Here is a 57671-nt window from a genome sequence, read left to right as displayed (position 1 = left end):
GAACGCCAATACCCTGTTCAAACTTTCCGCTTTGATTCTTTTCTTACCGTTGCTCGCAGGATTTGTCTGGCTGAGCTATCGCCTGTTGCCTATTTTAGACGATGAAAAGCAACAATCTTTCGACCCAAAATACTTGGACGACAACTTCTTACAAACACCACAATTAGCGTTTGGTGCCGTCATCATGGAATTGAACGTGTTTCGGGAAAAACTCAACAACCTGTTCCAACACTTCATCAACAATAATTATCCGGTACAGTTGAATGCCCTTAAGTTTGAAGAAAAAGTCCTCAGACAACTTCGCCAGTATCAACATCAAATACTGATTTATCTCAGCAAAGTTTCACGAGCTGACCTTGATGAAAAACAACAGCAAAAATATGTTGAATTGATTTCTGTGGTGAATATTCTGGAATCGGTAATGGAAACCATCCAAAATGGGCTGTTAGATGCCCGCCATCAAACGTTCGAGTATCAACTTAAGGTAAGCCCTACCATGCAGGAATTAATGGGCAATATCACCAAAGAAGTGGTGAAATCATTAAATAATGCACTGATGGCTTTGGATGATCAGCAAAAAGAAAAAGCTTTAGAAGTGTTTTCGGCAAAGTCCGCCATAGATGAAATGATTCAGATCGCGCTTAAGCATCAGGTGAAACATATGCAATCCGATGAATCCAGACTGGTCATTTTTCGGATGGAAATGCAAATCGTCGATGCCTTGAAACGTTTACACACTCTGGCAAAACGTATCGCAAGATTACAAAACAAGGGATTGTCTCCTCCCCCTCAAACCTAAAAGGATCTTATATGAAAAAGTTATGGATAGTCGCTGGCCTGCTGGTTCTCGGCGGTTGTGCACACAACCAGCAGTTCATCAAAGCCCCTGGTCAAACCAATGATTCATTCAGAAACGATATGCTTTATTGCAAAGGTGAAGCCACCGGCGCATGGAATGACCGTAATGGCGTGTCGAAAATGAACATCTACAAGGGCGAAATGGGCGCTATTTCCTATGAAGACTGTATGCGTCAGCTAGGTTATAAACAGGCCTACTAAAGGGTGTCGGATGCCAAAGCGGATTGAACTCTTTCGGGAACTTCCGTTAAGAATTCCGGCTCGGCTTTACCAATAAAATACCCTTGCGCCATCGTGATACCGAAGGCTTTAACGGCCTTGAGCACTTCTTCAGACTCGATGAATTCGGCAACCGTCTCAATACCTACCGATCTGGCAAGCGTTACCGCACTTTCCACAAAGGCGAAGTCAATTCGGTCATTCAACATATTGCTGATAAACTCCCCTTCGATCTTCAAATAATCGATTGGGAAACGCTTCAGATAATGGAAAGACGAAAACCCGGAACCAAAATCGTCAATAGCAAACATGAACCCTTCAAATTTCAGCTCTCTTACGAATTTTTCCAATAGGCTGATGTTTCTCACCGTTTCACGCTCGGTAATCTCCAGCACGATACGATTCGGTGCAATCTGAAACTCCTTAGCCAATTCTTTCACCTTGTTGATGAATTCGTTCAATATCAGCGCACGAGGGGAAATATTAATGAACATCAACCCTTGATAATTTTGCTCCTGCATCTTGATAAAGGCTTTCTTAATCAACAAGTAATCCAGTTGATGCACGACCCCCATGCCTTCGGCAATATCGATGAATTCACTTGCCGAAACCAATTCGTCGTCCTTACGAATACGCATCAACAATTCATGAACCTGAATACCGCCATCTTGGTTAGCAAAAGATAAAATCGGTTGGAAATGCGGCTCGATACAATCTTCATCCGCCAAGGACTGCATGATGAACGCACTTTTTTCGGTGTTGCTTCGATAAAGATCCGCCAGCTCATTTTCATCTGGGAAGCAGAATTGGTTTTTACCGTTGCGTTTGCCCTTGTACATCATATTATCGGAAACGATAAATAAATCCTTGGCGTTATCGGCGTGCTCAGGATAGTTCGCTAGACCGATCGAACAGGTCAGGTAAACACGCTCGCCACTGGGATCAATTTCTTCGATATGATGAATTTCATCCATCACGCGTTGGGCAATCAAATGCGCTTGCTCAATATCGGTTTCCGGTAAGAGTACACAGAACTCGTCACCGCCGTATCGACTGAACATATCCTCATTTCTAAGTGCTTCTTCAACTTTGTAAGCCAAAGCCTGAAGCATCTGATCACCAAATGCATGACCATAACGGTCATTGATAAGTTTGAAGTTATCACAGTCAATCATCATCAACGAAAAGTGATAGTTATTACGATCGGCACGTTGCATTTCGTAGTCCAACAATTCGTGGAAAACGCGGCGGTTGTACAAATTCGTCAAAGGATCCCGCGTGGCGTAATATTCCAAATCATGAGTATATTTGTTGATGGCTTTGATTGATCCGACAACATTGATTAAGGTCGTCAAAATACTTTCAATCACGATAGTACGGGTTAAATCTTGACTAACTGCCTGCACACCAATACCCACAACCCCGCCAATACGAGGCTTTTCAAGAATCAAGCTTTTCGCTTGAGTTTCAATATCTTCTTGAATAGCATCCAAAGTAATTTCATCATTGGAAATACTGTGGTGGATATCTATTTGCGGATTCAATTTCAGAATCGGGTGTTCCAAAATTTGTGATTCAGCAATTTTTTCAAAATGCTTCTTCATCTCTTCTGAAGGCTTACCTGCCCAGAAAATTTCCATGCCGAAACGTTCTTCATCATCTGTTCTAAACACCACAAATAGCCCATAAATCGGCAATATTTTGGTGATTTCAATAATCAATTGATTTACATGTTCTTTCCAATCGCGAACCACTTCTGAAGTGATAATGAATTTATCGAGCAATTTGATTTCAAATTCGAGAATATCCCTATCAACAGCAACCGTTTGAAGTTTTTCCGAGAGTTTTTCAAACTCAGAACCCAACCTTTCAAGCTCTTTAAACTCATAAAATATGTCGGCGGACTGGATATGTTTCAAGTCTCTAACTTTATGAATGTTTTCGACTTTTGTACGGAGGGAATCAATGACTTTTTCTAAGAAATTGTTCAATTTCAAACTGATTAAATAGGCAACGATAATCGGTAATGGCAACAAGAAAAGGAAGAATAACAAGAAACGCTGATTGGCTTCTGATAGCGTGTGAGACATATTCTGACGAAAATGCATCACCCCTAAAACGTCCCCTACTTTTGCCTGGGTATGACACATCAAACATTTCTGCTCTGCTTTAAGCGGAAACAAGCTGTCCAAAACAGTATTTTGGCTAGTCGACAATGGTTCTTTGTTTAAGAAAACCTGATCCAAACGCGCTTTGAAATCTGGTGAAAGCGACTGTGTTTGTGGAATGGCACCGAACTGCTTACTGACCACTTGCCCTCGAAAAATATCGATATTGATATCGGATAATTCATAGGTCTTTTGGGTCTTTTCAAGGAATTCATTCAGCTGCTTTCTGGTCCAACCTTCACTCATGATTTGATACATGTTGTCAAAAGTCAGTCTGGAAAAAGTCTCTGCCGTACGATGATTATTTTGGATAATCGAGTTTTCAAAAAGCTTTGAAGAAAAGTAATAAGAGCCAACAAAAATCAATAAAGACGCTGCTAGAGCGCCTAGCAAGATGATTTTTCGAATGCTCGGTTTTTTTAAATCCATTTTAAACAATGACTATTTTCAACTGTAATATTCAACATAGTGTAGTTAACCGCATTAACCGCTACCAATAAATTCTTGTCGTTTTATTGATAAACATCATTAATATAAGGGAATTTTCAATTGACCCCAACCTGGTAGATTTTATCAACCTTTACCAACATTTTCCGGCACTTGGATTTTATGGAATATCGCATAAAGCACCGGCACAAACAGTAGTGTCAATACGGTCGCAAATGCCAAACCAGCCATAATTGCCACGGCCATCGCCACAAAGAAAGCATCCGTCAATAGCGGAATCATACCCAATACGGTCGTTAATGCACCCATACTGACTGGACGGGTTCGGGAAAGAACGGAATGAATCACTGCATCAAATTTCTCTCTTCCGTTTGATAACTCCAAATTGATTTCATCGATCAAAACAATCGAATTCTTAATCAACATTCCCGTCAAACTGAGGAAACCAAGCAATGCCATAAAATCAAATGGCTTATCGGCAGTATAAAGTCCAAACCCAACCCCTACCAGCGCCAACGGAACCGTTAGCCAGATAATGATGGGTTCTTTGACAGAGTTAAACAACATGACAACAATCAACACCATCATCACCACAAACATTGGAATAGACGCCATCAAACTCTCTTTTGCGTCATTGGAAGACTTGTATTCCCCTTCCCATTCCAGTCGATAACCATCCGGCAACTTCAAGGCCTCTATCGGCGCTTTTACTTTCTCGAAAATGGAGCTTTTCAACGCGCCGATTGCCGGATCACACATCACCTTGAATTTTCTCATACGGTTTTTGGTGTGGGAGGCTGCATCGACGAATTTCACTTCGATTTTCTTAATGACTTGGTTGATTGGCACATATTTACGCGCACCACTTGACCAGACCTGAATATTATTGATCTGGCTGACATCCAAACGATCTTGTGCGGAAGCACGCGTTACCATTGGAATCATTTCGTCCTGTTCACGGTAATAACCTACCGTCAGTCCGTCGAAATTCAAATCTAAACTCTTGTTGAAGTCTTCTCGAGTCACACCGACTTCACTGGCACGTGCTTCATCAAAAATAGGAACCACTTCTTTGACCCTTTCTCGCCACTCAGTACGTATCGCTGTTCCCCCTTTTTCACGCATAATGGTTTTGATTTCTTCGCCAATATGACGCAATACATCAGGATTCGGTCCATAAACAACCGCTTCTACCGCTGGATTGGTTGGACCTAATGCAAATTTTTCAGGTCTCGGCAGTACGGACGGATAATGATCTATCACATACTGTCGGAACTTCGCCATTAACTCTGGAATATCATGGTAATCCTTAACGGTAATGACCAAGAATCCATAACCTGAAGGATCTTTTTCCGGGGTATAAGTCAGTAGAAATCTTGGCGCACCACTGTCAATGAAACTGGTGACATCTTTAACTTTATTGTCTTTTTTAATCACTTTTTCGATTTGATCAGTGATTTTCTTTACCTGACTGATATCGGTATCTTCAGCAAAGTAAAGGTGAAACATAAACTGGTCACGTGTCGAAGAAGGAAAGAAACTGCTCTTTAAATTACTAAATGCTAGGAAAGACAAAGCCAACAAACCAATCATGACCATGACAGTCATCCAACGTCTTCGAATAAGAACAACCAAAATGGACTTTAATCCATGATAAAACTTATTATCAAATGGATCTTTATTTTCTTCACCTGCTTTCACTTTGATGAACATCACACCCAATAAAGGCACCACTGTGATTGCCACCAACCAACTCAACAGCAACGAATAGAAAATGACATAGAACAGTGAACGGGTATATTCTCCTGTACTGTCTTGCGATAAACCTATGGCACCAAATGCTAATACGGCAATAACCGTTGCGCCCAATAATGGCCAAAAACTTTGAGAAACCACTTCACCGGCGGCTTTGACTCTATCCATGCCTTTTTGAATACGAACCAACATGCCATCAATGACAACGATGGCATTATCCACCAACATTCCTAACGCAATGATTAACGCCCCTAAAGAAATGCGCTCAAGCATAATGCCTTGCATTTTCATGATGATAAACGTTGCCATAACCGTAACGAACAATGCGGTACCGATAATACTGGCACTACGGAACCCCATAAAAATCATCAGAACAGCAATAACAATGACCACCGCTTCCATCAAATTCACCATAAAGGCGTTGATAGAGGCGGTTACACGATCCGATTGCAATGAAATAGGGTGCAGCTCTATCCCCACAGGAATTTCGGCTTGTAGTTGGTGTAGCTTGGCTTCTACTGCTTCACCCATTTTAACGACATTACCACCTTGAACCGTGGATATACCCAAAGTAACGGCTTTGACACCGTTAAATTCAATGTATTTACTGGCAGGTTCCTGATAGCCTCGATAGACCTTGGCAATATCTTTCAAATAGATCAGTCGTGAAGATTTGTTGTCATGGTCTTTGGATTCAATCACTAAATTCTTGATATCGTTGACCGCGTCCACTTTACCCGTTGGATTAATGGTGATGTAATCGGGTCCAACTTTGACTTTCCCGGCAGGAATCAGTGTATTTTTGTTGTTTAAACTGTCGAAAATTTCATCTAGACCAATGCCTAAAGTCGCAATCTTGTCTCGATTCAACTCAATGTAAATAATTTCTGGCTGTTGGCCTTGAATATCGATTTTGGCGACATCTTTGACTAGTAGCAGTTGTTTCCTGAGAAATTTGGCATAGTCATACAGTTCTTTATAACTGAAACCTTCACCAGTCACTGCATAAAGCGTGCCGTAAACATCTCCAAAATCATCATTAATGATAGGTTTGGAAACACCTGGAGGGAGTTGTGGGATGACATCATCAATCTTCGAACGAAGTTTTTGCCAAATAAGCGGTAAATCCTTCTTACCGTATTTGTTTTTCATGGTGACGGTAATAACTGAAGTGCCGCGTTTATTGAGTGCTTGGACTTCTTTTACTTCCCCTAACTCTTGTATCTTGGTTTCGATTTTGTCGGAAACCTCTTCTGCCACTTCCTGTGCGCTAGCGCCCGGATAATAAGTAATAATCAAGGCATCCTTAACCGTAAACTCAGGATCTTCGAGGCGTCCTAAATTTTCATAGGAAAAATAACCGGCAACAATAACAAACAAAGTGAAAATTAAGGTGACTGTGCGTTTCTTAATGGCGTATTCAGCAATATTCATGGCGCGCACCTCACTGCTGCTGAGGTAGAAGTAGTTTTACCTGTTGGCCTTCCGTGAGGTAATGCACACCGGCAACGACAATTTTCTCTTTTTCCGTAATCCCCTTAAGAACTTCAATAGAACTGCCTTTTAATTCACCGATTTCCACTGGTTTTTTATGAACTTTATTGTCTTTATCAATCACCCAAACATATTGTTGATGACTGCCTTCAGGATCCGCGAATACAGCATCAATCGGTAATAATATTGCACCTGACAATGTCGGACCTGATAGCTCTACTGTCGCCGTCATGCCTGGAAAGAGATTGAATCCTTCCTTATCGATAATTCCCAAAGTAATTTTATAAGTACGGGTGACTGAGTCGGCTTCTGTCGCAAATTCATTGACCTTTAACGGAAATTTCTTATCCGGTATAGTCGAAATAACCGCATCTATTTTTAGTCCATCTGAATGTTTTTTCTGCGCAATGATTTGCTCTGGAACAGACACAACGATTTCTAAATCATCATTATTTTGTAAGCTGATAATAGATTGTTTCGCTTGTATATCGGTAAAGTTTCTAACGTATTGTTTGGCAACCGTTCCTGAAAAGGGGGCTAAGAGTTTAGTGTCTTCCAATGCCTTTTTGGCCAAACGAACATTGGCATCGGCTTGATCTTTTTGTGCTTGAAGTTTATCTAAATCAGATTGTGAAATGTACTCTTTGGAAATGAGCCTTTTGCCTCTCAAATAATTGGCGTTGGCATTTTTGAAACCGGCAACTGCAGAATCATATTTGGCTTGAAAATCTCGAGGATCCAAAGCACCAATTAACTCACCTTTCTTAAGATGTTGCCCTTCTTTAATCGGTAATTTAGTCAATTTTCCAGACACTTGAAAAGATAAATCAACACGATCTTTGGCTTGTAAGGTTCCAGGAAACTCTCTTACTCCTGTGCTATTCGGCGCGGAAACCTCAATATATTTAACAGGTCTGATAATTTCCTTCGTCGTTTCTTCGGAATCACTACTACAGGCAGCTACGCCAAAAGCTACCGTCAGCATAATAAAAATTAAACGCAAATTCATGAATACATCTCCGAAGGTTTTTATTGTTTATTATGCGTATTTATACGATTTTATCTAATTAAAATCAAAATCATCCAGCTTTGGTTGCGGCGGATTTCCGTCATAAATCAAATTGGTTCGATATTGCATGTAAGACTCTCTCATAAAAATATAAGGGTCCGGCTGACTTTTCATTTCGCCTGTTAGATTCACAACTTTGGTGTAATCGACAAACTTACTGCCGACAAACAGTAGTGCTCTACCCGATAAATCTGTCTGAATGACATAAGGGTAAGTTGGGTTATAAACCGAATCAATTGATCCACCAACCAATTCACGCGTGGTATAAGAGCCCAAAATCGGCACCATGATAAAAGAAGATTTATCCCAAAAACCCCATTTATAAAGGGTTTGACCTAAGTCTTCTTGTTGATATTTTAGTTTGGCAGGAGTTGCGATATCCAATAATCCGGCAAACCCCAAAGTACTGTTAATACTGAATCTCATAAAACTGCTGAGCGCTTCTTTTGGTTTACCCTGGAATAAAGCATTAACCACATTTAGCGGCTCTTTCAAATTTTGAAAAAAGTTACTGATGCCTTTTCGTGCCGGAGATGGAACATAATTCTGATAGGCATTCGCAACCGGCATACCGACAGCATCATTAAATGCCATGTTAAAAGCAAATACGGCACGGTTATAGGATTCATAAGGATCTTTGTCATTCATCGGTGAACCGGGATCAGCAAAAGCCGATACCGAAAATAACAGTAATAAACTCAAAAATAATGTCTTCATAAATATCAATTTTTGGTCGTGCAAGGTAACTGAATCGACAACAAAAGTTCCTGGAAGAGTTTGAGTAATTTCGTTCTAGGAAAACTTTTTCGCCAAGCCATAATAACCGTTCTTTTGGGAGTAGGGGCAGTAAGTGGCTTATAAATCAATAATTCATTATTGTTTTCTTGAGCTGCAGTGCAGGGCAAAATGGTTAATCCAGCTCCTGAAGCCACCATGTAGCGAATGGTTTCTAATGAACTGCCTTCCAATGTTTTTTGTAATGGATGGCTTTGATAACCGGAGTGGTTTAAATTAGGGTAGGCTTCAAGCACTTGATCTCTAAAGCAATGTCCGGCGCCCAATAAAAAAACCACATCTTCTTCAATTTTTTTTAAATCGATTTCTGATTCTATTGCCATTTTGTGATGAACCGGCAATGCTGCAACGAATGGCTCTTCATAGAGGGTTATTTTTTCAATATTCTTATCATCGAAAGGTTCGGCTACCAAGATGATATCCAATTCTCCCGATTGCAATTTTTTCGCTAATTCATGAGTGTAGTTTTCTTCTACCGTTAAACGAACTTGAGGCGCATGTTGGTTAAGTTGTTTGATAACACTGGGGAGTAAATAAGGGCCAATCGTATAGATAGCACCGATGTTCACTTCAGAAACTTCAGAGAATTCATCCTTCGCAATCTGTTGAATCATTTGCGATTGCTTCAATATGTTTTCAGCAATTTCAATAACTTGCTTACCAATTGGCGTCAGAATAACGTCATTCTTTCTTCTTTCAAAAAGGGTGACATTCAATTCTTCTTCTAACTTCTTAATGGCAACGCTTAGGGTTGGTTGACTGACATAGCAGTTTTCAGACGCTTTTCTGAAATGTCTGGTCTTGGCTAATTCAACGCAATATTTAAGTTCGGTTAATGTCATATTATTTAAAGAAAGATATATATATTCTTTTTTTCTTTTTTTTGTTGTTATTAGTGAAGCACTATTTGGTGCATAACTCTACAAATCAGATTGTTTTCAATGATTTATAGTGTGGATATTTCTTGTTTAATTTTAATGGTATCCACTTGATGAGGTGTGATTTATTTGTGGATAAATTTTGGATCTTTCAGTTATTCAAATTTTATTCACAACTTATAACAGGTTTTACAAAAGTTTTTCACTGCCTGAGTTTTTAAGGATTATATTATTATCGCGCTTATAATAATTAAATTAAATTATTACACTTATAATTATGTCACTAGCCCAATTGATAAAAAATCGTCGTACGGTTTATCAGTTTGAAGATAAACCTGTTTCATTGGATTTGGTTGAATCCTTTATTGAAGCTGCTGTTTATGCGCCAAATCACAAACTGACGGAACCTTGGCAGTTTTTGGTTCTTGGTCATCAAACTCAAAATCGTTTAGCTGAAATTTATGCGAGAAATCGTGCATCGAAAAACCATGAAGAAGGTTCAGAAGCTTATCGTTTGTCTTTTGAAAGTTCAATCAAGAAGTTTTTGGCGATTCCACAGTTGGTTTTGGTAGTTCAAAATCTGGTGGAAGATCCGGTTGTCTGTAAAGAAGATTACGCTGCCTGCAGTTGTGCCATACAAAATTTTCAGTTATCTGCTTGGGAACAAGGAATTGGCGTGCAATGGAGTTCAGGACCGATTCTAAAAGATCCTGAAACCTTTTCAATTTTAGGATTGGACAGTAACTCTCAAGAGTTGATTGCCGCTTTATATATGGGTTATCCGTTAGCAGTAGGCGAATCTCAACGCAAAGCGGTCTCAGAAGTGATTAAACACTACGATTAATTGAATTGGATGGATTCGTCGTCGTCTGAATAACTTAAACCATTTTGGCTTAGAGATTGTCTCAGGAAGCGTTTGAAAAGTAGTTTATTTTGAACGGCTTCAGGGAAGTCTGTAAACAATAGTATTTCTTTTTTGATTAATACATCGATAACGTCTTCTGTGATACGAACCATGTCTAAATCCAGGTCGTACATGATGCGTTTGACGGTTTCTTGATTATCTGTTTTTTGGATAAAGTTTTTTACTTCTTCATTGAAAATAGATGATTTCACATAATCTGGCTTTTGATCAAAGCAGATATCGATAATTTGATTTTTTTCATCTCTCTTAACGTAGATCATGGAATCATCCTATTTTTTAATTTTCAATTTCAGAGATAACGCTTCCAAGCAATTCCGTCAGACGATCGTTTTCTGAGTAATCGACTGGGCAATCAATAACGGTGACTGTATTTGAAGTTAAAGCGGTTTTCAATGCAGGTAGTAATTCATCAGCAGCGTTAATTCTGATGCCCGTAGCACCAAAAGCTTCGGCATACTTAACGAAGTCAGGGTTTTTGAAATCTATGTAAGCAGGGCGTCCATAACGGCGTTTTTGCTTCCAATTAATTAACCCATACTGATTGTCATTCCAGATAAGGATCACAAAAGGGGTTTCACTGCGCAATGCAGTTTCAATTTCCTGTGAATTCATCATGAAACCTGCGTCACCGGTGACGGCGACAACGGCTCTATCTGGAAAGGCGAGTTTTGCGCCCACAGCTCCGGGAACGGCAATCCCCATACTGGCAAAGCCGTTTGAAATAATACAGGTGTTTGGTAACTCGCAACGGAACATACGTGCCATCCACATTTTGTGAGCGCCGACATCACTAATAGCGATATCTTTTTTACCCATTGCGGTTCTGAGATCCCAAATGATTTTTTGTGGCTTCATTGGCCAATCCTGGCTTTGAGAAACACGTTCCATTTCATCAAATAGAGATTGTCTCAATGGGAATTGAATTGGGGTTTTCGGTTGTTCAGGTAAGGCTTGTCTTAAGGCATCCAAATTAAATGCAATATTACCGACCAATTCAACATGAGGGATGTAACTGTAATCCACCTCAGCAGAACGAGTATCGATATGAATAATTTTATGTTTGCGGTTTGGATTCCACAGGTGAGGGTGGTATTCCACCATATCGAAGCCGACACAAATCACCAAATCCGCTTCGGCAAACCCACCATTGTTGTAATCGCCTTTCTGTAATCCTGTTGTTCCCATGGAAAGTGGATTCTTGTAATGTGGAACCACGCCTTTTGCCATGAAAGTATTAATGATTGGAATATTGTAATGGGTTGAGAAAGCATAAAGGCTTTCTGATGCTTTGGCTCTGACCGCGCCGTTACCAACCAAAATCAAAGGTTTTTTGGCAGCTTGGATAATGTCTGCCGCCTGTGCAATCAATTCTGAATCTGCCAGTGTTAATTTGGATTGAATAACCGGTAAAGGCAATTCCTCCACTTCCATTTCACTGATGTTTTCCGGAAAGTCTATAAACGAAGCGCCTGGTTTTTCTGCCTGAGCCAATTTAAAAGCTTTTCGCATGACTTCTGGAATGGTTTCCGGTTCAAGAATTTGAATGGCATATTTGGAAATGGGTTTGAACATACTTACCAAATCCAAAACCTGATGAGATTCTTTATGCATGCGCGTCGTGGCGGCTTGTCCGGCAATGGCAACAACAGGGGAGTTATCCATATTGGCATCCGCAACCCCTGTGACCAAGTTGGTGGCACCCGGACCTAGCGTGGAAAGACAAACACCTGCCTTCCCGGTCAAACGACCATAGACGTCTGCCATAAAAGCAGCGCCTTGTTCATGGCGGCAGGTGATGAATTTGATTTTGGAATCAACCAAAGCATCCATGATCTCCATGTTTTCTTCGCCTGGGATGCCGAAGATATATTCGACGCCTTCATTTTCCAGACATTGAACAAAGAGTTGCGATGCTTTCATTAGAAGTCCTTTTTATCCATTGTTAACTTCTACCCAACCTGGCAGATTTTCATTATTTTTGATTATAAACCAATGGATTTAAAAGGCGATAAAAAACGGCGCAAGCGCCGTTCTCAAAAAAGAAAATTGTTTTGATGTTATTTTTGGGTGAGTTCGTTAACCAATTGCCAAAGCTGGGGTTTACCTTCTGCCATTGGCACATCTGTACGGAATTTACCGTTGACGATAACTGCCGGTACGCCGTCGACACCATATTCTTTGGTGAGTATTCTGGCTTTTTGAACCATTTGATCGACTTTAAAACTCTTGAACATCTGAACATAGTCGTTGTGCTTGACACCGAATTGCTCGCAGTAGTTGGCAAGGGTTTCAATATCGAAGATACGTTTTCCGTCACGTTGAATGGCATCAAAATAAGCTTCGTGGAATTTATCTAAGATGCCTAATGCCTTAGCCGTATAAAAAACACGCGCCATAAATACCCAGTTTGGATTATCCAAAACAGCTGGCATGCGTTCAAAATGAACGTCTTTAGGCTTTGTTTTCAGCCATTGATTCAAGCTTGGTTCAAGGTGATAACAATGCGGGCAGCCATAGAAGAAAACTTCGACGACTTTTTTCTTATAAGGATCAATAGAAACGGGTTTAGGCAGTTTCTGGTAGTTGATGCCTTCCAGAAATTTTGATGGTTGAGCGCTCCACGCCTGAGAACTTAATCCCAGTGCAGAAGCACCCAATAAAGTAGTTAAAAAATCTCTTCTTAGCATAGTGTTATGAATCTATTAAAGTTCACCGTATGAGTGTAGTCCTGATAAGAACATATTCACACCAAGGAATGCGAAAGTCGTTACCAAAAGACCAATCAATGCCCAGTAAGCCATTGGACGTCCACGCCAGCCTTTAGACATACGGATATGTAACCAAGCCGCATAGTTTAACCAAACAATCAATGCCCAAGTTTCTTTAGGGTCCCAAGACCAGTAACCACCCCAAGCTTCGGCGGCCCATAGAGCCCCTAGGATAGTCGCAATGGTGAAGAAACCGAAGCCAAGAGAAATGGCTTTGTACATCAAGTCATCCATTTTTTCCAATGCAGGCATTCTGGCTGCGAATTCACTGTTTGGGTTTCTCTTAAGTGCAGAATCCGTTAACAAATAAGCAAAACCGACCATTGCTGCAATAGAGAAGCTTCCGTAACCGATGAAGTTAGCAGGAACGTGTATTTTCATCCAGTAACTTTTCAGAGCAGGTACCAGAGGTTGGATCACGTAAGCATGACGATCAAAGGTATACCAAAGAATAAAGGCAACCGCAGCACTCACCACTAACATCACGAAACCACCCATAGCACGGGTTTTCAATTTTTGTTCGTAGTAAAGGTACAGCAGGGTTGTGATGACCGTAAACAGGATAAATACTTCATACAAACTACTGACCGGGATATGACCATAGTCAGGGTTGATTAGGTAAGATTCACGCCAGCGAACCAACATCCCGACCAAGCCGAATGCCACACCCGACCAAGCCAAGGTAGAAGCCACCTTACCGGTAAATTCAGATTTATTGAACAATGCAAAGAAGTAGGTTGCCATCGCCATGACATACAAAGCACTCATCCACATAAATGCCGATTGGCTGGAGACCAAGAAGCGTAGGAAGAAAGCATGTTCGTTTGCACTGATTTGGTTATGGTGGATGCTGTAGGACCATAAGGCCAAAAGCGTTAAAGCGGTAATGAAATAAGACAAGGTTCTGATGCTCGGCCAAAAGCGTCCCAACATGATCAGACCTATAGTGGTCCCGACCAGAATGGCGTCTTCGTAAAGCCCCATCAAGGCATTAAATTCCTGCCATGCCATGAAACTTCCGATAGCGACGAGAGCTGCCCAGATGATTTCTCTAATCAAATGGTTCTTATTTTCATAGTTTGTTTCAATTGTCGAGTTGAGAGTGTTCATGATTATGATACCTTCAAGTTAGTTTTGACAATCTCTACGAGTTGGTCAAATTCAATTTTCGTTTCCGGAAAGTCTTTTCGGTCCTTGCCGGCAATCGTGAGTGCGTTTTCTTGTTTAGAGTAAGCCAGCCAAACGCGTTTCTGACGAACATAGAATAGGATGAATACCCCAATTATAAGCATTCCACTGCCTAAAAAAACGACATCTTTTCCAGGGGATTTGGTGATTTGTAATCCGGTTGCATTGATTTGCTTGAAGGATTTTACTTCAAAATACATTGGCGGCCCATAGCTCGGTAAGCTGTTGATGGCATTTAATGCATCTTCAAACCATTGTTTGTCGAAGTCCGACAAGTTATTCCCAGTAATGTGTTTGTCCGGGAATGACTTTTCCATAAATTCAAGATAAAGCATCTGTAAAGCGAAGCTGGTTTGACTTAAGTAATAGTCTTTGACCTTTTTCTGTTCGTTTTGAGGTACTTTTTTCTGAACGAATAAATCAATACCTCTGAAGCCTTTGTCTCGGAACAATACCATCAATTGCTGCAACAATTTAAGTTGTAGATTGTAGGTTTTTTCGTCTAAATTCTTTGATTTTGGAATCGCATCTTTCAAATATTGATGGATTTGTACTGGGTTGTTCAATAAAGCCAAGAATTTGAAGAAACGATCTTTGCTTCGCTTTTCATCGGCAGGGATGAACAGATAACGATATGGTGCTGAGGGTTCGGTACGCATACCCGTCATGAAGAACCAGCGACCATCCTGTAGATTAGGTTGCATGTAGTTTTCATATTCCCAGGCAATTCCTTGGTCGTTACGAACCTTAAAGATGATGGTAGGTCCGTTGTTATGCATTTTTTTGCCGGTTTTTTCTTGCTCTTCTTTCGTTGCAGGCACGATATTGAACATCTTGAAATCGTTGAATTCGGCTTTGAAAGTACCAATAGGGGTTTTCAAGGGTTCAACTTGGTTCACCGCGGTGTCGATATCCAGCGCATTTGGATATGGAGACAAAAGCGGATGAATCGCCAGTTTCAGTTTGGTTCCACCATCACCGAAAGATGATTGATAGATTGAATAGTTTTTGTAAACCAGCGGATGGTTCACCTTAATAGTCTTAACGATAGGTTTTTTCAAGTCTGGTGCTGTCAGAACAACATCTGACTCAAAGGATTTTGGCATTCCCGTGTCGTAGTAGCGGATACGGAATTGCTTAACATGGATAGAGAAAGGTAGTTTTTGTACCAAGAATCCTTGTCCATAAGGTAAGAAAAGCACATCGGTACTTTGACCTTCAGCAACATTGACTGTTCCACGGAAAGAAAAATTGTTTGGCGATAACCAGGATTTCTGAGGGATTTCACTCAAAGGTATAGAGCGGGTTTCCGGCGCAAGTTGCCCAGTTAATTGTCGGTATTTTAATAACAAATCACTGTCAAACAGTGCGCCGACGCAAATCACGATAATGGATACATGGGTGAAGATATAACCTAGACGGCTCCAACGACCCTTCATACCGGCAACCGTGACGTTACCATTTTCACTATGGTGTACTTTGGTTTTATAACCGTTTTCTTCTAAGGTTTGCTTCGCCAATGCTTCATCAAAGCCTTCAACCGCATAGGTTTCAGAGTAAGGCTGGTGTTTGTAAGCGTTGATTGACATGGTTTCGCTGTAATGCTTCATGTCTTTGATAAAGCTTGGCGAGTTGCGTACCAGACAGGTTGCCGTCGATGTTAGAAGGAAAAGCAATACTAAAATAAACCAAGCGGCACCATATACGTGGAAGAGACCGAGTGTATCGAATACGTGGGTCCAAAAGGGTCCAAACTTAATAATATAATTTTGAAACGCTTCGTTTTGTTTGAGAACAGTACCGATAACAGAGGCGATCGCCAGCATGACCAACAGCGTCACAGCAAGGTTCATAGACCCTAGGAATTGGATGAATAGGCTAGGCTTTTTAGATGTAACGATGTTTTTTTCTGACATTTTTACTGATTTTCGGATTTCATTAGACAAAAGATTGTAAAGTATAAACCGATTGTTATTATTGATAAAGTATTAAGGACTTTATCCCTATCAACACTCGTTAAAACCCTATAAAATAAGCGGAATTTCGTCAATTCGATCACACAAATTATTATGCAACATCCTCTATATCAAAAAGCGCATTACCTCAAATCTGCACCTGACTTAAGCCATTGTCCTGAAGACGAGGGGTATGAAGTCGCTTTTGCCGGGCGTTCTAATGCCGGAAAATCCAGCGCGCTGAACGTGCTAACTTCACAGAAGTCCCTTGCAAGAACCAGTAAAACGCCTGGCCGCACACAGATGATCAACTTTTTTGAGTGTGATGAAGACCATCGTTTGGTTGATTTGCCGGGGTATGGCTATGCCAAAGTGAATATCAATGTAAAACAGGCTTGGGAAGCAGGGCTTTCAGCTTATGTAGAGCGACGTGAATGTTTACGCGGTATGATTTTGCTGATGGATGTTCGTCTGCCACCGACGGAAATTGATATGGTCATGTTGGATTGGACATTGGATTTAGGCTTACCTGTTCATGTTTTATTGACTAAATCAGATAAATTGAAGAAGGGACCGGCGCAGGCAAATCTATTGAAGCTGAAGAAACTTTTAAAGGAATCCTATCCTCATGCAACGGCACAACTGTTTTCTTCTTTAAAGCGTCAAGGTGTTGATGTTGCTTGGCAAAAGCTTGATGAATGGATGGAATACGAGAGACCACCAAAGCAAACGGATTGAAAAGCCCATGCAAGATAAAGAAGCAAAAGGCATTTTAGACTTTTGGTTTTCGGATAATGTCAGACCCTTGTGGTTTAATTCCACACCGGAACTGGATGCTGAAATTCGCGAAAGGTATCAAGACTTATGGCAAAAGGCGCAACAAGGTTTGCTAGATGGTTGGCTTGACGATGCCGAATCTGCGTTGGCGCTTATCATTTTACTCGATCAAATGCCTTTGAATATGTTTCGAGGGCTGCCCGAAAGTTTCCAAACCGAACAACAAGCCGTTAAAGCAACTTATCTTGCCCTAGAAAAGGGGTATGCAGAACAACTGCCGAAGTCTCGCTTAGCATTTTTATTGATTCCTTTGATGCATAGTGAAAACTTGCATGATCAACAGAAGTCAGTTGAGTTGTTTAAACATTACGGACTAATGGAAAACCTTCAATTTGCTCAACACCATCAAAAGATTGTCGAGCGTTTTGGGCGGTTTCCACATCGCAATGCAATATTAGGTCGACTGAGTACTGCTGAAGAAGAGACTTATCTTGCTTCAGATGAGGCATTCAAAGGTTAGGCTAGAAACGATAGCCAGCTTTAATGCTATAAGTCGGAACATCTCCAATTTGGTTGTAGGCCACCAGAACATCCATAAAAGCCAAGTTGATATTAACGCCAACGGCTAATTTAGCCAAAGTAGAGTTTACTTTTTTCAAAGTTACGCCACTGACTCGGTTGTTTTCTCTTGGATTCACTTCACTCTGAATCATGCCTACCGATGCATAGGGCGTTAAGTTTGCTAGACCTTTCGAGACGCCAAAGTCCAACCCATAGCTTTTATAATCCAATGCACTGATGCCATTTGATTGGGTGTAATGTCCATTAATTCCCAGTGCAGGAGAGACCGTACTGCCTTCCAAGATTGCCCAATTTAGATTGGTGCTCCAAGTAGAAAGATTGCTGTTGGGAAAGGTGGTGTAGTCAACGCCAATATCCAATCCAAGCGGCATTCCTTTCGCTAAGTGGAGTGTGACACCATCCATTGAACTGCTTGCGTTATTAGAAACAGCCCCCATTTGTTTATGTTTGAGTTGCGAGACATTTGCGGAAATACCTATATCAAAACCTGTTAAACCAAGAGGTTCTGCTGGTCTTAGTGTTTTATAGCCTAGCGCGCCAGAAAGGTCTGATGAGAAATCTTTAAATTGACTTTGGGAGCTGAAGTTTAAGTAATCAATATTGTTTTTGCCCGCAAAAGCGTTTAAGGAAAATAAAAGTAGCAAAGAAGTGGGTATGACGATTGAGCGTGTAGAAGAATGCATGATATTTACCTCACATTGAGAATGAGCACTTTCATTCTATATAAAAAACCCCTCATTGAGAGGGGTAAAATTAAGCATTAAATGAAAGGTTAAGACTTAGAAGTCGAATTCAACACCGACAGAAGCCATTGCTCCAGCATCTTTTTGTTTGTCTGAAACACCACTGATATCCATTGTGGTGGTTGCTACATCAAGATTCAAGAAGCCGAAAGTTAGACCAACACCAGTATAAGTGTATTTGTTACCGACCAAATTGCCGCGCACACCTACACGAACATCTGGGATGTACCATGCAGAATTGGTCGCATAGCTTGCGCTTGCGCTCCACCATTGCGTGTCATGATCATTTAAATCATTGGCTTTGACTAGGTCATAAGAACCGGCAATGGTCCAGTGACGGCTGGCAGTATTGATTTGACCTGTCACGCGGTATTGTGGTTTCAGCTTGAATTCAGATTTGATAAAGCTGGCGAAGTCGGTACTTGATGCTGCTGTAGAAAGGTTGTGTATTTTGAACTTAGGTGAAGTCAAATTCATCCCTACTAACCCGATAGAATAGTTTTCATGAATCCAGTTAATACCGACATCGGCGGTAATAGCAGATTCAGAAGAACCAGAATTCATGTCGCTGATGTAATCATTGACGTTCTTATCTTTTGAACCTAGGTTGTCATCTACGAAGGTTTTAAAGTCAATCGCTTTTGTGTTGGAGAGCATGCTTAAGTATCGGGCTGTTACACCAACAGAAAGCGCACTGTCATTGTTTTTGAAAATGTTTGTACCGTAGCCTAATGCAAATTCGCTTAGTGATTTGTAGTTAATGCCTAAAGCTGCCGCACCTGAATTAATTGAGACGTCAGTACCTGTAGCCGCAGTGGTGATGGTACCTTTCTTGATAAAAGTCGCTTCTGAAGCCGCAGTATAACTATAGTCCAAAGAAATGCCTCCAGACCAAACACCAGACTTTATTAATAAAGGAACGGTTACAGAACTGATGTTGGATACTTTACCGGCATTGTATTTATCAAAAAAGCTGTTTAGGTTTGTTGCAAGGGTATTAGCATCAGCCGGATTGTTCGAGTTCAGATAAGGTTTGATATTATTGTCATAATTGTCAGAAGAGCCTTCCAACCCCTTAAGTTCTAAAGCTGTTTGCGCATTGATTCCCAAACCAAAACGGTATCCTTCCGTATCACTTTTGTTAAGTGCATTATAGGCAGGGTTCGCTAAAGGGCTATAAATAGTATTAGAGTTTGAAGCATCGCCATAGACAATGTTCGGGCCGATTGGACCGTATGAACTTGGCGCAGCTTGAGAGTTGCTAGCAATGGCGACCAGAATCCCGCCTAATAAAGCTTGTTTTTTCATGTTGATTCTCCTCCTAAGATCATTCGCATATTGATTTCTAATTATAGATATCTTTCAATAAGATAAAAGCCTCTACAAAGGCTTTTATCTTGATTTTTATCTATTTTTTTAACAAAATTGTCGCTTTTAGATAAGCTTAATGTGCTTCGTCCCAATTATTGCCTTGACCAATTTCAACAATCAGAGGCACATCAAGGGTCAAAGCGTTTTCCATAATGCGTTTGATTTCGTGCTTGGCGGCGTCCATATCCTTTTCGGCAACTTCAAAAACCAATTCATCGTGCACTTGCATCAACATTTGGATATCCAAATCAGAAGTATCCAGCCATTTTTGAATCTCAATCATCGCGCGTTTGATAATGTCGGCAGCGGTGCCCTGCATCGGCGCGTTGATTGCAGTTCTTTCGGCATATTGGCGAAGCTGACCATTTTTGGCGTTGATATCCGGTAAGTACAGACGGCGCCCAAGCAGGGTTTCAACATAGCCTTTTTCACGGGCATTCGCCTGAGTGCTATCCATATAGGCTTGCACCCCTGGGTAACGACTGAAGTAAAGATTGATATATTCCTGTGCCAGATTTCTCGGGATGTTCAATTGTTTTGCCAGCCCGAATGCCGACATACCGTAAATTAAACCGAAATTGACGGCTTTGGCGCTACGACGCTGTTCGCTGGTGACTTCTTCGAGTGGCATACCGAAAATTTCTGCGGCAGTTGCCTGGTGAATATCTTTTCCTTCGGCAAAGGCCTTCAGTAAACTTGCATCGCCTGACAGGTGAGCCATAATACGCAATTCGATTTGAGAATAGTCAGCTGCCATGATCTTGTAGCCTGAGCGTGCGATGAATGCCTGGCGAATACGGCGGCCTTCAGCATTACGAATAGGGATGTTTTGCAGGTTGGGTTCGGTTGAAGACAGACGTCCGGTTGATGCCACTGCTTGTTGATAAGACGTATGAACGCGTCCCGTTTTTTCGTTGATTTGTTTTGGAAGGCTATCCGTGTAGGTCGATTTCAGTTTTGCCAGGCTGCGGTATTCCAAAATCAAGGTCGGTAATTCATGACCTTCATCTGCCAGTTGTACCAAAACCGGTTCTGCGGTTGAGGGTTGGCCTTTAGGGGTCTTTTTCAAAACCGGGAGATTTAGCCTATCAAACAGTACTTCTTGTAATTGTTTGGAAGAGTTCAGGTTGAACGGTGTGCCTGCGATCAAGTGCGCCTGTTGCTCAAGTTCAATCAGTTTTTCGCCGATTTCATAAGACTGATCGGCCAGCATTTGCTTATCAATGAGAACACCATTTCGTTCGGTTTTTGCCAAGACCGTCAATAAAGGCATTTCTATGTCGCTGAAAACGCGGCATGGGCCTTCATCGTTTTTCAGTTGCGGCCAAAGCGCAAAATGCAGTCGTAGGGTAATATCGGCATCTTCCGCTGCATAAGGTGAGGCTTGTTCTAATGGGATTTGGTTGAATGTCAGTTGGTTTTTGCCTTTACCAGCAATGTCTTCGAAATGGATGGTGCTATGATTTAAGTATTTCAAAGCCAAATCATCCATATTATGGCGCGTAGCCACGCTGTTCAGGCAATAGGATTCCAGCATGGTGTCGTAGGCAATTCCTTTCAGCTCGATGCCATGATTCATAAACACATGCCAATCATATTTGAGGTTTTGTCCTACTTTTTGCCACTGCTCACCTTCTAAAATAGGTTTGAGTCGCGCAAGTGTTTGTTCGAAATCCAGCTGATTAGGCGCGCCTTCATAGTCATGATTTAAGGGCAGATAAGCAGCGTGAATCTTGCCTGACGATTCGTAGGCAAAACTGATGCCTACAATTTGAGCAGTCATGGTGTCCAAAGAGGTGGTTTCAGTGTCTACGGCAAAACAATCCGCTTCTTTAAGTTTTGTCAGCCACTCCTCAAAAGTGGTTTCATCCAAAATCGTTACATAAGGCGCGATTTCAAAGTTTTCAGATACCGCAGGTTGGGTTGGATTCGAGTGGTGTTGGCCGTTATGTTCACTAACCAAAGTTTCGCTATGCGCTTTTCGTCCGGTGAACTTGCTGAATGGGAGCTGACCTTTTGCGATTTGTCCCTGCCAGTTTCGCAGGTCATATTCGGCAAAAAGTTCTGCCAATGCTTGGACATCTGGAGTTTGGCGTTTGATATTGCTTAGATGAATTGGCAGGTCGCAATCAATGCGGATGGTCGTTAACTGTTGTGACAATTTTAATTGATCGAGATTATCTCGAAGGCTTTCCCCGATTTTTCCTTTGATTTCGTCGGCATGGTTAATCAAATTTTCAATGGTGCCGTATTCTTCCAACCATTTCGCAGCGGTTTTCGGGCCACATTTCGGGATACCAGGGATGTTATCGGAACTGTCACCCATCAAGGCAAGATAGTCGATGATTTGCTCAGGTTTCACATGAAACTTTTCCAGCACCTTTTCTGGCGTCATCAAGGTATCGTTCATGGTGTTGATAAGGGTGATGTGTTCATTTACCAACTGTGCCATGTCTTTATCACCCGTTGATAGCAGAGCGTCCATTTTTGCTTCGGTGGCTTGGTGTGCGAGGGTTCCCATGACATCATCGGCTTCAACCCCATCAATCACCAAAAGAGGGATGCCCAAAGCCTTGATAATTTGGTGAATCGGCTCTATTTGAATTCTCAGTTCATCCGGCATTGGCGGACGATGCGCCTTGTAGTCTTCGTACATTTCATGGCGGAAGTTCTTGCCTTTGGCATCAAATACCACTGCAATGCGTTCGGGTTGATATTGCTCCAACAATTTTCCGATCATATTGATGACGCCGAAAATTGCACCAGTGGCATGACCCTTGGAGTTTGTCAAAGGTGGCATGGCGTGAAAAGCGCGGAATAGATAAGAAGAACCGTCTACGAGAATAAAGGGCGCTTTTGGATTGAATTCAAGTTGCATTGCTGTCATGAAACTGCCTAGAGATTTATTGAGTTATGGTAAAATTCGATGATTATTTTAACCTATATTAACCGGATTTAGAGTGTGTCGGTCTATACAGTCATAGAACAAGCAGAACTGGAAGCTTTCCTAGCGGATTATAATGTCGGAACCTTAGCCTCTTACGAGGGAATCAGTGCCGGGATTGAGAATACCAATTATTTTGTCAACACCGAAAAAGACGGTCAGCTCCAGCAATTTGTCTTAACGGTATTTGAACATCATACCTTTGACGAATTGCCTTATTTCCTGAATATCATGGCTTTTATGGCTGAGCACGCTATTCCTACAGCGCATCCAGAAAAAAGTCTGTCCAACGGCTATTTGAAGTCTTTGCAAGGCAAACCTGCGGCACTGGTAGAACGCTTGAAAGGCGATGGTGTTGAGTTACCCACCTTAAAGCAGTGTGAAGTCATGGGTGAGCAGATGGCGAAGTTTCATCTTGCCGGACAGGATTTTGAAGATTTCCGTGAAAATGATCGGAATCTGGATTGGATGCAAACCACATTCGACTTGATTCAACCCCTCCTGCCTCAAGATGAAGTTGCCCTGATTTCTGAAGAGATCAATACACTTTCTAATTATGAGTGGGAAGTATTACCTCAAGGCGTTATCCATGCCGACCTATTCTGTGACAATGCCTTGTTTGACGGTAATGAGCTTTCCGGGATTATTGACTTATATTACGCTTGTAATGGTTCATTACTCTATGACCTTGCTGTCATGGTCAATGATTGGTGTCGTTTGCCCGATCTGACTTACGATGATGACAAGGTGGCCGCAATGTTGTCGAGTTATCAACAGACACGTGAATTGACTTGGCAGGAAAAGATGACTTGGCCTTACGCGTTGCGTTTAGCGGCTTTACGTTTTTTCCTTTCGAGGTTGAAAGACAAACATATGCCTCGCGAAGGTGAAATGACGCAAATCAAGGATCCAAATGTTTTCAAATCGGTGCTGATCTATCATCAAAATCATGCAGCGCCATTGTAATGGCGTATCAAACGGTATGCCATTAAAGGATTTTGAGGAAAGTATTCCTCTTTTCACCCGACTTGAACAAACCCTCAATTGTGACGCCTATACTGAGCTACCTAAAGATTGGTATGTGGTCGTCACCGATGTGGTGGACTCCACCAAAGCCATCGAGCAAGGTCGTTATCGCGATGTGAATGCCGTTGGCGGTAGTACCATCGCTGCAGTGGTGAATGCCACTAAGCCTCAGAAAATTCCTTATGTATTCGGTGGCGACGGTGCCAGTTTTTGTGTGCCACCGGAGTTGATTGAAAAAGTCCGACGCGCATTGCGCGGCTGCCAAGAACTGGCGGCAGACGGGTTGGATTTAAAACTTCGCGTCGGTATTGTGCCTTATCAAGCTTTGACGCAAAAAATACATCTATGTCGTTACCGAAGTGCGCCAAATCTGACCCAGTATTTTTTTATGGGGGGTGGCATGGATGAAGCAGATGGCTTGGTCAAGAGTCATCTTGGTTATGAATTATCTGAAGATATCGTTTCGGATGCCGACTTTTCCGGTTTTGAATGTCGTTGGAACCAGATCCCAAGTCCCAAACAGGTGACTTTCAGCCTGTTGGTTAAGTCTCGACTCGTCGAAAACAAAGACACCTTGGCACTCTACCGGAAGTTGACCCAAAAAGTTGATGAGTTGTTGGGTGATAGAGTCGAGCACCATCCATTAAGTCAGGATAATTTGTCATTAAGTTTCAGTGCCGACAAGCTCAAGGCTGAAACGCTGACGAAAAGTTTCCATCATAATTTTTGGTATCGTTTGAAAACGGCGATCCGTATTCGGTTGGAAAACTTGGTGGGCGTTTATTGGATGAAAACCAACAAAGCAGTCAGCGGATATGAATGGGGTGACTACAAAGCCGATCTGGTAGAAAATACCGATTATCAAAAACTTGACGACAACTTCAAAACGGTGATGTCCTGCAATCAGTCCGATTTACAGACTCTATTGTCCTGGTTGGAACAGCAATACCAAGCGGGCATTCTCTTTTATGGTTGCCACCAAACCAATGCCGCAGTCATTACCTGTCTTATCGAAAAGACCGGAACTGATCATGTTCATTTTGTCGATGCTGCTGACGGTGGTTATGCCATGGCGGCAAAACAGCTCAAAACCCAAATAAAACTAGAGTCAGAAGCGCCTGTCCATTAATTTATTTTGTGTAATCCTGTCTAAACCATTGAACTTTAATTCTCGTTTCAAAAATAGTTTTGCAAAAGTATTTTTTAGGAATAATCTAATGGCGAAAAATTTATGGTTCTCGCCTTTTGAGGAGTCATGTTGTGAGTTATCATGGTTTTTCTCTATTTGACCCAAAACTGATATAAGCCGATGTGAAAGCTTTTGATTATTTTGAAGGAAGTGGCAATCACTTCATGCAGGTAATCGGCGGCACTTAAGTTTTGTCATATTTTGGATTTTTCTTGTTCTACCTTACGAGGGAAATTTTAATGAAACGTTTTTTGAAATTAGTGTTGTTCGTTTTTGCAACAAGCGCGTTTACGCTGTCTGCCCAAGCAGCAGAACCAGCAACTGCGCCTGCTAAAACCATGGAAAAGCCAATGAAGAAGCCTAGCGGCAAACGCTTTTACCATGAACTATTACATGCGAACTTTATGCCGAACCTGATGCCAAAATTGATGAGAAGCTACAAGCACGGCAATCCGCTTAAGCTAACCAAAGAGCAATATGAAAAATTGGTTAAGTTCCATAAAGAGAATTTGCCGAACATGAAAGCCATGATTAAAAAAGTCATGCATTTGGAAGCAGAAGCTCGCAATATGGCGCTTGCAGGCAAGGATGATAAAGACATCATCAAAGTTGGTGAAGAGTCTTTGAAAGTACGTTCAAACATCATGCATGGTAAGTTGAAATGTCGCGCATTTGTACGTTCTGTATTGACGCCAGAACAGTTCAAAATGTTGGCGGATAACTTTCATCACCCAAAAAAAGTGATGGCAAAGCCAGCACCAGCCGCTAAGGCGTCATAATTTCAGCTTTTCATATTGTTGAAGCAAAATCTGAAACCAGCCTTGTGCTGGTTTTTTATTGTCTGAGCAATCTTGAGCTTTGATGACAAACAAAAAAGCCCAGAATTTCTGGGCTTCTTTTCCTTGTTAACGACTTCTTATTGAGGAAACGCAGCGCGTAGTGCGACTGCGAGGCTAACACACAGAGCAATCAGCATAATCGCTCCGCTAGATGCAATTAAATCTTCCATGGGTCTATCTCCAGCTTTCTCGAACAAATGTTCCATCCTTTTTACCAAGGATATTCAAAAACAAATTCCCTAAAGCCTTAGCAGGTTTGGTTTGGCGGGAATCAATGGTGGAAATGTGGGTATTGCTATCCACATGGTTGTGAAAAATGGACTTAATTGATATTTGATGTCAGAGATTCTGACACCACCGTTTTCAATGATAAGCCTAAAGTTGTTGAAGTTGCTAGTCTTTTTTGCCGTTAAGCTTGCCAATATAGAAACAATTTATACCAATTCGCGTCATGATAGAGTGGGTTGAATCGGTTGTATCGCGCGGTTCTAATGTTTGAAAAATATTTCCCAAAACCCTATGAACACCTCAACGAGAATCAGCAGGATAATGATCCACTCCAAGAAAGAGCTGTGTTTGTGTTGGTAAAGGTCGATCATCATTGTGATGTCTTCTTTCAGCGTATTGAGTTTGTAGCTCACCACCTCAAAGCGTTCCTGAAGATCCAAAAGCTCTGCCAAACGGTTGTATAACCGCTCATAGGCTTCATTGTCCCAAAGGATATTGGGTTTATCCAACAACATCAAATCCAGCACCATATCATGGCGTAAAAGACTCAATTCAATCGCATAATCGGCAAACTCGTGGCGTTTCATCCAGCTAAAAGAAGTTGAGGACTCAACCATATTTCGACCTTTGCTGTAAAAGCGGTCGACTTCCTTTTCAAACTTCTCCAGACCCACACTTTGTGCAATGACCAAACTGACAATCATCAGCGGCCAAAGACTCAATTCGCGCAACTCGATTTTGTTGTTGTCGACGTGAAAGGGCGTTGTCGCGTCCGTATTCAAGGTGATGTTGTAGTCTTGGTAAAGTGTCACTTGCTCATAGGATTGCGTCAAACCCAGTTTCTTCAACGCTTCGCTGACCTCTTCCTTCGGCCAGTTGACGAAGGTGATGACATCAAACTGGGTAAAGAACAGAAAGCGGTTTGGCGCCATATCGGAAATCTCGGCGTAGAAAGAGGCTTCAATCCCTTTTTTCAAAGGAATATTCAGCTTATCCGCCACCTCCATGTGGCTGAAATCAGCGGGAAGATAAACAGACAGCAAGTTAATCTGAGCGATTTTAGAAGCGGGCGATGAGGTGTCCATCATGATTCCTTAGTAAAGTCATAGCAGTATGAAAATCTGCCAGGTTGGGGTATTTTAAAATAAAGTAATGCGTTGTTTTTGGAATGTTTTATGGCTTGAATGAATGTTTTTCAAGCCCTCGTTTTCAGGCGGTAAATTGTGGCTAATGTGAGTAAGAGCGATAGAAGAAATGACCTCGCACCCAGCGACCATACAGTACTTCAAAACTGATGGACAGTAAGACGAAAGCAAAGAAAATAATTACCGCCACTTTTTGGGTTTCGTAGGTGTGTATCAGCAAGGTAACCAGGGCTGCCAAGCTCGACATGCCGGCAATGAAGAATATCCAGCGGTTGCCTTGGATTTGGTCATGGAGCTTCAAAGCACTGAGGTTGACCATGACAAACACCAGTAGGAAGCTTGCACTGCCGATAATCGCGATCTCATTCAAGGAAATGCTGTTGGCTAACGCCAGGCTGAGTACGGAGGTGGCGACTGTCGCCATAAAAGGCTGATTGCGTTGTTCCTTTTGCAGGAATTTAGGCAAGTTGCCTTCTTTGGCGATGATGTAACCCAAACGGGCATTACCGTAAATGGTGGCGTTGATGGCGGAAAAAGTTGCGAGTAGCGCGGCGATGGCAACCAGCGTGAATCCGAACTGACCCATTGCCGGTTTCGCCGCCAACGCCAAGGCATAGTCTTTTGCCTGCATCAATTGCGCTTCAGGCACCGCGCCAACGGTGATGATGGCAATGAGTACATACAGCAAAATCACGAAAAGTATTGAGCCGTAAAATGCACGGGGCAAGTTGCGCTCCGGGTCTTTGATTTCTTCCGCGGAGTTGGCAATCAGTTCAAACCCTTCATAGGCGACGAAAATAATCATCCCCGCCACAAAGATAGAAAAGGGGGCTTTCCACTCATGAGGATCAAGAGCCTTAGGGTCAACATAGCTCGCGCCGGTGACGATGATAACCACCAGTAACACTACTTTGATGAGGACAATGAAGGTTTCTGATCGGCTGACAAAAGCGGCACTGATCCAATTGATAAGTGTGGGTAGCAAAATCGCCAAACTGATAAAAAAGTGGTTCAACAGGCTGGAATGTTCATCTGGGAAAAACGTCTGTGCATAAGAGGAAAAAGCCACCGCATAGAGGGAAATCGTCACCAGGTAACTCAGCCACAGCATAAAGTTCATACTGCTTGATAAGATGTTGTGGCGGAAGGCCTTGTCGATGAAAACGACTGTGCCTCCCTGACTTTGAAACGCCACCGATAGTTTGGCATAAGCATAAGAGGTCAATAAGGCAACCGCACCGGCGACCAAAAAGGCTGCCGCAGTGGCGCCATGCGCCAAGGAGACGGCTTCACCCAATACGGCAAAAATACCGCCACCCACCATGCCACCGATACCAATGGCAAGTGCACCGAGTAAGCTGATACTGCGGACAGGTTCGGTCATGCGAAGTCTCCACTAGGTAAGGTATACAAAGAGGTTATAGCCATTTTTTCCACCTAAGGACAGCCAATTGGCTCAGGACGACCACACACAAGAGCCCGACAAATATCCAAAAAGCGTAGCTTCCTTGGGCGCCGGGAATACCGCCAAGGTTGACGCCCAGTAAACCGGTCAAGAATCCTAAAGGCAGGAAAATGGCCGATAAAATCGACAGTACATACATGCGTTGGTTTAATTGTTCGGACAAGCGGCTCAGTAATTGTTCGTTCATCACCGAGGTTCTTTCTCTAACCACGTCGATGTCTTCAATGTGTTGTATCAAGCGTTCACCGACTTCACGCATTTTCCTGCGGTGGATATCCTGAACCCAACTTACCTGCTCTACCATGATTTTAGTCAAAGCATCGCGTTCCGGTGACAAATAGCGGCGTAACGCAATGGTCTGGCGGCGGAGTTCAGACAAATCGTGGCGCAAGTCCCCCGGGTTTTCGGTGAGTGCTTTGTCTTCGATATCATCGATTTGTTCTTCCAGCTGATCGACGGTATCAATCATGCGCCAGACGAGGCGGTCTGTCAAATAGACGATAAATTCTGCCATGTCTTTCGGGCCTTTGCCGCGTTCCAGTTGGCGTAAAAGGTCTTTGACGGAAAGCAGTTTGCGCTTACGAGTGGAGATGATGCGATCGGCTTCTGCCCACATACGGATAGAGACCATGTCTTCAGGATCGGCGCCGGGGTTGTTGTTGACACCACGCAGTGTAATCAGCAAACCGTCATCAATATTAGTGGTGCGGGGGCGAGTGTCTTCCGTTAATAGGGCGTCGATAATGATTTGATCAAGACCACTGTTGCTTTCCAGCCAGTTGCGGGTGGCGGCAACCGTGTAGTCGAAATGCACCCAGATTTTCCCTTGGTCGGGTGTCCAATCCTGAAGTTCTTCCCAACTTAATAACCGTCCGCCGCCTTTACCGTTCATCAGGAATGCATGAATTAAGCCTGTTTCGCTGTTTTCCTGGGCGACTTGTTCGGTCATACGTTCTCCTGACGAAAGTGATTCGGGCTATTCCCGTTGCGGGTCAAGCATACTGGTGTTTGCGATTTCGATAGCTTCTTCAATATTTTGGGAGAAACCTACCCTTCCCGCCTGTTTATGAATGCCCGCTTTTTGTAATTTTAATACGAGTCTTTCATTACAGTGATTAATAATGATAGCGATTTTTTGCGCTTGTAACTTTGAATAAATTGTTTCAAGAACCATAATCGCACTCATATCCAGCATAGACACGTCGCTCATATCCAAAACAATGACTTTGGTGTCAGGGTTGACGGTCGCCATACTGTGCAACGCTTTTTGGGCGGAACCAAAAAATAGTGGGCCGTTGATGTCATAGACTAGCATTTCTTTCGGCACATTTTTCAAATGGGGGTGTTCGGATTGATGTTCCCACCTTTTCACTTCGGTGAGCTGAATGCTGCGGCTGATAAACAGCAGTGCCGCCAAGCCCATGCCGATACTGACCGCCATCACCATATCGAACAACACCGTGATGGAAAAGCAAGTCAGCAATACCGCGACATCCGCACGCGGTGCGATTTTTAAAATGCGGATGAAGTGCTTCGCCTCACTCATGTTCCACGCCACCATAATCAACAGTGCCGCCAAAGCCGCCATAGGGATATGGGACAGCATAGGCGCGAAAAATACGATTGCACTCAGTACGAATAAAGCATGCACCACCGAGGCTAATGGCGAGTTGGCACCTGAACGAATACTGGCCGCAGTGCGGGCAATGGCGGCAGTCGCCGGAATGCCGCCGAAAAACGGCACCACGATATTACCGATGCCTTGCCCAATCAATTCCTTGTTGGGTCGATGTTTGGTGCCGGTCATGCCGTCGGCCACCACAGCACAGAGCAGTGATTCAATAGAACCCAACAGTGCGATGGTAATCGCTGGCCCCAATAAATCGTGAATCAATTCAAAAGACAGCTGCAGGGGTTTACCGTCAGCGCCTGGTTGGTTCCAAGGCAGTATCCATTCTGGAAGAAAAGGCGGAATCCCTTGACCGGAAACACTGTCCATCACATAGTGAAAACGTGATCCGATGGTTTCAACCTGAAAGTGCGGCAGAAAATAGGGCAGTGCCAATGCGGTAAGGGTGCCGACCAATAAGGCAATCAAGTGGGGTGGGATATAGGATTTCAGTTTGCTCCACAGGATGAAGCTTACCAGTGTCAGTAACCCGATCAGCGTTTCTTGCCAATGAAATTGTGGCAATGACTGAAGAATGGTTCCCGCATTTTCAATAAAGTGTCCTGTCAGGGTCGGCAATGGCAACCCAAGTAGATCCTTGATTTGCAAAGTCGCAATCACCACTGCTATCCCAGAAGTGAACCCTACGGTAACAGGATAAGGCACCACTTCAATCAAGCGCCCCATGTTGGTCAATCCCATGATGATGAGCAGTATGCCCGCCATCAGACCGCTTAACAGTAAGCCACCCAACCCATATTGGTAAACGATAGGGAGTAAGACCACGACAAAAGCTGCCGTTGGCCCGGAAATATTGATTTTAGAGCCGCCAAAAAGGGCAATGATCACGCCGCCAATCATTGCGGTATAAAGCCCGTGCTGTGGCGGCACGTCAATAGCAATCGCCAGTGCCATCGACAAAGGTAATGCAATGATACCGACAGTCAGGCCTGCCAAAATATTGGATTTAAGGTCGGAAGGGTTAAAAAGGCTTTGCCAAAAAGGCTGTAAGTTCGGGAACCAGTTTTGCAACATGGGTGCGATGTTCCTCTATAGATAGTAAAGATGTGTATAGACAAAAGTTTATCAAAATCCTGAAATCAAAGGCGAAAATCTACCAGGTTGGGGTGTAGAGAAGAAGAATAAAAAAATACGTTTTGTGACAATTTCGTGAGGATTTCATACTTGTTGCCGTTTGATAATGGCGTTGCCTTTTATGGACTAACTATGGGAGAAGGTATGAAAAAGTTGACATTAAAAAGTATAAAATGGACTCTGTTAATGGGGTTTGGTCTGATGGCTGGGAGTGTTTTTGCGCAGTCTCAAACCAAAATGCCGAATATGCCGGCACCCACTGCGGATGGTATTGAATTTCCGGCTGGTTATCAGGACTGGAAATTGATTTCTGTTACCAACCGTGACGACAACAAAACACTGCGGGCGGTGTTAGGAAATGATGCGGCGATTAAGGCGATCGCCGAGGGCAAGACCAACCCTTGGCCTGATGGCGCGGCATTAGGCAAAATCGTTTGGAAAAAAGAGAAAGATCCACATTGGCCGACAGCAGATGTTCCTGGCAAGTTCGTCCATGCTGAATTTATGTTCAAAGACAGTAAAAAATGGGCAGATACCCATGGCTGGGGCTGGGCGAGATGGGTTGGTATGGAGCAAAAGCCTTTTGCCGATGCAAGAGGATCTGCTCACGCCAGTTGTATCGCTTGCCACACACCAGTGAAGAATCAGGACTGGGTATTCCACAAACCAGCCCTTTTACCAAGCCGTTTACCTTAATCGGTAGCGCCTCTGCCCGGAACATAACTTGATGGGCAGAGTTTAAGGAATTCATATGAGCGATCTATTCAAAGCTTTAATTGTAGAGGATGATGCAGATATCGCCAATCTGGTTCGTTTACAGATAGGCAACCTCAAAGGACAAGCCACGATATTGGATCGCTTAGAGCAGGCGAAATCCTATGTTGAATCAAATATTATTGATCTTCTTATTCTCGATTTGTCTCTTCCTGATGGAGATGGTCTTGAGTTTTGTCGTTATTTTCGCAGACAAAACCATATTACCCCTATTTTGATGCTCACTGCGCGTTCCGATGAGCAAGATAAGGTTGCGGGATTGGAGCTGGGCGCAGACGATTATTTGAGCAAGCCTTTTGGGTTGGAAGAACTTAAAGCGCGCATTAAGGCTTTGATACGGCGCTCACGAGCGCACAACACTTTGGACACAATTGTTCAGGTCGGGTGCCTCAAGTTGGATTTGCAATCCCGCCAAGCTTGGTTGAAAGAGTCTTTGCTAGAGTTGACCACCAAGGAATTTGACCTGTTGAAGTTGTTTGCGGTGTCCCCAAATCAGGTTTTTACCCGACATGATTTGTTGGCGCAAATTTGGGGATCCGACTATTTCGGGTTTGAGCATACCATCAGTTCACACATTAATCGCCTGAGGAAAAAAATTGAAAAGAACCCCGCTAAACCCAACATTTTAGAGACGGTTTGGGGCGTGGGCTATCGCTTGAATCCTGCTTGTTTATCCGAGACAACCGAACATGTTTAAATCGAAAATCTCCAGACGGTATAGCTTGTGGCTAGTCGCGATTTTTTCCGTGATGGGTATCAGTTATTTGGCGTTGAGTCTCGCCTTGTCCAGCCACTATTTGAAGCAGGTGCAAATCAAGATCAACGCAGATGTTGCCCAAACCTTGATACAAGATAACGAGCTGGTTAAGCAAGGTAAGCTCAACGAACCGGCGATTGAAGATACCTTTCATCGTTACATGCTGTTGAACCCGAATCTTGAGATTTATCTTGTGGATTTATCCGGCAACTTGCTTAAGTACTCGGCAAATGCCGATAGGATCAAACGCAATCATATTGATACCAAACCTCTGCAACGTTTTTTGAATCATCCATCTCAAGGACTGATTCTTGGCGATGACCCGAGAACTTTGGATGGCAAAAGCCCCTTCTCGGTGGCCTACTTGCCGAACGATAAGCATCCCGAAGCCTATCTCTATGTGGTGATTCAGCCGCATATTGCCGAAGAGGTCGACAGACGTTTGCAAGAGAGTATCCTCCTTAAACTCAGTGGTTGGTCTTTCTTGACCAGTTTGCTGTTGGGGCTGGGACTCGGAAGCGCGTTGTTCTATTTCCTGAATCGTCGTATTGCTTTATTGTCGGAAAAGGTAAAACGCTTTGAGCAAGCACCGCAACAAGTTATCCCTCCGCCGCTACACCTTAAGGATGAGCTCGACGAGTTGGCACTCGCCACCGCTGATATGTCGGTGCAGTTGCGCGATCAATTGGAGCATATCCAGCAGTCTGATCAACAACGGCGGTTTATGATTTCGAGTTTATCGCACGACTTAAGAACCCCCTTAACCAATTTGCTTGGCTATATGGAGCAGGCAAAAGTCGATAATTCGATGGACTATTTGGATACGGCTTTCCAAAATGGTTTGAAGTTGAAAAATTATCTGGATAGATTATTCGAGTACGCCAAGCTCGATTCAAACTTAATTCAGCTAAATGCACAGCATCAGTCTCTCAGTGAGTTTTGCGAAACGTTACTTGAGCAGTATCAAGCATTGTCTCCAAATGCTGACTGGTGGATCGACATTCATGCAGGCATTGAAATGGCATTTGACAGGGAGTTAATGGAAAGCGCTATCAGAAACCTATTGGATAATGCCATGAAATATGGCGAGGGTTGGGTCAGTTTTGCGCTTTATCGTTTTGATGACAACATCACCATCCGTGTATGCAGTGCCGGAGACGAATTGCATCAAGTGAATCGATTATTGGAGAGTAAACTGGCAGTCGCAAACGCTGCCAACGGCTCTACGCAGAATCACACGGGTTTTGGGTTAGCGATTGTGCGTTTTATTGTGGAAAAGCATGAAGGCACCCTAGCCTATGGGTATGAAAGCAACAAAAACTGTTTTGAAATCCGCCTCAGTAACGCATCGTAATGGCTGATTAGCTACCGTGTAATGGAAAGGCGCCATGGATGCCTTCAATCAGCATTTGCACGCCGATCACCGCCAGAATCAGTCCCATCATACGAGTAATCACGCCTAAAGCACCCGCACCGATAAAGGTGACGAAACGTTCGCCGAAAATGAAGATGAAATAGGTAATCACGCACAGCACGGCAAATGCAAAAATGGTGGTCACCATTTCAAAAATACTGCCGCCAGCAGAAAAGTTCATGGCGGTCGCGATGGTACCCGGACCCGCGAGCAATGGCATGGCAAGGGGTGAAATCGCCACGCTCAATTTGGCATCTATTGCCTCTTGGTTGTCTTTTTCATTCAGTTGGTGAACGCTTGAAGAATTCCCTTGTAGCATATGATAACCAATCAACAACACGATAAAACCGCCGGTGATTTGGAAGGCAGGTAAGGTAATGCCGAATAAATCGAAAATCATTTTGCCCAACACCGAAAAGGCCACCACAATCACGAATGCTAGCAGCAAGGCACGCAAGGCGATGCGCTTGGTGGTTTTGGTACTGTCTTCAGACGTTAAGCTGAGAAAGATCGGTGTGTTTGCAATGGGGTTCATGATGGCGAAGAAACCCATAAAAACGGTGAATAAATGTAACGAGATAGATTCTAACACTGCGAAACCCCTGAATTTCAGTCAGTTCATTATATGCAAAAACAGCAGGGATGAAAGATGACGATTTTTTGAACAGGAAGATTCGGCGGCTTCGGAGAGAAACCGCCTAGAAAGTGTCAATGAAATGATATGTGTTTAACGCTTTGAATCACTGCCCGAACCACGAGAGGCTGGAGGTTCCTCTGGTAAGGACATAGCTTCTGTTTCGGTACTCTTGCATTTGTTTGTGATGTTCGTTTTGCCGTGTTGAGTGTTTTGTAGGCAACAAACAACCCCTATCTGTTCCGTTAGACGCGGATTTACCTGATTAAAACTAATCCAATCTAATTATTTTGGTGGTCGTTAATCAGTTCGCTTAATTGTTGATCTGCGATGCGGTAGCCCAATTTAATGATTTCTTTAGCCCGGTCAAACTCAAGCGTGCCGCAGGCATTGCTGGCAATCTCGATCACATAGTCCGGCGGATAAGCGGCCAGTTTCTGGCGAGAAATGGTTGTCTGCATGGCATCAAACGCTTGGTTGGCAATGTCATAAATACTCCAATCCGAGCGTTCAGTTGTCGCCTCGTTATTGGTGAATCGATGGATGAAACTTTGAATTTTTTCATAGAATGGGTTGGGTTCAGAGGCGTCTTCCTCTGTGCTTGTTTGGGGGGCTTGTAGGTCGCCATTCAGGTTGACGGCAATGGTCAAATCGGTGGCGTCGCCAAAAGTCGGCGCGATGGGAACAGGGTTCAACACGCCGCCATCAATCAGGTCGATTCCATTGCGACGCACCGGCGTAAAGAACAAAGGCAGGGAGATGGACGCACGGATGGCATCAAACAATTTCCCTGAACGCAACCAGATTTCCTTTTGGTTTTGAATATCCGTCGCAATCGCAGTGAATTGGATGGGCAACTCTTCAATCAGTTGATCGCCGACCAAGTCAATCAAAGAATTGATGATTTTGTCGCCTTTGACCAGCCCGTTTTTTTGCCAGGAAATATCCAGTAGGGCAACCATATCCATTTTACGGATGGCACAAGCCCATTCTTCGAAATCGTCCAGTTTACCCATGGCATAAATGCCACCGACTAGCGCGCCCATGGAGCAGCCTGAAATAGAAGAAATTTCAAAGTCATGCTCTTCTAACCAGCGGATAACACCGATATGGGCGAGTCCTCTGGCACCGCCACTGCCTAAGACAAGAGAGATGGTTTTTTTAGAAGCGTTGTTTGACATGGTGTGTCCGTTACCGTTAGTTTTTTGTCAGGCTGACTTCAGGCAATCGCCAAGTCCAGAGTGCGCCGATGATGGCAATCACGCTCAATAGCAGGATCACGCTTTGTACCGACCAAATATCCGCCAGTAGGCCGATACCACCTGCCAGTAACATGAAAATACCGATAAGCGTATTGCTCAACGCAACATACATGGCGCGGTTTTCACCGTTTGATAAATCCACCAGATAAACTTTGCGCCCTAGGCGAATGCCGCTGTGAAACAGCGTGATTGCCATAAAGAATGCCGCGTGAGTGATGGGGTGGGTTAGCCAGGAGGATTGTTCTTCAACCATCGCAAACAGCAAAATGCCCAATAAACCGGACAAAGCGGCGGCAGTGATCATGACCTTACGGCTGGATTTATCCGACATTTTTCCCCAAATAGGCGCACTTAAACTGCTGGCAAGGCCGCCGGCGATAATCAGCATTCCCAAACCACTTATCGTGCCTGTGCTGTAAGATTGGGCAACCAATACATAAAATGGCGGAACCAAAGCGGTACTCAGAAACAGTGTGCGGGCGATGACGTATTGACGAAAAGGCACGTCCGTTTTCAGTAAAGAGAAACTTTCAACCGCGGCGGCCAAGGCATTTTTGCCGCCTTCGGTGGCACCGGGTTGCTCGATAATATGGTTAAAGCTGAAATAAGCGATGATCCAAAGCACTGCGCCCACCGCTAACAAACTCGCTAATAAAAGCTGCGAATCATCCCCTTTATTTTCTCCAAGCATTTCGATAAGGGCACCAATACCCAAGGTGATCACCCCAGCAAAGCTGGCGCTATAGCCCATCAACACGCCACGTTTGCCTTTTGAAACCGTTTTGCCAAGGACATCTTTGGCAGAAACTGAGCAAAGCCCTCTTGCCAAACTGAAGACGATCAATGCAATGATAATTGCCCAACCCGCCATTGCGCCACTGGCATAAAACGCGGTGATTGCCATGCCGAACAAAGCCAGTGCCGACAAGGCAGCGCCGAGAAGCCACACTCCTTTCCTTACCGGGAGGTTACGTACCAAGGCGGCGACCATGAGTTGCGGCAACAATACGCCCGCCTCGCGTATCGGCACCAGAAACCCTGCAAAAATCGCTGGCGCGCCGAGCATGCCGAGAAGCCAAGGCAAAATCAGTTTGGCGCTGGCGAGTTCATCGGCGATTTTGCTAAGACTGTTGGCCGTCAGGTAGGCGAAAAAATTTCTAGGTTGATCGTGACAGGCGGATTCGGGAATGTCCTTGCATGCGCGGGCATCTTCGTCGCCATGTATTAAGTCATAAAGACGGTTAAGTTGTTGCGAATCCGCTGTGTTCACGAGTTGCCCTTGGTTAAATTTTCGGATGTTCGGTGGTTATTTTTTGGGCGGTTGCCATTTTTGCGAGAAGGCTTTCAGTGCCATCAACTGTTGTTCAATCAACTGCTGAATTTGTGGATCAGTCAATTCGCTTTCCTCATTGAAAGTATTGGCGAAAGCATTACAAAATACCTCTGGTCGATTCAGTGGATGCAAGTTCAAAAACACACAGACTTGGCGCAAATGGTATTGCGCGCGAGAAGTTCCCATGCCGCCGCCTGCGCCCATTATCGCGGCAGGTTTATCGTTGAGCAAGAGATTGTTTGGCTCTCGGGATGCCCAGTCCAGTGCGTTTTTCAACGCCGGTGCGATGGAGTAATTGTATTCCGGGCAGGCGAATAAAAAGCCGTCGGCTTCGGACATTTGTTGGAAGAGGGTTGCCACCGAGTTGGGTTTATCTTTGATGTCCTCATTATAGAAAGGGATATGCGATAAGTCGGCAATGTCGATGGTCATGCCTTCCGGCACGTGCGCTTGAGCATAGCGAAGCATGCCCATGTTGGTGGATTTTTTGCGAAGACTGCCGCAAAGCCCCAGTATCTTCAAGTTTTCCATAGCCGCAAAGCCCCAGTATCTTCAAGTTTTCCATAACAACTTCCTTCAAGCGTTTGCTTTTTGAATGGTAGCAATGATTGTACGCCGAAAGACAGGCAATGCAAATGTCGGGTTTAAATGCAAAAATCTGCCAGGTTGGGGGTCAGCGGTGGGCTTGATTGAACTCAAAAGTGAAAGCGGCAGAGAGAAATAAAACTAGAGCCAGCTAGTGAATTGCACCCCAATGCCGACACTGTTGTTGCGGTAGTTGTAATCAATCAGACTTTCCCCATAACCGTAGAACCACTGGATGTAGGCTTTCATATTTCGGTGTACCGGATAACTGTAACCCAGTTCCATCGCCCCCTTATTGTCGGTCTCGCTGAAGTTGTTCCTTACCATGATTTTAAAATGATGCTTTTCGATTTTACTGGCGAAGGTAAATTCGACATTACCCATGTAATGCGAGATATGCGGGTTATCGTCGCTTGAAGCCGATTCCGGTATACGAATCCAGGGCTTAATGGCAAAAACAGAACTGCCTTTGGCAAAAATCAGGCGCGTATAGATGCGATTCCAGGAGCGAGATAAGGGATCAGATCGTCCGTTTGATTGATGGCTGATACCAACATCTATCAAACGATTGCGCCAGCCAAAAATCTCCATTTTATTGTCGAAGCTTATCCATGCCTCTGGCTCGTGATTGGTTTCACGAAAGGGGGAGGAAATATTGTGGCTATAGGCCTGCCAAAAGGATCGGTTGGTATAAGCGACATACCAGTGATCGCCCAATCCAAACAAATTGTCTGCAATGGGAATTTTCAGGCTGATTTGAAACTTCACTTCATAAGGCTCAAAGTGCGTTGCCTGGGGTAAAGTCGCCTGTTGAAAAGGGCGTTCATTAGTGCCGGCGAAGTTGTAGGAACCGATAATCAAGTAATTGGGTCGATAGGGTTGTAGGGAGAAAGGGTCGTATTTTGTCTTTTGCTCCGATAACAATCGAGCATCAAGCGCAGTCTTTCCCTGATTCAATGCCGCTTGATCAAGCGTACACTGATCCCGCAGCTGCTGTAGGCTAGTGTCAGGCGACTGAGTTTCAAGTGCATTTTGTACACAAGCAGCATCATATTTCGGCGCAGCGGTGTCTGCCAAAACATTCAAGCTGATAACAGTGGACAATATGGCGGTGAACCAAGCGGTTTTAAACATTTCTGTTCTCTAGAGGAAGTCCGATAACAGCATAAATTGAACGGCGTGATAACGCAATAAAGTATGAAAATCTGCCAGGTTGGGGGTCACTCAAGCATTAGGCGGTAAGGCCGCATAGGCGATGCTTGAAAACCGTGCTTTTCATAGAAGGCTTGTGCTGCAGTATTGTGGTGATCGGTCAGTAGGGTGATGCGAAGGCAGTCTTGGCGCTTGGCTTCGGCAATCGCGGCTTGAATCAGAAGTGATCCGATGCCTTGATGGCGCGCCTTCTGAGAAACCACCATGTCTTCCAATAAGGCGACTTTGCCGCCAAGCGCAGTGGAGATGGTGAACAGCAAATTCACCATGCCATTCACGTTTTCCGGCGCGGTTGTTTCACATGAAACCAGAATGCAACCCATTGCCGGGTTTTGCAAAATGTCGGTCAAGCCTCGTGTTTGCGCGGCGATATCCGGCACGAATTCGTCCTCCTGTTGAAATAATGCACACAACAAGTCGTTGAGCGCATCCATGTCTGCCAAAGTCGCTAGGCGGCTGGTGTATTCAGGGGCGTTATTTTCGTTCATGGTCGTCCTCGTCGGAGACGGTTTTTTCACCGGTAATCATGGATCGAATCAGGTTTTCATTATGTACCACACTGGAAAATAGTACACCGAGGATGTGGATAATGACAAGGAACAAAGTGGTGTTGGCAAGAAATTCATGGATGCCTTTCCAAATAGAGTGGCTTTTGCCGCCATCCGCAAAGGCGGTGCCGATAGGACTTAAATCGAGTGACAACCCTGCTAGAGGTCCTTTACCTTCCGCGGCATAGGCTTCTAGACCTGTCCAGGTGGTGAGCAACAAAAACGATAAAAGCAGGACAATCATCCAACCGCCCAGCGGGTTGTGACCGATGTAATGAATCGGACGAAATTGCAGGATGGAGCCAATGTAGGTTTTCACCGTTTCTCGACTGTAAACGAAGTTGGTGAATCTTGCATAACGTGTGCCGATTATGCCCCAAATGATGCGGATGATTACCAGCGTTAAGACGACATAGCCGGTGTAAGCATGGAGAATGCTGTCGTCACCGGTTAGGTAAGCGAGGAAAAATGTCAGAACGAGCGACCAATGGAAGCTCCTAACGACGATATCCCATACTTTAACCTGATGTGACATGGCTTTCTCCAAGTTGAAAGCGTTGAGTTACTATGCCGAAGCGCCGAACATCAACCCCACATAGGTGGTGATTCCCATTGCAATGGCACCCCATATCAGCATACGGACGCCGCCTTTAATCATATTGGCACCGCCGGTTTTTGCGGCAATGGCGCCTAAGATGGCAAGCAGTGCCAAAGAACTGAAGGCAACGACATAACCCAGATTTTGCATCGGCAAAATCGCCACCAGAATAACAGGAATCCCTGCACCGGAAATGAAAGAGGCGGCCGAGGCAAAAGCGGCTTGTAGCGGACGGGCAGTATGAATTTCAGACAGCCCGAGTTCATCGCGGGCATGGGCATCCAGTGCATCGTGTTCCATCAACTCGGTGGCAACTTGGTTGGCAGTCGCTTCACTGACACCGCGTTGCTGGTAAATCAGTGCCAGTTCCGCATGCTCGGTTTCCCAGTCGTCTTCCAATGCTTGGCGTTCAATTTCCAAATCGGCTTTTTCCGTATCCGATTGAGAGCTGACGGAGACATATTCGCCGGCAGCCATCGAAAGTGCGCCAGCAACCATCGCGGCGACGGCAACCAAGAGCACATGCTCTTTATCTGAACCGGCGGCGATGACCCCCACCAATAAACTCACTACGGAGATGATGCCGTCATTTGCACCTAGCACAGCGGCACGTAGCCAGCCCATGCGATGGCTGAAATGTTTATCCGCTAAATGCTCATCCAGCATCTCTTCGGTAAAATGAGACATGGTTGTTGCTCCTGACTAAAAATTATTCTGGTTGGTCGGCTTCGGCTTTTTCTTTGTGTTTTGAGAAGCTTGAAAACAGTAAGCCAAGTATAAAACCTAAGCCAATCAGAATCACCACCAAAAGCGCAATTTGCGCGGAAAAGCTCCAAAATAGGAGCTTAATTTCGACAATTGCTGTGTTTTGCAGCGCAAAAATCGTCACCAGTATGATGGCGACAATGGAACTGATGGAATGTAGCTTTTTCATCACCTCTCCTTCTCCGTGTGCTTTAAACCCAGACTTCTTCGCCATGCTCCACAATATGCACGGTTTTGTTGAAGCGGTCTTGAATGGCGGTTTTGAAAATTTCCTGCTTGTCTCTTTCACCATGAATCAGGAAGACTTTTTCCAAATGTTGGAATTGCCCAATCCACTCCAGCAGTTCTTTTTGGTCGGCATGTGCTGAAAACCCGTTGATCATGTAAGTTTTGGCGCGCACTTTGATTTCCTCACGGTAGATGCGAATGGTTTCCGCACCGTCCACCATCAGGCGTCCTAAGGTTCCCACGGCTTGATAGCCAACGAAAATAACACTGTTTCGCGCATTCCAAAGGCGATGTTTGAAGTGATGTAAAATCCGCCCCCCGGTACACATACCACTACCGGCGATGATGATACAGCCGCTTTCAATGTCATTGATTGCCATGGACTCTTCCCCTTTCAAGGTGTAGTGCAGATAAGGGAAGTCGAACACCGAACCATCCTGCTCCAAAAAGGCCTGTGCGTCTTCATTCAGTTCCTGAACATATTGGCTATAGATGCGTGTGGCACGAATCGCCATCGGCGAGTCAACAAAGATTTGGCATTGCGGCAAGGATTTGTCGTAGTACATTTGTTTGAGCAACAGCAGTATTTCTTGGGTACGCTCAATCGCAAAAGACGGAATCAGGACATTCCCTTGGTTAATCAAAGTGTCTTTGATGGCGGCCTTGAACTCTTCGATACTGTCGGTCAAGGAGCGATGGTTGCGATCTCCATAGGTGGATTCGATATAAAGCGCATCGCCGTTACGGACGCTTTCCGGTGGCGGCAGAATCAAATCCTTCTTATTCCCCAAATCACCGGAGAAAACGATGGTTTTGGTCGCAGAATCTTCCTCGTAGTCAATTTGAATACTTGCCGAACCCAAAATATGACCGGCATTATGGAAGGTTGCCTTGATGCCTTTTGAAAGGGTAATGGGTTTGTTGTAGTCGGCATATTGAATCGCCAGATTGAAGACATCGCCCACATCGTCCATGTCGTACAAAGGAGGCGTGACCTTGTCTTCGTCGCCGCGGCGTTGCGCTTTTTTCAAAGCGGTTTTGTAGTCTTCCTGCATGATTTTCGCGCTGTCGAGCATAATGACTTCCGCCAGCTCCAATGTGGCGCGCAAGCTGATAATACGGCCGTCAAACCCTTCCTTCACCAATTTGGGGATGCGACCCACATGGTCTAGATGGGCATGGGTGACGAGCAGGATATCCAACTCACGAGGATCGAATCCGAAGTCATCGCTATTTTCATGGCTGGTGTGGCCTTGGAACATGCCGCAGTCGATTAACACGACCGGACCCGATTTGAAGCGTATTAAGTGGCAGGATCCGGTAACGGTTTCAGCGGCGCCAAAAGATTGAATCGGTATCATAATGCCTCCTTGTTTTATGAGTTTAGGGCTGGCTGGAAAGTAGCTTCGCAGCCAAACCGACAAAAATAAATGCGGTGATACGGTGTAAAAATCGTTGTGTTTTTGGAGAGGCGTTGAGTTGTTTCAATCGCCCGGATAAAAACGCAATAGAGCTAAAAACCAGAAAGGTCACCACAATGGTCGTGAGCCCCATCAACCAGATTTGTTGAGAGATGTTACCGTGTTCGACAGCAACAAACTGGGGTAAAAACGCCAGAAAGAAAAGTGAGACTTTTGGGTTGGAAAGGTTCATCAACACGCCGCGTCGGTAGAGTTTCCAAGGGGATAACATGGGTGTTTTCGCGGCGGTGAGTTGAAGTTGCCCGGCCTTGAATGCCTGCCATCCCAGATACAGCAAATACAGCGCGCCCAAGATTTTTAACAGGGTGAATGCGGTGACGGAACTCATCAATAACGCTGCCAGCCCGAGTGAAACGGCAGTGGTATGCACAATCAAACCCGTGCATAACCCCAGTGTTACCCAAATGCCGGCGGTGTGCCCATGCAGAACGGATTGCATCAACACATACAGATTATCCGGCCCGGGTGATAGTGCAATCAGTACCGTGATGCCGATAAAAGAAATAAAAACACCAACTTCCATCGTTGTCCGTTCCTTTATTCTTGATGCGGATTATCCGTTCGCTATCAGACCATTAGTCGCGTTTTTCCTGAATAATCCATGAATGGCTGAACCAGCGCCATTTGCCATCCGCCGTTGGCTGGGTGCAAGCATAGCGATCACGCGGTGGTGACAGTTTTTCCTTATCTTGCACGATTAGCGTCAAAGGGGTTTCCCAGCGGAGCTGTAAAGGTTCGCCTTTATGATTAAAACATTGTATGCCTTTTTGCGGCGTCGCGAAGTGCAAAGTGAGCCTTGGCGGGTTTTGTTTGACCTCAGGGTCGAAAGGTTCGTAATGTTTTACCGGCAACACTTGAGAGTTTACTTTGACTTTGAAAGACTTGATGTCGCCATAGGTTTCGCTCATCGGAAAACGCATCAGCGCAAGCATGTTGGAGTCATAGCCGACGGCTCCTGAGTTCTGTGCAACGGCGATGTAACCCATTTGTTTCACCTGTTGCGCCAAGCCTTCAGAAAACTCGCCATAAGGATAGGACAAGAGTTTCATGTCGTTGGTATTGGCGCCCAATTCTTCCTTCAATCTTGCTTGCGCGGCGTTGATGTCATCTTCCACGCGTTTATGCCATGCGGTGAGACCTTCATTCCCCGTTTGGATTAGGAAATCATGGGTTTTGGTGTGATTGGCGAATTCCATGCCATGCTGTTGCATTTCCCGCATTTGATCCCAAGTCATATTGGATTTATAGCCCTTGTCCACCGGACCGGTATTGACAAATATCGTCATTGGCCAGCCTCTGGCTTTCATGCGTGGATAGGCTGCGGTATAAACGCTTTTCCAGGCATCATCCACCGTTAGCACCACGGTTTTTTCAGGAATGGGGGTGTGGTTTTTCAATGCGGCGACCAGTTTGGACAGTGACCAGACGTGAAAATGGTTGTCGGCAAGATAGTCAAGTTGAGCGTCGAATTGCTCAAGGCGAATGCTGGTGCTGGGCAGCTTGTCTTCGCCAAAGCGGTGGTAGAGCAAGATGACGGCACTGCCTTCCGGGTTTGCATTCAATGTGGCAGGCGCTTTATCTTCTGCCCAAGCGGTGTGAGATAGGCCGGCAAATAGCAGGCTGACGCAAGCGATGGAAAAAAATGTTTGGATGAATTTATGAGATGTCATAAGTGGAAGAATCCTTTCTACCTCCAAGTTATACCTTGATTCCAAAGGCTTTCAAGGCAATCAGCATTAAGAAATAACCGCCAGGGGTCATTAGCATTGATATTAGCGCACTCAAATAGAAATGTAAGCCATTTTTTAATAAAACCGGCAAAGCGATGAAAAAGATAAAGGAAGGAATTACCAGTTAAACGATCTGGTAGAACTACTCGGAAATCTTTTGTATGTCCTGCGTGTCATGGTGCGGCCAGAACATTGCCAAATCGACACCAAAGGCAAAACGGTGATCAAGACACCGTGCAGCTCCTGTCGATAGTTTTTAATCAAGCACAAAATGGAGAATGAAAATCTGCCAGGTTGGGGTCTGACTATCATCATTTGAGCAGCGAATTGAAATCTAGAATTGATTTAACGCAAGGTTCATTTTTATTTAAAGAACAATGATTTATTTTCTTTTTAGCCAAGCGTATGATGAAGATTCAAGAGCTTTTTTCTTGGGCATTATCATCGGAGGATAAAAAATGGAGAAGTTACAGGAAGCAGGTGCGACGATTAAGCGTCTATCTAAAGATATGCCGCAAGCGGTCGGCAATTTCATGGCGTTTATCGAAGCCGCCGAACAACCAGGTGCGCTGGAAGAGAAAACCAAACATTTGATGTTATTGTCTCTGGCGGTGGCATTTCAATGTAGTTGGTGTATTGCTGTTCATGCTAAAGGTTGCGTTGATGCGAAAGCGACCAAAGAAGAAATGCTGGAAGCCGCAATGATGGCGGTTGTGATGGGTGGCGGACCGAAATTGATGTATATCGATTTGGTTTACGAAGAGCTGGATAAGTACTTCAAGTAATCTGCAGCATTTCGGAAAGTATTGGCTTGCCAATCAGTCTTTTTGTTCGGCTGAGCTTTCGGTACGAACTTGGTTTCGTCCATTGTGCTTGGCGCTGTAAAGTGCTATATCCGCACGATGGATGAACTCCGCAATCGGTTCGTTTGGTTTGATGGAGGCAATACCGATACTGACAGTCAAAGGTTTGGCGATAGAGAATTCATGATCTTCCACCAGCTTGCGGAAGGCGTCTGCCGTTTGTTCAGCGATGGTCAAGTCGCTGTTTTCCATCACCACGATAAACTCCTCACCCCCCCAGCGTCCCAAGTGGGCGTTCTCGTTGAAAAACAGTTTCAAGCAAACCGATAACTCAATCAGCACCTGATCACCTTGGTTGTGACCGAAAGAATCGTTGATGGATTTGAAGAAATCCAAATCAATCAGCAACAGGCTGAAAGGCGTGTTGTTTTGTTCAAACTCTTGTTGAAAAGTCTCCAGCAAGCTTTCCATTTTTAAGCGGTTATACAATTGGGTCAAAGGGTCGGTAATCGACAGTTCTTCGAGAATACGATTTTTTTGCAGCAAAGCCTCTTTGGTTTCATAAAGCTTGCGAGTACGGGCTTCGACTTCTTTTTCTAGAGTTTCGTTTGCCTGTTTCAGTCGCTGGTTCATTCGCAAGAATTTACGCCCGATGATGAAGGCCAGTACGACGCTCGTGACGATAATCAGCAAGGTGAAAAGAATAATGACATGCACCATATCGTCGACTTGATGTTTGGCTTCGGTAATCAACTGCTTGGTGTCTTTTGCTTGGTCACGGGAAAAGTCGTTAACCTTCTCACTAAACACATTGAGTTGCGGAACTACTTGATGTGTTAAGAGTTCGATACCCTGAGCACGTTGCTCGTTTAATGCCATGTTTGCAATGCGGTTTTGCAAGGGTCCGGTGACTTTTGCCATTGCATTGATTTGATCCATCCACTTCACTTCGTTAGGGTCGCCCTGAATCAACTCGGTCAATTTATCGCGGTGAACCGTATAGTTGCGTCCGCTTTGATAAAACGCATTCATGGCTTGATCTTGTTCGAAGGCGTCCTGAAGCATCAATACCAAGCCAAGGTTGACGGTACGATTTTGCCCTGACAGGTGAAGATTTAATAGGTTATGGAGTTTTTCATACTGAAGGCTGACCATTTTAGCGGCGTTGTCGATGGTGCGCTCGGCCAAACGTTGCGCAGAAACGGCCATGATAATGACTAAGGTGACGGAAAACAGAAAGGCCGCTAATATCAACCACTGATTATATAGGTTGCGAGCTAACCATGAGAGGCGGTTTTCATCGCGTTGTTTGATGGGTTTCGTCGTCATTAACGTGTGTTCGTTATTCGTTTAAACCGTTAATATTAAAAGAACTTTTTGCATAAGGCAAGCATAGTACGAATTGCTACTTACTTCTGTTTATGACGTCATATTTGGCATATTAATGTGCATGGAGGGATTTTCCACAAGTTTTTGGCTAAAATAGATGCCGGAAATTAGAGGTCAGTTCATTGAAAGATATCAACATCACACAAGCGATGACGCTTATACAGGCTGGAGAGATTCTGGCGTATCCGACAGAAGGCGTTTATGGGCTGGGTTGCGACCCTTTCAATCAGCAAGCGTTTGAAAAGTTGCTGGATGCAAAACAAAGACCTGTTGAAAAAGGCGTCATACTCATCGCATCAACGGTGCAGCAAGTCAAAGACTTGGCCGATATTTTCTATCAACCTTGGACACAACAAGTTTTAAACAGCTGGGAATCCCCTTTACGCCCTACGACTTGGATTTTGCCTGCTTCGAATGTTGTACCAGATTGGATTACTGGCGGGCGTGATACCGTGGCGATTCGGGTGACCCATCACCCGCAAGTCAAAGCACTGTGCGACGCGTTGGAGATGCCTTTGGTGTCGACCAGTGCGAATTTAAGCGGCCAACCTCCAATCAAGAGTCGTGAAGTGTGCCATGAAACCTTTCTTGGTATTCCGGTTCTTGAAGGCAGTTTAAGCGGTCTTTCCGAGCCATCCCAAATCTGGGATGCACAAACGATGGTCAGAATTCGTTAACGGGATTGCTTTGCTTTAAGATAAAGCGGCTTGACGAGTTTGGCGTAGTGTTTTAGATCTTCTATCCGCGAAGCGTTGGATGGGTGAGTGCTAAGAATTTCCAGTGGCGTATCTTTTGAAATCTTGCTCATTTTTTCCCAGACTCTTACCGCGGCATAGGGGTCATAACCGGCTCTGGCAGCGAGTTCAACGCCCATTCTATCTGCTTCCTGTTCATGGGTTCGGCTATTGGGCAGAATAAAGGTGGCTTGCATCACCATATTGCTGGCATCCAGTGCCGGACCTTGCATGCCGGTAATCAAACTCAGGGCGGTCAGTCCAGCCTGGCCTACCATGGCTTCTGATGCGCGTTCGCGACCATGTTCCCGCAGGGCATGCGAGATTTCGTGCCCCATAATGGCAGCGATTTCATCATCGGTTAAATGCAGTTTGTCGATGATGGCGCTGTAGAAAGCAATCTTTCCTCCCGGCATACACCAGGCGTTCAGCTCATCGGATTGAATCAGGTTAACCTGCCAGTTCCACTTGGGGGCGTCATCGCGAAAAATTTTGGTTTGCGGAATCAGGCGGTCGGCAATAGCGCGCAAGCGTTTCAATTCTGCCGAGTTATTATTGAGTTTATGTTCTTTCTTGGCTTTTGCAAGAATCTGAGCATAGGCTTGATTGGCGCCCTGCTGCATTTCGGATTCCGACACCAGCATCATTTGGCTACGTTGTACGCCGACGGTGCCCTGCTTGGTGACATTGCTGGTGCAACTTGCCAGTAGGGTGAAAACCGTTATCAGAATGATAGGTTTGTAGTGGTGAAGAATCGTAAATGAGTCCATGGTTAACCAATCGTAAAGCTGTTGACAGGATATTTTAAAAAACAATCAAAGGCTTTTCTATAAAATAGAGGCCATGAGAGAGCTTTGCACGAGATGGATGCACGGCTAAAAATGGTTAAAATTCCTCTGAATGTCTCGACTTATCCCTCGGGCGTCGAGTTCTTTGTTTCTCGACTTACCCCTTCGGGCGTCGAGTACTTTGTTTCGTTGGAAAACTCGCTAATAGCCAGCTATTAGCTTTATTTTTCGCCTAATTCAGAGAAATTTTACCTCATTTCTATCTCGCACCCCACTCGTGCAAAGCTCTCTATTAAACGTTCAACCGATGGAGAAAGCATGTCCGAAATCAACATTGATGCCGTAAAAGATTATTTGTTAAACCTGCAAGCCGATATTTGTCGTCAGCTAAGCGAAGAAGACGGTCAGGATTTCATCATTGATGAATGGGAAAGAGCAGGTGAAGAAGGCGCAATGGGCTTGACCGGTGGCGGGCGCACCCGTGTGTTGGAAAACGGCAATGTCATTGAAAAGGGCGGCGTGAACTTCTCTCATGTGCGCGGCAAGACGCTACCGGCTTCTGCCACGGCGCATCGCCCTGAGTTGGCGGGACGTTCTTTCCAGGCGTTGGGCGTGTCTTTGGTGATTCACCCGCGTAATCCTTATGTGTCAACATCCCACGCCAATGTGCGCTTTTTTGTCGCCGAAAAAGAAGGTGAAGCGCCAGTTTGGTGGTTTGGCGGTGGTTTTGATTTGACGCCTTATTATTTGGATGAAGCGGATGCGGTGCATTGGCATCAGCAGTCTAAAGAAGCTTGTGATCCCTTTGGTGAAGAGATTTATCCTGCCTACAAAAAATGGTGTGACGAGTATTTTTATCTGAAGCACCGTGACGAAACCCGTGGTGTCGGTGGTTTGTTCTTTGATGACTTGAATACTGAAACCTATGGTTGGGATTTCGATAAATGTTTCGCCTTTATGCAGTCCGTCGGCGATCATTACATTACCGCGTATCGCCCTATTGTTGCCGGCAAGAAAGACAAGGAATATGGTGAAAGACAGCGTGACTTCCAGTTGTTCCGTCGTGGCCGCTATGCCGAGTTTAACCTTGCGTTTGACCGTGGCACCATCTTCGGTTTGCAAACCGGCGGGCGTACCGAGTCGATTTTGATGTCGATGCCGCCATTGGTGACTTGGAAATATAATTATCATCCAGAGCCGGGCACGGAAGAAGCCAAACTATATGATTACTTGAAACCGAGAGAATGGTTATAAGTCGTGTCTGAAGCCTTAGATAAACTGAGAGTTGATAAATGGCTATGGGCCGCGCGATTCTTTAAGACGCGCGGCTTGGCGTTGGACGCCATCAAAGGTGGAAAAGTTGAGCTGAACGGCCAGAAACCCAAGCCGAGTAAGACATTAGCGGTCGATGACCGTTTGAGTGTGACGCAAGCCCACCGCCAAGTTGACATCACGGTATTGGCATTATCCGACAAACGTGGCAATGCCGAAGCTGCTGAAAAGCTGTATCGCTTAGACAAGGAAATACTCAATCAACGCAAGCCGACGCCGGACATGGCATTGGTCGGTTTCCGTGAGAAAGGCGCAGGACGACCAACCAAACGGGATCGTCGTAAGATTGAAGATTTCAGTAAAGGGTTTTAACGGATGACGTTCATCTGAACCAAGGAGATAAAGTGGCAGAATCAGCGTTTAAATATACACTGGTCTTTGATGCTGACAAGCAAACGGAATTTGAAGAGACCGTCTTACCGTCACTTGCCGATTGGGATGTTGAGCCGCAGTCTTTTCAGAGCTTGTTCACCGAAGAGTCTTCTCCATCATTTGATGAAGACAGCAGACTACTGGTATGGCTAAGTGATGTGCAGCTGAGTCAGTTTCTCGCTGCTGCCTCCAAGGGTGGTTGGCAGGTCGGTGTGTTGCCGCACCCTGAAGCCATCCGGTTCTATCGCAGCTTTCCCATCAAAACCAAACTCCCGGATGCGCTGGCAGATATCCAAAGCACCGAGACCCCCAACCTGGCAGATTTAATGACCTGTAACGGTGAGCTGGTTTTCGGTTCGGTGATGTTGGGTAAACGTGAAACCATGGCACCGGCTTCGCAAGTGGATTTGGGCTTTTTCAGTAAGATAAAGAATTTGTTGAAACTGACTTTCAGCCTCAGCCAAACGCGATTGAACCCTTTTCGCTTGGAAACCGCCAAGCAAACGGTTATCAATACCGCAGCATTGGGAATTGCCGTCGTTTATCGCCCGGCAGACAGTGATTTCACCAAGTCGATCGTTGGCGAAATACCGCAAGATGAATCCAGCTTGAATGCGATTGTATTGGCTCCGAGGAGTATTTCCGAGGTAGTCAGGTTTCTGATTAGCCGGGTCTTTCCGCGAAAAGGACAAAACAATCGTCTCAGAAACTACCTGGGCATGGTCAAGACGGAAAAACTGACCATTTCGACATCGAACAAAACAGTCGATTACTACCTGAATGGCGAAGAGCATAATGCGGAAAAGGTGGAAGTCGAAGTTCAGGTGGATGCCTTAAGAATATTGACGCAGTTACTGCCTGAAAAGTCAGGACAAACCGATTTGAAAGAATCGCTTCGCGTATCTGGCCTACCGGTCGGGCAAGGGGTGGAAGAATTGGTCGCTTATCCCTTGCCGTGGATTCACCATGCCGACCCCGAAGAAGTCAAAGAGACCTTTGTCACGCTGAAAGAAAATGCCAAACTTTCAGAGTCCTATGTGGTGCTGATGGTGTTGTCGACCCTGTTGGCAACGTTGGGTCTGTTTGCCAATTCCGCGCCAGTGATTATCGGTGCAATGATTCTCGCCCCGCTGATGTCGCCGATTATTTCTCTGTCGATGGGGGTGCTACGCCAAGAAACCGACATGATGATCCACTCTGCCAAAACGCTTGCTGCAGGTATTTTGTTGGCACTCAGCTGTGGAACCATCCTGACCTTTTTATTGCCTTTGCATGTGATGAACCATGAAATCAGTGCACGGTTAAGTCCGACCATTCTGGATTTAGGGGTAGCGATTATCTCCGGGGTGGCAGGTGCTTATGCCAATGCCCGTTCGGAAGTCGCCAAAAGTATGGCAGGTGTGGCGATTGCGGTGGCATTGGTACCTCCTTTAGCGGTATCGGGTGTTGGTATCGGTTGGCATGATTTTGATGTGTTTTATGGCGCGTCGTTATTGTTTGTGACTAACTTAATTGGTATTGTCCTTGCGGCGGCAGTGACCTTCTTGCTGATGGGATACAGCCCATTCCATTTGGCGAAAAAAGGCATGGCATGGAGTTTGGCGTTTGTGATTTTAATTAGTATTCCGTTGGTCATCTCATTTCATCAAATGGTCACCGAGCAGAGCATGGTGTATGCATTGGAAGGCTGGGAAGTCGATGGCGTGGAGATCCGGGATGTCAAAGTCAGCACCGGCAAGCAAGGCAAACCGGACTTTGTTGTTGCAACGTTGGTGTCGCAAAAGAGCTTAGGCAATAAGGATATTGACCATATCAAGCAGCGCATTGAACAGAAGATTGACCATCCTATTTTGTTGGAGGCGACCTTAGCGGTACAGCGTTAGGCTATTTGAAAATTTTGAGACATAAAAAAACCCGCGAAAGCGGGTTTTTTATCGAACGGAAGTTGATTAACCGTTTAGTTTCGCCATAGCAGCGCGTTTTTTCTCAATCAAGTTGTGGATGATTGGAGACATCATTAAATCCATCGCTGTAACCATGTGTGAACCGTTACATACCAAAGTCTCAGGAGTTTGCAAGAATGCACCTGGAATTTTGTCTTTGACTTGTTCTAGGTTGATGTCTTGGTGACGTACATGACAGATAATCAATGAATCTTCTGGAGCTGGCCCCATAGGCGCATCTTCAGACATCGTTGAGAATGGGTCAGACGTATCAATCAACGGTACACGGTGGAAGTTGATGTGTGTACGGTGGAATTGAGGAACGATGGTCTCGATGTAGTCAGGCATACGCTCAAGAATCACGTCGCGAACTTGTTGTACTGAATAAGGACGCTCAGATGTATCGCGGTAGATTTTTTGCATCCATTCGATGTTGATAGATGGTGCAACACCGATACCCAAGTCAACGTATTGAGCAACGTTATGCATGCCTTCTTCTGGACCGTGATCCATACGCTTAACCATACCGTGAAGACCTTCATAGAACAGGATATCTGTTCCTTCAGGAATAGGTTCCCAAGGTGTAAATTCACCTGGTGCCAAATCAGTTCCTAGACGGCCATTGTGCTCAACGGCTTCTTCATCGCTGTGGATGTAGTAACGACGTTTACCAGTACCGTTTTCTTTGTATTCTTTAAATAGAGCTTCCAATTCATTGAACAGGTTCGCTTTTTCAGAAAAGTGTGTCAGAACCGGACCGCCGTTCGCTTTTGATTCAGCAACTTTTTCTCTCATTTCAACACGGCTGTACTTGTGGTAGCTGTCGCCTTCAACGATAGCAACGTTCAAGTTTTCGCGTGCGAAGATTTTTTCTACAGCGCGTTTTACGAAAGATGTCCCTGCACCGGAAGAACCAGTAACCGTTACAATTGGATGTTCTACTGACATTTCAGTCTCCTTAACTAAATGCTCTTCTTGCTTCTTTGCAAGTCAAGCATATCCAAGCCCTTGAATTTTAAAAGTTTTATTTTCAAAATAAACTCTAAAAATCTGCCAGGTTGGGGTTTAAAGTTTAAAAAATAATTTGCGTATTTAATCCGATTTATCGTTTTTTTGTCAAATGACACTTTTTTATAAGTGTTTGAAATTCTCTCATTTGACTGTCAAATCTCTTAAAACCAACTAGTGTCATTTCAGCGAGGCAGACGGAGCGCGTGATCCGTGATGTACCAAGGTACATGAGGATTCAGAGCACCGCCCAGCAATGCCGAAGCGACCCACAGTGGGTTTTTAATTAGACGTCGATGTTTTCTGCTTTCAGAGCATTCGATTCGATAAAATCTCTACGTGGCTCGACTTCATCTCCCATCAAAGTGGTAAAGACTTGGTCGGCCTGAATGGCATCGGCGATTGTCACTTGTAGCAAGCGGCGTGCTTCTGCATTCATCGTGGTTTCCCATAGCTGTTCTGGGTTCATTTCCCCAAGACCTTTATAGCGCTGGATGGTTTGACCACGTTTCGCTTCATTGAGTAACCAGTCTAGCGCCTCACGGAAATGTGTGACTGGCTCTTGTTTTTCGCCACGCTGAATATAGGCAGTCTCCGTCACCAGCCCGTGTAATTCGGTACTGGTTTTGGCAATCTGCTCATAGTCAGCGGAAGCAAAGAAATCTTCATCAAACACTTGCGAACTCAAGGTTCCATGTTCACGCTGTTGTAAGCGGATTTGGAATTTGGTTTCGCCTTCATGTGCTGGTTCTACCGAAAGTTGGTATTCCACTTTTTGTGATTCACCTGCAGCCTTCAATCTTGGCAAGGCTTCGTCAATCCAGGCTTGTGCTTGATCCATGTTGTTCAGCATATCAAGCGACATTTTCGGTAAATCTGTCATCAGTTCCAAGAAAGGCTGACTGTAACGACGGGAAATGCGCGCGATAATGCGGTTGGTTTTCAAGAAGCTTTTTGCCAAGGCTTCCAAAGCGACGCCTTGAATCGGTGGTGTGCTGGTTGAAGGATAAAGACCGGCTTGATCCAAAGCACTTTGTAGCAGGTAGCTTTCAAGTTCTGCATCGTCTTTCAAATAGGCTTCTTGTTTGCCTTTCTTCACCTTATAAAGCGGAGGCTGAGCGATGTAGATGTAACCGCGCTCAATCAACTCCGGCATTTGACGGTAGAAGAAAGTCAACAATAGGGTACGAATGTGCGAACCATCGACGTCGGCATCCGTCATGATGATGATGCGATGGTAGCGCAGTTTGTCCGGGTTGTAGTCTTCGTGACCGATACCGCAGCCTAGCGCGGTAATCAAAGTGCCGACTTCAGCGGATTGCAACATTTTGTCGAAACGGGCTTTTTCAACGTTGAGGATTTTACCTTTCAACGGCAGAATAGCTTGAGTACGTCGGTCACGCCCCTGCTTGGCAGAACCACCCGCGGAGTCACCCTCCACCAGATACAGTTCAGAAAGCGCAGGATCTTTTTCTTGGCAGTCAGCCAGTTTTCCTGGAAGTCCAGCAATGTCCAAAGCACCTTTACGACGTGTCATTTCACGTGCTTTACGAGCTGCTTCACGGGCACGAGCCGCATCGACGATTTTTGCGAATACGGACTGAGCTTCTTTTGGGTTTTCTAATAGATATTCAGACAGCTTCTCGTTCATTGCCGTTTCAACCGCAGATTTCACTTCGGAAGAAACCAATTTGTCTTTGGTTTGTGACGAGAACTTAGGATCAGGTACTTTTACCGAGATAACGGCGGCCAAACCTTCACGGGCATCGTCACCGGAAACGGTCATTTTGTATTTCTTGGTTAGACCTTCTTTTTCGGCATATTGGTTCAACGAGCGTGTCAATGCCGCACGGAAACCGGATAAATGTGTTCCACCATCGCGCTGAGGGATGTTGTTGGTGAAGCAGTAAATGGCTTCTTGATAAGCCTCTGACCACTGCATTGCCACTTCCACCACAATATCGTCTTTAACGGTTGAGAAATAGAATGCTTTTTCATTAATTGGGGTTTTGTTGGTGTTGATATAGTCAACGAAAGCCTTGATTCCACCTTCAAATTCGAAGACTTCATGGCGGTCATCACGTTTATCAAGCAGCTCGATATGAACGCCCGAGTTAAGGAAAGAAAGCTCTCTTAGGCGCTTCAACAAATAGTCAAAACTGAATTCGGTTTGGTTGGTAAAGGTTTCTTTACTTGGCAGGAAGCGGATTTCCGTCCCGGTTTCATCCGTGTCGCCAACCGCTTCTAAAGGCGCATCAGGCACACCATGGGTATAACTTTGTTTCCAGATGTGACCTTCACGTTTGATGGTCAGGTGCAGTTCGGAAGACAGAGCGTTTACTACCGAAACCCCCACCCCGTGCAAACCACCGGAAACCTTATAAGAGTTGTCATCGAACTTACCACCGGCATGAAGCACGGTCATGATAACTTCGGCTGCAGAAACGCCTTCCTCTTCGTGGATGCCGACGGGAATCCCACGTCCATTATCGGAAACGGATACCGAGCCATCGGTGTGAATGGTGACAACGACTTTGTCACAGTGGCCGGCTAGCGCTTCATCGATACCGTTATCGACCACCTCGAACACCATATGGTGAAGACCTGTGCCGTCGTCCGTGTCACCGATATACATACCGGGTCTTTTTCTAACAGCATCTAGTCCTTTAAGGACCTTAATCGACGAGGAATCGTATTCGTTTGTTTGCGTTTCTGGAAGGGTGTTTTCTGCAGTCATAGATCAGAATTCTTTGTGAGTATCTTTGTTGTTGTTTTATAGGGGTTTTACTTCGATTTTACCGATGCAAAAACTTAAAGAATTTTACCACAAAAGCATCTGGATTGCACAAGCTTGGATAAGGGGGTTTTGGGGTGTATAACCCTATGAAATTTAATGGGTTTTTTGGGGTGATGAAAAAGTTTGTTTCAGGGCGTCGGGAAAACGGATTGGGAAACCCGAATTCTGATGAAAAACTGCCAGGTTGGGGTGTGAAGGAAGAAAAGCCGTGTTTTGTTCGTTTTTGGCACTAATTGGCAAACTGTGTTTAGCTTTGTATACATAAAAATTCTATTATTTTCAATATGTTATTGAATAGTTTGCCATTTATTTTGTTGGTACGGTCTATGTGTGTTCTTTGTTAAATACACGAAAGTGGATTTCAAGTCGTTTCTACAATCACACCCTATGCAATGTAAAACAATCCAGGAGAACATTATGCCGGACAAAGTACTCATCAACGCGTCCAAACTCAACGAAATGCTGACAGCAGAAGCACCTACGGTCATTATTGATACTAGATCCGCGGAAGCCTATGAGCAAGGGCATATTCCAGGTGCCGTAAATATTCACTCTATTTTTACTTTTTTAGCGACCTCAACGCCAGAAGGTTTGCAGGAGTTAAAAGAGAATTTTGCCTCAGCGTTTGGCGAGGCCGGACTTTCAGGAGAAGAAACCGCGGTCTTTTATGAAGATTCTATGGCAACGGGTTTTGGACAGTCATGCCGTGGTTATTTTCTGCTAAGTTATTTGGGCTATGAAAAGGTCGCAATTCTTCACGGCGGTTATCAATCATGGTTGGCTGAAGGATATGCTGTGAGCACAGAGATCCCAGCGCCACAAAGTACCGTTTTTCCTGTTAAGGAAACGGGCAATAGCTTAATGGTCAGCAAGGAAGACGTACTTAATGCGCTGGGAAGCGAAACCGTCATGCTGGATGTCCGTGATGTGGATGAGTGGATTGCCGACAGCTCCTCGCCATACGGTAAGGATTTTTGTCCAAGGAAGGGACGATTGCCAGGCGCGGTTTGGATTGAATGGTATCGTATGATGAAACCTGGAACCGTTCCTCTATTCAAAACGCCAGATGAGATTTTGGCAGAGTGTAAAACCGTGGGCATTACAAAGGACACGCCAGTGTATGTTTATTGTTTCAAAGGTGCCCGTGCATCAAATACCTTAGTGGCTTTAAAGTCTGCGGGCATTGAAAACGTAAAACTTTATTTCGGTTCTTGGAATGAATGGTCAAGGATTCCAGAATTACCCATAGAGGAAGGAAAACCTTTTTAACTTGAAAGAAAGCGGCATTAGCCGCTTTTTTTATGTCGCTTAAAATCTGCCAGGTTGGGGTCAGCAAAGAAATGCTAGCGACAAGGTTTAGCCTGGGCATCCTTGAACATTTTGGCAAATGCGGCTTGGCGATTTTTCGCCTGTACATAATCAACTGGCAATGGTTGAATCAGGTATACATAATCGCCCTTTTTCAAGTCGGCGGGCTGTATCTGTGGCTTGTCAGGGTTGGTGGCGGTGATCGGACTGATAACAACCACTTTCAGTTTTGGGTTTCGTTGTTGCAATAGTGCCGCGGTGCCTAAGTGAGATTCACTATGAAA

The 57671-nt window shown here is 44.6% G+C and carries 51 protein-coding genes (2 of these 51 cut by a window edge); 17 read left to right on the top strand and 34 right to left on the bottom strand.

Features of this window, described 5'->3' with window-relative positions; all coding sequences use genetic code 11:
• Both F8R13_RS05895 and F8R13_RS05890 read left to right on the top strand, forming a co-directional pair.
• Positions 1-799, top strand: the final stretch of a protein-coding gene (locus F8R13_RS05895; RefSeq protein WP_152832544.1) for a Na/Pi cotransporter family protein. 986 nt of this gene lie to the left of the window's left edge; 799 of the gene's 1785 nt are visible here — the last part of the coding sequence; the start codon falls outside the window, past its left edge; the stop codon is at positions 797-799.
• Between the two features lie 11 nt (positions 800-810).
• On the top strand, positions 811-1059 hold the full coding sequence (locus F8R13_RS05890; protein WP_152832542.1) for a hypothetical protein: 249 nt from the start codon (positions 811-813) through the stop codon (positions 1057-1059).
• Here the strand turns inward: F8R13_RS05890 and F8R13_RS05885 are convergent.
• The 5 genes from F8R13_RS05885 to F8R13_RS05865 form a co-directional block, all read right to left on the bottom strand.
• Positions 1056-3674 (bottom strand): bifunctional diguanylate cyclase/phosphodiesterase, encoded by a 2619-nt coding sequence (locus F8R13_RS05885; protein ID WP_152832540.1) that lies wholly within the window; start codon positions 3672-3674, stop codon positions 1056-1058. The genes F8R13_RS05890 and F8R13_RS05885 overlap by 4 nt on opposite strands.
• Positions 3675-3818: 144 nt before the next feature.
• The gene (locus F8R13_RS05880) at positions 3819-6881 is read right to left on the bottom strand and encodes an efflux RND transporter permease subunit (RefSeq protein ID WP_152832538.1); all 3063 of its coding nucleotides are present in this window, start codon (positions 6879-6881) and stop codon (positions 3819-3821) included.
• Positions 6882-6891: 10 nt separating this feature from the next.
• Positions 6892-7950, bottom strand: a complete 1059-nt coding sequence (locus tag F8R13_RS05875; RefSeq protein WP_152832536.1) for an efflux RND transporter periplasmic adaptor subunit — start codon at positions 7948-7950, stop codon at positions 6892-6894.
• A 54-nt stretch (positions 7951-8004) separates the two neighbouring features.
• Positions 8005-8727 carry a VacJ family lipoprotein gene (locus tag F8R13_RS05870; protein WP_152832534.1) on the bottom strand — a complete coding sequence of 241 codons (723 nt, stop codon included), beginning with the start codon at positions 8725-8727 and terminating at the stop codon, positions 8005-8007.
• 5 nt (positions 8728-8732) lie between these two features.
• Positions 8733-9647, bottom strand: coding sequence for a hydrogen peroxide-inducible genes activator (locus F8R13_RS05865; protein WP_152832532.1), 915 nt, complete (start codon positions 9645-9647; stop codon positions 8733-8735).
• 313 nt (positions 9648-9960) lie between these two features.
• On the opposite strand from F8R13_RS05865, the gene F8R13_RS05860 reads away from it, so the two are divergent.
• Positions 9961-10527 (top strand): nitroreductase, encoded by a 567-nt coding sequence (locus F8R13_RS05860; RefSeq protein WP_152832530.1) that lies wholly within the window; start codon positions 9961-9963, stop codon positions 10525-10527.
• On the opposite strand, the gene F8R13_RS05855 is transcribed toward F8R13_RS05860, so the two are convergent.
• The 5 genes from F8R13_RS05855 to F8R13_RS05835 form a co-directional block, all read right to left on the bottom strand.
• The gene (locus F8R13_RS05855) at positions 10524-10868 is read right to left on the bottom strand and encodes a hypothetical protein (RefSeq protein WP_152832528.1); all 345 of its coding nucleotides are present in this window, start codon (positions 10866-10868) and stop codon (positions 10524-10526) included. The two genes, F8R13_RS05860 and F8R13_RS05855, sit on opposite strands and share 4 nt — an antisense overlap.
• A 16-nt stretch (positions 10869-10884) precedes the next feature.
• Positions 10885-12528 carry an acetolactate synthase large subunit gene (locus F8R13_RS05850; protein WP_152832525.1) on the bottom strand — a complete coding sequence of 548 codons (1644 nt, stop codon included), beginning with the start codon at positions 12526-12528 and terminating at the stop codon, positions 10885-10887.
• A gap of 137 nt (positions 12529-12665) precedes the next feature.
• On the bottom strand, positions 12666-13295 hold the full coding sequence (locus tag F8R13_RS05845; RefSeq protein ID WP_152832523.1) for a thiol:disulfide interchange protein DsbA/DsbL: 630 nt from the start codon (positions 13293-13295) through the stop codon (positions 12666-12668).
• A 15-nt stretch (positions 13296-13310) separates the two neighbouring features.
• On the bottom strand, positions 13311-14486 hold the full coding sequence (ccsB, locus tag F8R13_RS05840) for a c-type cytochrome biogenesis protein CcsB (protein ID WP_152832521.1): 1176 nt from the start codon (positions 14484-14486) through the stop codon (positions 13311-13313).
• A 2-nt stretch (positions 14487-14488) separates the two neighbouring features.
• Positions 14489-16480 (bottom strand): cytochrome c biogenesis protein ResB, encoded by a 1992-nt coding sequence (locus F8R13_RS05835; RefSeq protein ID WP_152832519.1) that lies wholly within the window; start codon positions 16478-16480, stop codon positions 14489-14491.
• Between the two features lie 153 nt (positions 16481-16633).
• On the opposite strand from F8R13_RS05835, the gene yihA reads away from it, so the two are divergent.
• Both yihA and F8R13_RS05825 read left to right on the top strand, forming a co-directional pair.
• On the top strand, positions 16634-17257 hold the full coding sequence (gene yihA, locus F8R13_RS05830; RefSeq protein WP_152832516.1) for a ribosome biogenesis GTP-binding protein YihA/YsxC: 624 nt from the start codon (positions 16634-16636) through the stop codon (positions 17255-17257).
• Positions 17258-17264: 7 nt separating this feature from the next.
• On the top strand, positions 17265-17816 hold the full coding sequence (locus F8R13_RS05825; protein WP_152832514.1) for a DUF924 family protein: 552 nt from the start codon (positions 17265-17267) through the stop codon (positions 17814-17816).
• Between the two features lies 1 nt (position 17817).
• Here F8R13_RS05825 and F8R13_RS05820 read toward each other — a convergent pair whose 3' ends face one another.
• The 3 genes from F8R13_RS05820 to polA all read right to left on the bottom strand — a co-directional run bounded on the left by F8R13_RS05820 (position 17818) and on the right by polA (position 22879).
• Positions 17818-18561 (bottom strand): hypothetical protein, encoded by a 744-nt coding sequence (locus F8R13_RS05820; protein WP_152832512.1) that lies wholly within the window; start codon positions 18559-18561, stop codon positions 17818-17820.
• A gap of 96 nt (positions 18562-18657) precedes the next feature.
• Positions 18658-19929 (bottom strand): conjugal transfer protein TraF, encoded by a 1272-nt coding sequence (gene traF, locus F8R13_RS05815; protein WP_152832510.1) that lies wholly within the window; start codon positions 19927-19929, stop codon positions 18658-18660.
• A 136-nt stretch (positions 19930-20065) separates the two neighbouring features.
• The gene (gene polA / locus F8R13_RS05810) at positions 20066-22879 is read right to left on the bottom strand and encodes a DNA polymerase I (protein WP_152832508.1); all 2814 of its coding nucleotides are present in this window, start codon (positions 22877-22879) and stop codon (positions 20066-20068) included.
• Between the two features lie 75 nt (positions 22880-22954).
• Here polA and F8R13_RS05805 point away from each other — a divergent pair, with 75 nt between their 5' ends.
• From F8R13_RS05805 to F8R13_RS05795, 3 genes are all read left to right on the top strand, one after another.
• Complete coding sequence (locus F8R13_RS05805) at positions 22955-23902, top strand: homoserine kinase (protein ID WP_371414909.1); 948 nt, start codon at positions 22955-22957, stop codon at positions 23900-23902.
• Positions 23903-23918: 16 nt separating this feature from the next.
• A complete protein-coding gene (locus F8R13_RS05800) occupies positions 23919-25091 on the top strand; it encodes a DUF3095 family protein (protein ID WP_152832506.1) in 1173 nt (390 codons plus the stop codon).
• A gap of 299 nt (positions 25092-25390) precedes the next feature.
• The gene (locus F8R13_RS05795; RefSeq protein ID WP_152832504.1) at positions 25391-25930 is read left to right on the top strand and encodes a Spy/CpxP family protein refolding chaperone; all 540 of its coding nucleotides are present in this window, start codon (positions 25391-25393) and stop codon (positions 25928-25930) included.
• Between the two features lie 548 nt (positions 25931-26478).
• Here F8R13_RS05795 and F8R13_RS05790 read toward each other — a convergent pair.
• From F8R13_RS05790 to dauA, 4 genes are all read right to left on the bottom strand, one after another.
• Complete coding sequence (locus F8R13_RS05790) at positions 26479-27306, bottom strand: RMD1 family protein (protein WP_152832502.1); 828 nt, start codon at positions 27304-27306, stop codon at positions 26479-26481.
• A gap of 139 nt (positions 27307-27445) precedes the next feature.
• On the bottom strand, positions 27446-28747 hold the full coding sequence (locus tag F8R13_RS05785) for an APC family permease (RefSeq protein WP_152832500.1): 1302 nt from the start codon (positions 28745-28747) through the stop codon (positions 27446-27448).
• 34 nt (positions 28748-28781) lie between these two features.
• Positions 28782-29777: a zinc transporter ZntB gene (gene zntB, locus F8R13_RS05780; RefSeq protein WP_152832498.1), complete on the bottom strand. Its 996-nt coding sequence runs from the start codon at positions 29775-29777 to the stop codon at positions 28782-28784.
• Positions 29778-29804: 27 nt separating this feature from the next.
• On the bottom strand, positions 29805-31532 hold the full coding sequence (dauA, locus tag F8R13_RS05775) for a C4-dicarboxylic acid transporter DauA (protein WP_152832496.1): 1728 nt from the start codon (positions 31530-31532) through the stop codon (positions 29805-29807).
• 204 nt (positions 31533-31736) lie between these two features.
• Here dauA and F8R13_RS05770 point away from each other — a divergent pair, with 204 nt between their 5' ends.
• From F8R13_RS05770 to F8R13_RS05760, 3 genes are read left to right on the top strand one after another with little or no spacing between them, the layout of a single operon-like run.
• A complete protein-coding gene (locus F8R13_RS05770; protein ID WP_253806361.1) occupies positions 31737-32288 on the top strand; it encodes a cytochrome P460 family protein in 552 nt (183 codons plus the stop codon).
• A gap of 55 nt (positions 32289-32343) precedes the next feature.
• Positions 32344-33063 carry a response regulator transcription factor gene (locus F8R13_RS05765; RefSeq protein WP_152832494.1) on the top strand — a complete coding sequence of 240 codons (720 nt, stop codon included), beginning with the start codon at positions 32344-32346 and terminating at the stop codon, positions 33061-33063.
• Positions 33056-34477, top strand: a complete 1422-nt coding sequence (locus F8R13_RS05760) for a sensor histidine kinase KdpD (protein ID WP_152832492.1) — start codon at positions 33056-33058, stop codon at positions 34475-34477. The genes F8R13_RS05765 and F8R13_RS05760 overlap by 8 nt, the downstream gene beginning before the upstream one ends.
• Before the next feature lie 7 nt (positions 34478-34484).
• On the opposite strand, the gene F8R13_RS05755 is transcribed toward F8R13_RS05760, so the two are convergent.
• From F8R13_RS05755 to F8R13_RS05700, 12 genes are all read right to left on the bottom strand, one after another.
• The gene (locus F8R13_RS05755; protein WP_216642603.1) at positions 34485-35129 is read right to left on the bottom strand and encodes a MarC family protein; all 645 of its coding nucleotides are present in this window, start codon (positions 35127-35129) and stop codon (positions 34485-34487) included.
• A 323-nt stretch (positions 35130-35452) separates the two neighbouring features.
• A complete protein-coding gene (locus tag F8R13_RS05750; protein WP_152832490.1) occupies positions 35453-36352 on the bottom strand; it encodes a patatin-like phospholipase family protein in 900 nt (299 codons plus the stop codon).
• Between the two features lie 16 nt (positions 36353-36368).
• On the bottom strand, positions 36369-37703 hold the full coding sequence (locus F8R13_RS11815) for an MFS transporter (protein ID WP_216642602.1): 1335 nt from the start codon (positions 37701-37703) through the stop codon (positions 36369-36371).
• A 36-nt stretch (positions 37704-37739) separates the two neighbouring features.
• Positions 37740-38297, bottom strand: coding sequence for an NADPH-dependent FMN reductase (locus tag F8R13_RS05740; RefSeq protein ID WP_152832488.1), 558 nt, complete (start codon positions 38295-38297; stop codon positions 37740-37742).
• A 195-nt stretch (positions 38298-38492) separates the two neighbouring features.
• Positions 38493-39485, bottom strand: coding sequence for a phospholipase A (locus tag F8R13_RS05735; RefSeq protein ID WP_152832486.1), 993 nt, complete (start codon positions 39483-39485; stop codon positions 38493-38495).
• 86 nt (positions 39486-39571) lie between these two features.
• Positions 39572-40051 (bottom strand): N-acetyltransferase, encoded by a 480-nt coding sequence (locus F8R13_RS05730; protein ID WP_152832484.1) that lies wholly within the window; start codon positions 40049-40051, stop codon positions 39572-39574.
• Complete coding sequence (locus F8R13_RS05725; protein ID WP_152832481.1) at positions 40038-40646, bottom strand: cytochrome b/b6 domain-containing protein; 609 nt, start codon at positions 40644-40646, stop codon at positions 40038-40040. The genes F8R13_RS05730 and F8R13_RS05725 overlap by 14 nt, the downstream gene beginning before the upstream one ends.
• A gap of 30 nt (positions 40647-40676) precedes the next feature.
• Positions 40677-41396 (bottom strand): VIT family protein, encoded by a 720-nt coding sequence (locus tag F8R13_RS05720; protein ID WP_152832479.1) that lies wholly within the window; start codon positions 41394-41396, stop codon positions 40677-40679.
• A 22-nt stretch (positions 41397-41418) separates the two neighbouring features.
• A complete protein-coding gene (locus F8R13_RS11465) occupies positions 41419-41643 on the bottom strand; it encodes a lipopolysaccharide assembly protein LapA domain-containing protein (protein ID WP_172967707.1) in 225 nt (74 codons plus the stop codon).
• A 22-nt stretch (positions 41644-41665) separates the two neighbouring features.
• Complete coding sequence (locus tag F8R13_RS05710; protein ID WP_152832474.1) at positions 41666-43063, bottom strand: MBL fold metallo-hydrolase RNA specificity domain-containing protein; 1398 nt, start codon at positions 43061-43063, stop codon at positions 41666-41668.
• Positions 43064-43085: 22 nt separating this feature from the next.
• Positions 43086-43706 (bottom strand): LysE family translocator, encoded by a 621-nt coding sequence (locus F8R13_RS05705; protein ID WP_152832472.1) that lies wholly within the window; start codon positions 43704-43706, stop codon positions 43086-43088.
• 52 nt (positions 43707-43758) lie between these two features.
• Positions 43759-44853, bottom strand: a complete 1095-nt coding sequence (locus F8R13_RS05700) for a polysaccharide deacetylase family protein (protein WP_152832470.1) — start codon at positions 44851-44853, stop codon at positions 43759-43761.
• A 518-nt stretch (positions 44854-45371) separates the two neighbouring features.
• Here F8R13_RS05700 and F8R13_RS05695 point away from each other — a divergent pair.
• A complete protein-coding gene (locus F8R13_RS05695) occupies positions 45372-45698 on the top strand; it encodes a carboxymuconolactone decarboxylase family protein (RefSeq protein WP_152832468.1) in 327 nt (108 codons plus the stop codon).
• A 33-nt stretch (positions 45699-45731) separates the two neighbouring features.
• Here F8R13_RS05695 and F8R13_RS05690 read toward each other — a convergent pair whose 3' ends face one another.
• A complete protein-coding gene (locus F8R13_RS05690) occupies positions 45732-47045 on the bottom strand; it encodes a diguanylate cyclase (RefSeq protein WP_152832465.1) in 1314 nt (437 codons plus the stop codon).
• 182 nt (positions 47046-47227) lie between these two features.
• On the opposite strand from F8R13_RS05690, the gene F8R13_RS05685 reads away from it, so the two are divergent.
• Positions 47228-47782: an L-threonylcarbamoyladenylate synthase gene (locus F8R13_RS05685; protein WP_253806360.1), complete on the top strand. Its 555-nt coding sequence runs from the start codon at positions 47228-47230 to the stop codon at positions 47780-47782.
• Here the strand turns inward: F8R13_RS05685 and F8R13_RS05680 are convergent.
• Positions 47779-48609 (bottom strand): M48 family metallopeptidase, encoded by an 831-nt coding sequence (locus F8R13_RS05680; protein ID WP_152832463.1) that lies wholly within the window; start codon positions 48607-48609, stop codon positions 47779-47781. The two genes, F8R13_RS05685 and F8R13_RS05680, sit on opposite strands and share 4 nt — an antisense overlap.
• Positions 48610-48945: 336 nt before the next feature.
• On the opposite strand from F8R13_RS05680, the gene hemF reads away from it, so the two are divergent.
• From hemF to F8R13_RS05665, 3 genes are read left to right on the top strand one after another with little or no spacing between them, the layout of a single operon-like run.
• Entirely contained in the window at positions 48946-49881 is a 936-nt protein-coding gene (gene hemF / locus F8R13_RS05675; protein ID WP_152832461.1) for an oxygen-dependent coproporphyrinogen oxidase, read from the top strand.
• A gap of 3 nt (positions 49882-49884) precedes the next feature.
• Entirely contained in the window at positions 49885-50271 is a 387-nt protein-coding gene (locus F8R13_RS05670; RefSeq protein WP_371414908.1) for an RNA-binding S4 domain-containing protein, read from the top strand.
• Between the two features lie 32 nt (positions 50272-50303).
• Entirely contained in the window at positions 50304-52214 is a 1911-nt protein-coding gene (locus tag F8R13_RS05665) for a TIGR00341 family protein (RefSeq protein ID WP_371414907.1), read from the top strand.
• A 66-nt stretch (positions 52215-52280) separates the two neighbouring features.
• Here the strand turns inward: F8R13_RS05665 and F8R13_RS05660 are convergent, their stop codons facing one another.
• Complete coding sequence (locus F8R13_RS05660) at positions 52281-53222, bottom strand: phosphoribulokinase (RefSeq protein ID WP_152832458.1); 942 nt, start codon at positions 53220-53222, stop codon at positions 52281-52283.
• Between the two features lie 346 nt (positions 53223-53568).
• Positions 53569-56019: a DNA topoisomerase (ATP-hydrolyzing) subunit B gene (gyrB, locus tag F8R13_RS05655; RefSeq protein ID WP_152832456.1), complete on the bottom strand. Its 2451-nt coding sequence runs from the start codon at positions 56017-56019 to the stop codon at positions 53569-53571.
• A gap of 477 nt (positions 56020-56496) precedes the next feature.
• Between gyrB and F8R13_RS05650 the strand changes: the two genes are divergently transcribed.
• Positions 56497-57348, top strand: a complete 852-nt coding sequence (locus tag F8R13_RS05650) for a sulfurtransferase (protein WP_152832454.1) — start codon at positions 56497-56499, stop codon at positions 57346-57348.
• Positions 57349-57422: 74 nt separating this feature from the next.
• On the opposite strand, the gene F8R13_RS05645 is transcribed toward F8R13_RS05650, so the two are convergent.
• Positions 57423-57671, bottom strand: partial view of a ChaN family lipoprotein gene (locus F8R13_RS05645; protein ID WP_152832452.1) — the 3' portion only. Its footprint extends 741 nt past the window's final position; 249 of the gene's 990 nt are visible here — the last part of the coding sequence; its start codon lies off the right edge, out of view; the stop codon is at positions 57423-57425.

The sequence above is a fragment of the Hydrogenovibrio sp. JE_KL2 genome, from assembly GCF_009296185.1.
Classification (GTDB): Bacteria; Pseudomonadota; Gammaproteobacteria; order Thiomicrospirales; family Thiomicrospiraceae; genus Hydrogenovibrio.
This window is presented reverse-complemented; position numbering and strand designations above follow the sequence as displayed.

What these genes read in the sequence shown, in the direction of transcription:
- F8R13_RS05890 (WP_152832542.1), top strand. Translation starts at nt 811, where the DNA reads ATGAAAAAGTTATGGATAGTCGCTGGCCTGCTGGTTCTCGGCGGTTGT.
- F8R13_RS05885 (WP_152832540.1), bottom strand. Translation starts at nt 3,674, where the DNA reads ATGGATTTAAAAAAACCGAGCATTCGAAAAATCATCTTGCTAGGCGCT.
- F8R13_RS05880 (WP_152832538.1), bottom strand. Translation starts at nt 6,881, where the DNA reads ATGAATATTGCTGAATACGCCATTAAGAAACGCACAGTCACCTTAATT.
- F8R13_RS05875 (WP_152832536.1), bottom strand. Translation starts at nt 7,950, where the DNA reads ATGAATTTGCGTTTAATTTTTATTATGCTGACGGTAGCTTTTGGCGTA.
- F8R13_RS05870 (WP_152832534.1), bottom strand. Translation starts at nt 8,727, where the DNA reads ATGAAGACATTATTTTTGAGTTTATTACTGTTATTTTCGGTATCGGCT.
- F8R13_RS05865 (WP_152832532.1), bottom strand. Translation starts at nt 9,647, where the DNA reads ATGACATTAACCGAACTTAAATATTGCGTTGAATTAGCCAAGACCAGA.
- F8R13_RS05860 (WP_152832530.1), top strand. Translation starts at nt 9,961, where the DNA reads ATGTCACTAGCCCAATTGATAAAAAATCGTCGTACGGTTTATCAGTTT.
- F8R13_RS05855 (WP_152832528.1), bottom strand. Translation starts at nt 10,868, where the DNA reads ATGATCTACGTTAAGAGAGATGAAAAAAATCAAATTATCGATATCTGC.
- F8R13_RS05850 (WP_152832525.1), bottom strand. Translation starts at nt 12,528, where the DNA reads ATGAAAGCATCGCAACTCTTTGTTCAATGTCTGGAAAATGAAGGCGTC.
- F8R13_RS05845 (WP_152832523.1), bottom strand. Translation starts at nt 13,295, where the DNA reads ATGCTAAGAAGAGATTTTTTAACTACTTTATTGGGTGCTTCTGCACTG.
- ccsB (WP_152832521.1), bottom strand. Translation starts at nt 14,486, where the DNA reads ATGAACACTCTCAACTCGACAATTGAAACAAACTATGAAAATAAGAAC.
- F8R13_RS05835 (WP_152832519.1), bottom strand. Translation starts at nt 16,480, where the DNA reads ATGTCAGAAAAAAACATCGTTACATCTAAAAAGCCTAGCCTATTCATC.
- yihA (WP_152832516.1), top strand. Translation starts at nt 16,634, where the DNA reads ATGCAACATCCTCTATATCAAAAAGCGCATTACCTCAAATCTGCACCT.
- F8R13_RS05825 (WP_152832514.1), top strand. Translation starts at nt 17,265, where the DNA reads ATGCAAGATAAAGAAGCAAAAGGCATTTTAGACTTTTGGTTTTCGGAT.
- F8R13_RS05820 (WP_152832512.1), bottom strand. Translation starts at nt 18,561, where the DNA reads ATGCATTCTTCTACACGCTCAATCGTCATACCCACTTCTTTGCTACTT.
- traF (WP_152832510.1), bottom strand. Translation starts at nt 19,929, where the DNA reads ATGAAAAAACAAGCTTTATTAGGCGGGATTCTGGTCGCCATTGCTAGC.
- polA (WP_152832508.1), bottom strand. Translation starts at nt 22,879, where the DNA reads ATGACAGCAATGCAACTTGAATTCAATCCAAAAGCGCCCTTTATTCTC.
- F8R13_RS05800 (WP_152832506.1), top strand. Translation starts at nt 23,919, where the DNA reads ATGCCATTAAAGGATTTTGAGGAAAGTATTCCTCTTTTCACCCGACTT.
- F8R13_RS05795 (WP_152832504.1), top strand. Translation starts at nt 25,391, where the DNA reads ATGAAACGTTTTTTGAAATTAGTGTTGTTCGTTTTTGCAACAAGCGCG.
- F8R13_RS05790 (WP_152832502.1), bottom strand. Translation starts at nt 27,306, where the DNA reads ATGATGGACACCTCATCGCCCGCTTCTAAAATCGCTCAGATTAACTTG.
- F8R13_RS05785 (WP_152832500.1), bottom strand. Translation starts at nt 28,747, where the DNA reads ATGACCGAACCTGTCCGCAGTATCAGCTTACTCGGTGCACTTGCCATT.
- zntB (WP_152832498.1), bottom strand. Translation starts at nt 29,777, where the DNA reads ATGACCGAACAAGTCGCCCAGGAAAACAGCGAAACAGGCTTAATTCAT.
- dauA (WP_152832496.1), bottom strand. Translation starts at nt 31,532, where the DNA reads ATGTTGCAAAACTGGTTCCCGAACTTACAGCCTTTTTGGCAAAGCCTT.
- F8R13_RS05770 (WP_253806361.1), top strand. Translation starts at nt 31,737, where the DNA reads ATGAAAAAGTTGACATTAAAAAGTATAAAATGGACTCTGTTAATGGGG.
- F8R13_RS05765 (WP_152832494.1), top strand. Translation starts at nt 32,344, where the DNA reads ATGAGCGATCTATTCAAAGCTTTAATTGTAGAGGATGATGCAGATATC.
- F8R13_RS05760 (WP_152832492.1), top strand. Translation starts at nt 33,056, where the DNA reads ATGTTTAAATCGAAAATCTCCAGACGGTATAGCTTGTGGCTAGTCGCG.
- F8R13_RS05750 (WP_152832490.1), bottom strand. Translation starts at nt 36,352, where the DNA reads ATGTCAAACAACGCTTCTAAAAAAACCATCTCTCTTGTCTTAGGCAGT.
- F8R13_RS05740 (WP_152832488.1), bottom strand. Translation starts at nt 38,297, where the DNA reads ATGGAAAACTTGAAGATACTGGGGCTTTGCGGCAGTCTTCGCAAAAAA.
- F8R13_RS05735 (WP_152832486.1), bottom strand. Translation starts at nt 39,485, where the DNA reads ATGTTTAAAACCGCTTGGTTCACCGCCATATTGTCCACTGTTATCAGC.
- F8R13_RS05730 (WP_152832484.1), bottom strand. Translation starts at nt 40,051, where the DNA reads ATGAACGAAAATAACGCCCCTGAATACACCAGCCGCCTAGCGACTTTG.
- F8R13_RS05725 (WP_152832481.1), bottom strand. Translation starts at nt 40,646, where the DNA reads ATGTCACATCAGGTTAAAGTATGGGATATCGTCGTTAGGAGCTTCCAT.
- F8R13_RS05720 (WP_152832479.1), bottom strand. Translation starts at nt 41,396, where the DNA reads ATGTCTCATTTTACCGAAGAGATGCTGGATGAGCATTTAGCGGATAAA.
- F8R13_RS11465 (WP_172967707.1), bottom strand. Translation starts at nt 41,643, where the DNA reads ATGAAAAAGCTACATTCCATCAGTTCCATTGTCGCCATCATACTGGTG.
- F8R13_RS05710 (WP_152832474.1), bottom strand. Translation starts at nt 43,063, where the DNA reads ATGATACCGATTCAATCTTTTGGCGCCGCTGAAACCGTTACCGGATCC.
- F8R13_RS05705 (WP_152832472.1), bottom strand. Translation starts at nt 43,706, where the DNA reads ATGGAAGTTGGTGTTTTTATTTCTTTTATCGGCATCACGGTACTGATT.
- F8R13_RS05700 (WP_152832470.1), bottom strand. Translation starts at nt 44,853, where the DNA reads ATGACATCTCATAAATTCATCCAAACATTTTTTTCCATCGCTTGCGTC.
- F8R13_RS05695 (WP_152832468.1), top strand. Translation starts at nt 45,372, where the DNA reads ATGGAGAAGTTACAGGAAGCAGGTGCGACGATTAAGCGTCTATCTAAA.
- F8R13_RS05690 (WP_152832465.1), bottom strand. Translation starts at nt 47,045, where the DNA reads ATGACGACGAAACCCATCAAACAACGCGATGAAAACCGCCTCTCATGG.
- F8R13_RS05680 (WP_152832463.1), bottom strand. Translation starts at nt 48,609, where the DNA reads ATGGACTCATTTACGATTCTTCACCACTACAAACCTATCATTCTGATA.
- hemF (WP_152832461.1), top strand. Translation starts at nt 48,946, where the DNA reads ATGTCCGAAATCAACATTGATGCCGTAAAAGATTATTTGTTAAACCTG.
- F8R13_RS05660 (WP_152832458.1), bottom strand. Translation starts at nt 53,222, where the DNA reads ATGTCAGTAGAACATCCAATTGTAACGGTTACTGGTTCTTCCGGTGCA.
- gyrB (WP_152832456.1), bottom strand. Translation starts at nt 56,019, where the DNA reads ATGACTGCAGAAAACACCCTTCCAGAAACGCAAACAAACGAATACGAT.
- F8R13_RS05650 (WP_152832454.1), top strand. Translation starts at nt 56,497, where the DNA reads ATGCCGGACAAAGTACTCATCAACGCGTCCAAACTCAACGAAATGCTG.